At 36.8% G+C, this 57671-nt stretch carries 60 protein-coding genes (2 of these 60 cut by a window edge); 49 read left to right on the top strand and 11 right to left on the bottom strand.

Annotated features, from left to right (window positions below; translation table 11 throughout):
- From PT287_RS04325 to citX, 12 genes are all read left to right on the top strand, one after another.
- Positions 1 to 466 carry the 3' portion of a copper homeostasis protein CutC gene (locus tag PT287_RS04325; protein ID WP_277132905.1) on the top strand. Its footprint begins 179 nt before the window's first position, so only the last 466 of its 645 coding nucleotides appear in the window; the start codon falls outside the window, past its left edge; the stop codon is at positions 464 to 466.
- Positions 467 to 629: 163 nt separating this feature from the next.
- Positions 630 to 2033, top strand: coding sequence for a class II fumarate hydratase (locus PT287_RS04320; RefSeq protein ID WP_277132903.1), 1404 nt, complete (start codon positions 630 to 632; stop codon positions 2031 to 2033).
- Positions 2034 to 2049: 16 nt separating this feature from the next.
- Positions 2050 to 3447: a flavocytochrome c gene (locus tag PT287_RS04315; RefSeq protein ID WP_277132902.1), complete on the top strand. Its 1398-nt coding sequence runs from the start codon at positions 2050 to 2052 to the stop codon at positions 3445 to 3447.
- Between the two features lie 220 nt (positions 3448 to 3667).
- Positions 3668 to 4597, top strand: coding sequence for an L-lactate dehydrogenase (locus PT287_RS04310; RefSeq protein WP_277132900.1), 930 nt, complete (start codon positions 3668 to 3670; stop codon positions 4595 to 4597).
- Between the two features lie 16 nt (positions 4598 to 4613).
- On the top strand, positions 4614 to 5312 hold the full coding sequence (locus PT287_RS04305) for an RraA family protein (protein WP_277132899.1): 699 nt from the start codon (positions 4614 to 4616) through the stop codon (positions 5310 to 5312).
- 19 nt (positions 5313 to 5331) lie between these two features.
- Complete coding sequence (locus PT287_RS04300; protein WP_277132897.1) at positions 5332 to 6798, top strand: DASS family sodium-coupled anion symporter; 1467 nt, start codon at positions 5332 to 5334, stop codon at positions 6796 to 6798.
- A 12-nt stretch (positions 6799 to 6810) separates the two neighbouring features.
- A complete protein-coding gene (locus PT287_RS04295; protein ID WP_277132896.1) occupies positions 6811 to 7611 on the top strand; it encodes an alpha/beta hydrolase in 801 nt (266 codons plus the stop codon).
- Positions 7596 to 8651, top strand: a complete 1056-nt coding sequence (gene citC, locus PT287_RS04290; protein ID WP_277132894.1) for a [citrate (pro-3S)-lyase] ligase — start codon at positions 7596 to 7598, stop codon at positions 8649 to 8651. Before PT287_RS04295 ends, citC begins: the two co-directional genes overlap by 16 nt.
- Positions 8641 to 8937 carry a citrate lyase acyl carrier protein gene (citD, locus tag PT287_RS04285; RefSeq protein WP_277132893.1) on the top strand — a complete coding sequence of 99 codons (297 nt, stop codon included), beginning with the start codon at positions 8641 to 8643 and terminating at the stop codon, positions 8935 to 8937. The genes citC and citD overlap by 11 nt, the downstream gene beginning before the upstream one ends.
- A complete protein-coding gene (locus PT287_RS04280; protein WP_277132891.1) occupies positions 8938 to 9852 on the top strand; it encodes an aldolase/citrate lyase family protein in 915 nt (304 codons plus the stop codon).
- Positions 9842 to 11380, top strand: a complete 1539-nt coding sequence (gene citF / locus PT287_RS04275) for a citrate lyase subunit alpha (protein ID WP_280927669.1) — start codon at positions 9842 to 9844, stop codon at positions 11378 to 11380. The genes PT287_RS04280 and citF overlap by 11 nt, the downstream gene beginning before the upstream one ends.
- Before the next feature lie 87 nt (positions 11381 to 11467).
- Positions 11468 to 12010 carry a citrate lyase holo-[acyl-carrier protein] synthase gene (gene citX / locus PT287_RS04270; protein WP_277132890.1) on the top strand — a complete coding sequence of 181 codons (543 nt, stop codon included), beginning with the start codon at positions 11468 to 11470 and terminating at the stop codon, positions 12008 to 12010.
- Here citX and PT287_RS04265 read toward each other — a convergent pair.
- Positions 12003 to 12950: a sugar-binding domain-containing protein gene (locus PT287_RS04265; protein WP_277132888.1), complete on the bottom strand. Its 948-nt coding sequence runs from the start codon at positions 12948 to 12950 to the stop codon at positions 12003 to 12005. The two genes, citX and PT287_RS04265, sit on opposite strands and share 8 nt — an antisense overlap.
- 115 nt (positions 12951 to 13065) lie before the next feature.
- On the bottom strand, positions 13066 to 13566 hold the full coding sequence (ybaK, locus tag PT287_RS04260; protein ID WP_277132887.1) for a Cys-tRNA(Pro) deacylase: 501 nt from the start codon (positions 13564 to 13566) through the stop codon (positions 13066 to 13068).
- Between the two features lie 63 nt (positions 13567 to 13629).
- On the opposite strand from ybaK, the gene prmA reads away from it, so the two are divergent.
- From prmA to PT287_RS04225, 7 genes are all read left to right on the top strand, one after another.
- Positions 13630 to 14568, top strand: coding sequence for a 50S ribosomal protein L11 methyltransferase (prmA, locus tag PT287_RS04255; protein ID WP_277132886.1), 939 nt, complete (start codon positions 13630 to 13632; stop codon positions 14566 to 14568).
- Positions 14569 to 14612: 44 nt separating this feature from the next.
- Positions 14613 to 14987, top strand: coding sequence for a hypothetical protein (locus PT287_RS04250; protein WP_348635273.1), 375 nt, complete (start codon positions 14613 to 14615; stop codon positions 14985 to 14987).
- A gap of 14 nt (positions 14988 to 15001) precedes the next feature.
- The gene (locus PT287_RS04245; protein ID WP_277132884.1) at positions 15002 to 17242 is read left to right on the top strand and encodes a bifunctional (p)ppGpp synthetase/guanosine-3',5'-bis(diphosphate) 3'-pyrophosphohydrolase; all 2241 of its coding nucleotides are present in this window, start codon (positions 15002 to 15004) and stop codon (positions 17240 to 17242) included.
- The gene (dtd, locus tag PT287_RS04240; protein ID WP_277132883.1) at positions 17243 to 17680 is read left to right on the top strand and encodes a D-aminoacyl-tRNA deacylase; all 438 of its coding nucleotides are present in this window, start codon (positions 17243 to 17245) and stop codon (positions 17678 to 17680) included.
- Between the two features lie 274 nt (positions 17681 to 17954).
- Positions 17955 to 19241 carry a histidine--tRNA ligase gene (gene hisS / locus PT287_RS04235; protein WP_277132882.1) on the top strand — a complete coding sequence of 429 codons (1287 nt, stop codon included), beginning with the start codon at positions 17955 to 17957 and terminating at the stop codon, positions 19239 to 19241.
- A gap of 2 nt (positions 19242 to 19243) precedes the next feature.
- Positions 19244 to 21100 (top strand): aspartate--tRNA ligase, encoded by a 1857-nt coding sequence (aspS, locus tag PT287_RS04230; protein ID WP_277132880.1) that lies wholly within the window; start codon positions 19244 to 19246, stop codon positions 21098 to 21100.
- 69 nt (positions 21101 to 21169) lie between these two features.
- The gene (locus PT287_RS04225) at positions 21170 to 21670 is read left to right on the top strand and encodes an NUDIX hydrolase (RefSeq protein WP_277132878.1); all 501 of its coding nucleotides are present in this window, start codon (positions 21170 to 21172) and stop codon (positions 21668 to 21670) included.
- Between the two features lie 46 nt (positions 21671 to 21716).
- On the opposite strand, the gene tpx is transcribed toward PT287_RS04225, so the two are convergent.
- Together tpx and PT287_RS04215 are read right to left on the bottom strand one after the other, a co-directional pair.
- Positions 21717 to 22208, bottom strand: coding sequence for a thiol peroxidase (tpx, locus tag PT287_RS04220; protein ID WP_277132875.1), 492 nt, complete (start codon positions 22206 to 22208; stop codon positions 21717 to 21719).
- 100 nt (positions 22209 to 22308) lie between these two features.
- Entirely contained in the window at positions 22309 to 23496 is a 1188-nt protein-coding gene (locus PT287_RS04215) for an aminotransferase class I/II-fold pyridoxal phosphate-dependent enzyme (RefSeq protein WP_277132873.1), read from the bottom strand.
- Positions 23497 to 23651: 155 nt separating this feature from the next.
- Here PT287_RS04215 and msrB point away from each other — a divergent pair, with 155 nt between their 5' ends.
- A complete protein-coding gene (gene msrB / locus PT287_RS04210) occupies positions 23652 to 24083 on the top strand; it encodes a peptide-methionine (R)-S-oxide reductase MsrB (protein WP_277132871.1) in 432 nt (143 codons plus the stop codon).
- A gap of 49 nt (positions 24084 to 24132) precedes the next feature.
- Here msrB and PT287_RS04205 read toward each other — a convergent pair whose 3' ends face one another.
- From PT287_RS04205 to PT287_RS04195, 3 genes are all read right to left on the bottom strand, one after another.
- Entirely contained in the window at positions 24133 to 25011 is an 879-nt protein-coding gene (locus tag PT287_RS04205; protein ID WP_277132869.1) for a YitT family protein, read from the bottom strand.
- 330 nt (positions 25012 to 25341) lie between these two features.
- A complete protein-coding gene (gene msrA / locus PT287_RS04200; RefSeq protein WP_277132867.1) occupies positions 25342 to 25884 on the bottom strand; it encodes a peptide-methionine (S)-S-oxide reductase MsrA in 543 nt (180 codons plus the stop codon).
- A gap of 71 nt (positions 25885 to 25955) precedes the next feature.
- Positions 25956 to 26783, bottom strand: a complete 828-nt coding sequence (locus tag PT287_RS04195; RefSeq protein ID WP_277132865.1) for a pyruvate, water dikinase regulatory protein — start codon at positions 26781 to 26783, stop codon at positions 25956 to 25958.
- A gap of 182 nt (positions 26784 to 26965) precedes the next feature.
- On the opposite strand from PT287_RS04195, the gene rpsU reads away from it, so the two are divergent.
- The 10 genes from rpsU (at position 26966) to rpoD (ending at position 37074) form a co-directional block, all read left to right on the top strand.
- On the top strand, positions 26966 to 27142 hold the full coding sequence (rpsU, locus tag PT287_RS04190; RefSeq protein WP_009560161.1) for a 30S ribosomal protein S21: 177 nt from the start codon (positions 26966 to 26968) through the stop codon (positions 27140 to 27142).
- A 132-nt stretch (positions 27143 to 27274) separates the two neighbouring features.
- Complete coding sequence (locus tag PT287_RS04185) at positions 27275 to 27718, top strand: GatB/YqeY domain-containing protein (protein WP_277132863.1); 444 nt, start codon at positions 27275 to 27277, stop codon at positions 27716 to 27718.
- A gap of 21 nt (positions 27719 to 27739) precedes the next feature.
- Positions 27740 to 28696, top strand: a complete 957-nt coding sequence (locus PT287_RS04180) for a PhoH family protein (RefSeq protein ID WP_277132861.1) — start codon at positions 27740 to 27742, stop codon at positions 28694 to 28696.
- Positions 28696 to 29220, top strand: coding sequence for an rRNA maturation RNase YbeY (gene ybeY, locus PT287_RS04175; protein ID WP_277132860.1), 525 nt, complete (start codon positions 28696 to 28698; stop codon positions 29218 to 29220). The genes PT287_RS04180 and ybeY overlap by 1 nt, the downstream gene beginning before the upstream one ends.
- On the top strand, positions 29220 to 30128 hold the full coding sequence (era, locus tag PT287_RS04170; RefSeq protein WP_277132858.1) for a GTPase Era: 909 nt from the start codon (positions 29220 to 29222) through the stop codon (positions 30126 to 30128). Before ybeY ends, era begins: the two co-directional genes overlap by 1 nt.
- Complete coding sequence (gene recO, locus PT287_RS04165) at positions 30129 to 30881, top strand: DNA repair protein RecO (RefSeq protein WP_277132856.1); 753 nt, start codon at positions 30129 to 30131, stop codon at positions 30879 to 30881.
- A gap of 253 nt (positions 30882 to 31134) precedes the next feature.
- On the top strand, positions 31135 to 32052 hold the full coding sequence (glyQ, locus tag PT287_RS04160; RefSeq protein ID WP_277132854.1) for a glycine--tRNA ligase subunit alpha: 918 nt from the start codon (positions 31135 to 31137) through the stop codon (positions 32050 to 32052).
- Entirely contained in the window at positions 32045 to 34111 is a 2067-nt protein-coding gene (gene glyS / locus PT287_RS04155) for a glycine--tRNA ligase subunit beta (protein ID WP_277132852.1), read from the top strand. The genes glyQ and glyS overlap by 8 nt, the downstream gene beginning before the upstream one ends.
- A 24-nt stretch (positions 34112 to 34135) precedes the next feature.
- Complete coding sequence (gene dnaG, locus PT287_RS04150) at positions 34136 to 35953, top strand: DNA primase (RefSeq protein WP_277132850.1); 1818 nt, start codon at positions 34136 to 34138, stop codon at positions 35951 to 35953.
- Positions 35953 to 37074: an RNA polymerase sigma factor RpoD gene (gene rpoD, locus PT287_RS04145; protein ID WP_277132847.1), complete on the top strand. Its 1122-nt coding sequence runs from the start codon at positions 35953 to 35955 to the stop codon at positions 37072 to 37074. The genes dnaG and rpoD overlap by 1 nt, the downstream gene beginning before the upstream one ends.
- A 49-nt stretch (positions 37075 to 37123) precedes the next feature.
- Here the strand turns inward: rpoD and PT287_RS04140 are convergent, their stop codons facing one another.
- Positions 37124 to 37564 (bottom strand): 8-oxo-dGTP diphosphatase, encoded by a 441-nt coding sequence (locus PT287_RS04140; RefSeq protein WP_277132845.1) that lies wholly within the window; start codon positions 37562 to 37564, stop codon positions 37124 to 37126.
- A gap of 184 nt (positions 37565 to 37748) precedes the next feature.
- Between PT287_RS04140 and PT287_RS04135 the strand changes: the two genes are divergently transcribed.
- The 9 genes from PT287_RS04135 (at position 37749) to PT287_RS04095 (ending at position 45239) form a co-directional block, all read left to right on the top strand.
- Positions 37749 to 38438, top strand: a complete 690-nt coding sequence (locus PT287_RS04135; protein ID WP_277132844.1) for a class I SAM-dependent methyltransferase — start codon at positions 37749 to 37751, stop codon at positions 38436 to 38438.
- Positions 38425 to 39222 (top strand): Nif3-like dinuclear metal center hexameric protein, encoded by a 798-nt coding sequence (locus PT287_RS04130; RefSeq protein WP_277132842.1) that lies wholly within the window; start codon positions 38425 to 38427, stop codon positions 39220 to 39222. The genes PT287_RS04135 and PT287_RS04130 overlap by 14 nt, the downstream gene beginning before the upstream one ends.
- Before the next feature lie 14 nt (positions 39223 to 39236).
- Positions 39237 to 40478 carry a peptidase T gene (gene pepT / locus PT287_RS04125; protein WP_277132841.1) on the top strand — a complete coding sequence of 414 codons (1242 nt, stop codon included), beginning with the start codon at positions 39237 to 39239 and terminating at the stop codon, positions 40476 to 40478.
- A 305-nt stretch (positions 40479 to 40783) separates the two neighbouring features.
- Entirely contained in the window at positions 40784 to 41137 is a 354-nt protein-coding gene (locus PT287_RS04120; RefSeq protein ID WP_277132973.1) for a GntR family transcriptional regulator, read from the top strand.
- Between the two features lie 11 nt (positions 41138 to 41148).
- Entirely contained in the window at positions 41149 to 41856 is a 708-nt protein-coding gene (locus PT287_RS04115) for an ABC transporter ATP-binding protein (RefSeq protein WP_277132840.1), read from the top strand.
- Complete coding sequence (locus tag PT287_RS04110) at positions 41856 to 42686, top strand: hypothetical protein (RefSeq protein ID WP_277132838.1); 831 nt, start codon at positions 41856 to 41858, stop codon at positions 42684 to 42686. The genes PT287_RS04115 and PT287_RS04110 overlap by 1 nt, the downstream gene beginning before the upstream one ends.
- Before the next feature lie 13 nt (positions 42687 to 42699).
- A complete protein-coding gene (locus PT287_RS04105; RefSeq protein ID WP_277132836.1) occupies positions 42700 to 43536 on the top strand; it encodes a hypothetical protein in 837 nt (278 codons plus the stop codon).
- A 21-nt stretch (positions 43537 to 43557) separates the two neighbouring features.
- Positions 43558 to 44376 carry a hypothetical protein gene (locus tag PT287_RS04100; RefSeq protein WP_277132835.1) on the top strand — a complete coding sequence of 273 codons (819 nt, stop codon included), beginning with the start codon at positions 43558 to 43560 and terminating at the stop codon, positions 44374 to 44376.
- Positions 44377 to 44402: 26 nt separating this feature from the next.
- Entirely contained in the window at positions 44403 to 45239 is an 837-nt protein-coding gene (locus PT287_RS04095) for a hypothetical protein (RefSeq protein WP_277132834.1), read from the top strand.
- A gap of 315 nt (positions 45240 to 45554) precedes the next feature.
- On the opposite strand, the gene PT287_RS04090 is transcribed toward PT287_RS04095, so the two are convergent.
- Positions 45555 to 46727, bottom strand: a complete 1173-nt coding sequence (locus tag PT287_RS04090; protein ID WP_277132832.1) for an iron-containing alcohol dehydrogenase — start codon at positions 46725 to 46727, stop codon at positions 45555 to 45557.
- 207 nt (positions 46728 to 46934) lie between these two features.
- On the opposite strand from PT287_RS04090, the gene PT287_RS04085 reads away from it, so the two are divergent.
- The 10 genes from PT287_RS04085 (at position 46935) to PT287_RS04040 (ending at position 56970) form a co-directional block, all read left to right on the top strand.
- The gene (locus PT287_RS04085) at positions 46935 to 48320 is read left to right on the top strand and encodes a Na+/H+ antiporter NhaC family protein (protein ID WP_277132830.1); all 1386 of its coding nucleotides are present in this window, start codon (positions 46935 to 46937) and stop codon (positions 48318 to 48320) included.
- 17 nt (positions 48321 to 48337) lie between these two features.
- Positions 48338 to 49552: an S-methyl-5-thioribose kinase gene (gene mtnK, locus PT287_RS04080; RefSeq protein WP_277132828.1), complete on the top strand. Its 1215-nt coding sequence runs from the start codon at positions 48338 to 48340 to the stop codon at positions 49550 to 49552.
- A gap of 11 nt (positions 49553 to 49563) precedes the next feature.
- Entirely contained in the window at positions 49564 to 50619 is a 1056-nt protein-coding gene (locus tag PT287_RS04075) for an S-methyl-5-thioribose-1-phosphate isomerase (RefSeq protein WP_277132826.1), read from the top strand.
- Between the two features lie 3 nt (positions 50620 to 50622).
- The gene (locus PT287_RS04070) at positions 50623 to 51618 is read left to right on the top strand and encodes a 2-hydroxyacid dehydrogenase (protein ID WP_277132824.1); all 996 of its coding nucleotides are present in this window, start codon (positions 50623 to 50625) and stop codon (positions 51616 to 51618) included.
- 1 nt (position 51619) lies between these two features.
- On the top strand, positions 51620 to 53074 hold the full coding sequence (locus tag PT287_RS04065; RefSeq protein WP_277132822.1) for an FGGY family carbohydrate kinase: 1455 nt from the start codon (positions 51620 to 51622) through the stop codon (positions 53072 to 53074).
- Between the two features lie 15 nt (positions 53075 to 53089).
- A complete protein-coding gene (locus PT287_RS04060) occupies positions 53090 to 53737 on the top strand; it encodes an L-fuculose-phosphate aldolase (protein WP_277132820.1) in 648 nt (215 codons plus the stop codon).
- Positions 53738 to 53793: 56 nt separating this feature from the next.
- Positions 53794 to 54240: a PTS sugar transporter subunit IIA gene (locus PT287_RS04055; RefSeq protein WP_277132818.1), complete on the top strand. Its 447-nt coding sequence runs from the start codon at positions 53794 to 53796 to the stop codon at positions 54238 to 54240.
- 2 nt (positions 54241 to 54242) lie between these two features.
- On the top strand, positions 54243 to 54536 hold the full coding sequence (locus tag PT287_RS04050) for a PTS sugar transporter subunit IIB (protein ID WP_277132816.1): 294 nt from the start codon (positions 54243 to 54245) through the stop codon (positions 54534 to 54536).
- A 45-nt stretch (positions 54537 to 54581) separates the two neighbouring features.
- Complete coding sequence (locus PT287_RS04045) at positions 54582 to 55976, top strand: PTS transporter subunit IIC (RefSeq protein ID WP_277132814.1); 1395 nt, start codon at positions 54582 to 54584, stop codon at positions 55974 to 55976.
- Between the two features lie 205 nt (positions 55977 to 56181).
- Positions 56182 to 56970, top strand: a complete 789-nt coding sequence (locus PT287_RS04040) for a DeoR/GlpR family DNA-binding transcription regulator (RefSeq protein ID WP_277132812.1) — start codon at positions 56182 to 56184, stop codon at positions 56968 to 56970.
- A gap of 53 nt (positions 56971 to 57023) precedes the next feature.
- On the opposite strand, the gene PT287_RS04035 is transcribed toward PT287_RS04040, so the two are convergent.
- Both PT287_RS04035 and lepB read right to left on the bottom strand, forming a co-directional pair.
- Positions 57024 to 57215, bottom strand: a complete 192-nt coding sequence (locus PT287_RS04035) for an LBP_cg2779 family protein (protein ID WP_277132811.1) — start codon at positions 57213 to 57215, stop codon at positions 57024 to 57026.
- A gap of 62 nt (positions 57216 to 57277) precedes the next feature.
- Positions 57278 to 57671 carry the 3' portion of a signal peptidase I gene (lepB, locus tag PT287_RS04030; RefSeq protein WP_277132809.1) on the bottom strand. It continues 179 nt past the right edge of the window, so 394 of the gene's 573 nt are visible here — the last part of the coding sequence; its start codon lies beyond the right edge, outside the window; the stop codon is at positions 57278 to 57280.

The following is a 57671-nucleotide window of genomic DNA, read 5'->3' as shown; positions in this document are numbered from 1 at the left end:
TAGACCGCGTGGCGGTAATTTTATCTATAATAATGAAGAATTTGCGATTATGCTGGAAGATTTAAAAATTTGTGCTTCATTGAATGTTGATGCAGTTACTTTTGGCTGTTTGACTGCTGCACATAATTTAGATAAAGCACAAATGAAAAAATTAATTGCTGCTGCTCAAGCTGCTAACATGACTGTTGTAATGCACATGGCATTTGATGAAATTCCGCAAGAATGCCAACAGGAAAGCTTGAATTGGCTAGCTATACATGGCGTTAAAAGAATCCTAACTCACGGCGGTGATTTAACACAGCCAATTATGGAAGCTGTACCACACTTACAAGAAATTGTGTCATGGGCAAAAGACAAAATTGAGATTTTAGCTGGTGGTGGAATTACTGCGGCCAATTGTGAAGTCGTTGCGGGTAAACTAGGAGTAACTCAGCTTCATGGCAGTAAAATCGTATTAATGAATTAAAAAAGTTGCTTCTAAACGGCTTTGTTTAAATAATTAAAAAATCACCTTTTATTTTTAAATTATTGAAAATTTTAGTTAAAAAATGTATTATTAGTGTGGAATTTAAAAAACTAAAGTATAATTTTAAGAATATTAGGGATTCAGTCCCAAAAGGAGACTTATTATGAGCAAAGAAGAATACCGTGTAGAAAGCGATACGATTGGTCCAGTAAAAATTCCTAAGGATGCATTGTGGGGCCCACAAACAGAACGTAGCCGCAATAATTTCCCAAGTGGTGAATTAATGCCATTGGCAATTGTTCGTGCATTTTTACATTTGAAGAAGGCAGCTGCTCAATCAAATGTTGAAGTTGGTGATGAGCCTGAAGAAAAGGGTGCAGCAATCGAAGATGCAATCAACGAGCTTTTAAAGCTTGATGATGTTGATTTACAAAAAGATTTTCCGCTTCATGTTTTGCAAACCGGTTCAGGTACGCAAAGTAATATGAACGTTAATGAAGTTGTTGCTAACTTAGCTAACAAACTGCATCCTGGGTTGGATATTTTGCCAAATGATGATGTCAATCGCGGACAATCATCTAACGATACTTACCCAACTGCAATGAATATTGTAGCTGTTGAAGCTTTGGATAAATTAGAGCCAGCAATCCAACACTTAATTGATGAATTGAAGATTAAGCAAGACAAATATTGGAAGACAGTTAAGGTTGGTCGCACTCACTTGCAAGACGCAACTCCTGTTACCTTTGGTCAAGAATTGTCCGGTTATATTTCAGCATTGAAGCATGATTTAGCTTACATTAAAGAATTGAAGCCAACTTTGTACGAATTAGCAATTGGTGGTACTGCAGTTGGTACAGGCTTGAATGCTGCACCAGGAATGACTGAAAAGATTGCTGGTAAACTATCAGAAGATTATGGTCATACTTTTGAAGTTAAAACTAACAAATTCTGGGGATTAGCCCATCACTCCGGTCTTGATGTGGTTCATGGTGCTTTAAAGACCTTAGCTGCTGATATGTTCAAGATTGCTCAAGATATCCGTTTCTTAGCTTCAGGTCCTCGTGCTGGCTATCATGAATTAAACATTCCTGCCAATGAACCAGGCTCATCAATTATGCCGGGTAAAGTTAACCCAACACAAGCTGAAGCTGTCACAATGGCTGCCGCTAAAGTTTTCGGTAACGACACAACCATTACTTTTGCAGCTTCACAAGGTAACTTTGAAATGAACGTCTTTAAGACGGTGATGATTGCTGCATTTTTAGATTCTTGTGATATTTTAACTGGTACAATTACTGGCTTTGCTGATAAAATGGTTGCTGGTCTGACCGTCAATTCTGTAAGAATGGACGAATTATTGGAAAATTCATTAATGACTGTAACTGCACTGTCGCCTCACATTGGCTATCATGCTGCTGCTAAGATTGCACAAGCTGCTGATAAAGAAGGTACTACTTTGAAGGAGGCAGCTTTAAAGAGCGGCGAAGTAACTGAAGCTCAATATGATGAGTGGATGGATTACATGGAAATGACCAATATTGACCGGACAAAACCCGAAGAATAAATAATAGAGGAGAAATATGGCAAAATTTATTTTTACCCCAAGTCAAAGTTCTGAAATTAAAAGTGACTATGATGCAATAATCGTTGGTGCTGGTGGTACTGGCTTAACTGCTGCAATTCAGGCACATGAATTAGGATTAAATGTTGCAATTTTTGAAAAAAATAATGATTTAGGTGGCAATACTAACAGGGCATCATCAGGGATGAATGCTTCTGAAAGTTTGGTGCAATTAAATGACGGCATTATTGACGATAAGGAAGACTTTTACAAGGAAACCTTAAAGGGTGGCGGTTTAATGAACGATCGCGACTTATTGCGTTACTTTGTTGACCATTCGGCAATTGCAATTAGCTGGTTAATGGAGCATGGTATTGAATTGACTAATTTAACAATTACTGGCGGAATGAGCAAAAAACGTGCTCACCGTCCAGCATCAATGGCTCCAGTTGGTGGTTACCTTGTTACTGGTTCTTTAAAGAAAATTCAGGAAGACAATATTCCGATTTTTAATAATTCTAAAGTAATCAAGTTAATTGAAAATGGCGCAAAGCAAGTTACTGGAATTGAAGTTGAAACTGATACAGGTGTTAAAACAGTTAATGCTAAGGCAGTGATGCTTGCTTCAGGTGGATTTGGTGCTTCTAAAGAAATGATTAAGAAGTATCGTCCAGATCTTGCTGAATATAAGACAACTAATCAACCAGGTGCTACTGGTGATGGTCTGAAATTAGCTAGTGCAGTTGATGCTCAATTAGAGCAAATGGACTTTATTCAAGTTCACCCAACTGCTCAAACTGATACCGATCATGTTTATTTGATTGGTGAAGGGCTTCGTGGTGAAGGTGCGATTTTAGTTAATAATGCTGGAAAACGGTTTGTTAATGAACTAAATACAAGAAAAATTGTTTCCGATGCAATTACTAATTTGCATGAAGATGGCGCTTATCTGGTATTCGACCAAGGAATTCGTGACAACTTTACTGCAGTTGAATTTTATGATCATGTTGGTTTAGTTAAGCATGGTGCAACACTTGCTGATTTAGCTCAAGAAATTGGTGTTGATGCCGATAATTTGGCAGCAACTGTTGCAAATTGGAATGATGCTGTTGCTGCTAAAAATGATTCTGATTTTGATCGTAAGACCGGAATGGATCGCTCAATTGATCACGGTCCTTATTATGCAATTCACATTCATCCTGCAATTCATTACACGATGGGTGGAATTCATATTACACCAAAAACTGAAGTTTTAGATACAAACGGTAACATTATTAAAGGCTTGTACGCTGCTGGTGAAGTATCAGGCGGACTGCACGGAAATAACCGTATTGGTGGTAATTCAATTGCCGAAACTGTTATTTTTGGTCGTCAAGCTGCCATTCAGATGACGGAATTCATTCAAGCGAATAACTAGTAATTCTAAAGAAAATAATCACAAAGAAACTATCTCAAACGGGATAGTTTCTTTTTTGATTGAAATCAATTGAAGTAAGCGGATTAAATCAATGGTTTCTTGTTTAAAAATTTAAAAATAAAATTATTTATTTTAAATATTGAAAAACAAACTAATCAGTTTTATAATAATTTGTGTAATAAAGTACAATATTTTTAAATATTTGAAAGGAAATTCGACTATGAATAGAAAAGTACTGCTTGTTGGTGATGGCGCTGTTGGTTCAACCTTTGCTAATGATTTACTGCAACATACAAAAGTTAATGAATTAATTATTGCTGATGTTGTGAAAAAACGCCCAATCGGTGACTCAATGGATCTTGAAGACATTACTCCTTTTGCTGGTGAATGCGACATTCACCCTGGCGAATATGCTGATGCAAAAGACGCTGATGTTGTTGTGATTACAGCCGGTGTTCCTCGTAAGCCTGGTGAAACTAGATTAGATTTGGTTAACAAAAACGTCAATATTTTAAAGAGTATTGTTCAACCAGTTGTTGATTCCGGCTTTAATGGAGTTTTTGTTGTTTCCGCAAATCCAGTCGATATTTTGACTACATTAACCCAAAAATTGTCTGGTTTTCCTAAGAATAAAGTTATTGGAACAGGAACTTCACTTGATTCAGCTCGTTTACAAGTTGAATTGGCTAAAAAGCTAAATGTACCAGTTGCAAGTGTTAACTCAATGGTTTTAGGTGAACATGGTGATACCTCATTTGAAAACTTTGATGAGTCTTTAGTTGCTGGAAAATCATTGCGTGACTTTGATGAAATCAATGATGAAACCTTAGCAACTGTTGAAAGTGATATTCGCCAAAAAGGTGGCAAGATCATTGAAAACAAGGGTGCAACTTTCTATGGTATCGCAGTAATGTTATCTCAAATTGTAGGGGCAATTTTAGATAATCATGCCATTGTTTTACCACTATCTGCACCAATCAATGGTGAATATGGCATCAAGCATGACTTGTATTTAGGAACTCCAACGGTTGTTGACGGTACTGGAATCAGCCAAGTCATCGAAACAAAATTATCAGAAGAAGAACAAGCTAAGATGATTAATTCAGCTGATAAGATGCAAGAAGTCCTTGCAGGTGTCAATTTAGATTAAAAAAGAGGCGTTTTTAATGGAAGATGGCAAACGAATTTTTTTAAAAAGAGAATTGCCAGATGCTGCAGTAATTAAGGCTTATACCGAATTACCTTCATCCAATGTGGCAGACTGCATGAACAGAACGGGTGCAATGTCACCTCGGATTAGGTTAATGTCTAAACCTAAAAAGGAAATGTGTGGCCCAGCTTTTACTGTTCATAATCGGCCGGGAGACAATTTAACAATCTTTGCCGCATTAAAATATTGTAACGCAGGTGATGTTGTTGTTATTGACAACGAGGGTGACAACACACGAGCTGTCATTGGTGAAGTGATGATGACATGGCTGCGAGACCAAAGACATGTTGCCGGCGTTGTTGTTGATGGCCCGATGCGGGACATTGACACACTGAGGGATTGGGATTTACCAATTTATGCGGTTAGTACAACGCCTAACGGTCCTTATAAAGAAGGACCTGGTGAAATTAACGTTCCAATTTCATGTGGTAATACCAGCGTTTATCCTGGTGACATCATTTTAGGTGATGCCGATGGAGTTGTTAGAGTAGGTCGCGAAGACGCTGCAGAATTATTGCCAAAGGTTCAGGCTTTTCATAAAGAAGACGATGCTAAAGCTGCAAGTTATCATGATGGTACTGGCAATTTAGACTGGGTTGATGTAGAGCTTGCTAACAAAGGTTACAAGATTATTGACGATACATATCGCCTTTAAATGATAAAGAAGGATAATCATGAAAACTTTAGAGAAAGTGAATTATAAAGGGTTTATTTGGCCTTTGGTAATCGGAATCGTCCTGTGGTGTGCAACACCTTGGCGACCAGCTGGCTTGACACCGCAAGCTTGGGAAATGTTTGCTGTCTTTGTTGCTACAATTGTTGGTTGTATCACAAAACCATTGCCAATTGGTGGGACAACATTAATTGGTTTAATTACAACTGTTTTGGTTGGACTTGCACCGATTAAAGATATTCCAGATCCCAAAACTGGCGTTGTTAATAAGGGTATCTTAAGTGCTTTTAGTAATTCAGCTGCGTGGCTAATTGCGATGGCTTTTATTATGGCTTATGGAATCAGTAAAACCGGTTTAGGTAATCGAATTGCCTACTGGATGATCCGACGCTTCGGTAAAAAATCAATCGGTATTGGTTATGCGATTACTGGTCTGGAACTAATCTTAGGAGCTTTAATTCCATCTAACAGTGCCCGGACTGGTGGGGTTGTATGGCCTGTTACTAAGTCAATTTCAGAAAGTTATGGTTCAAAGCCAAATGACCCATCACGAAAGAAAATTGGTGCTTATTTAGACTTTATGGCCTTTCATGCTAACACTATCTCAACGGCATTGTTTATTACTGGTGCTGCGCCAAACTTAGTTGCCTCCCAAATGGCTGCTGAAAAAGGCTATAACATGAGCTGGATTAGCTGGTTTATTGCCGCATTAGTACCTGTAATTGTTGCAACAATTATCATCCCAATTGTTATTTACAAAATTTTCCCACCAGAAATCAAGGAAACACCTAATGCTAAGAAATGGGCTGACGACCGTTTAACTGAAATGGGCCCTGTAACAACACCTGAAAAGATTATGGCTGGTGTCTTCCTAATTGCAATTATTCTTTGGGTTTTATCAGGAATTATTAAGATTCCGCAATTAGATTCTACTTTTGTTGCTTTCTTAGCAGTTGGACTTCTTCTGTTAACTGGCGTTTTAACAATGAATGATGCTTTAAAGCAAACTGGTGCTTGGAATATTCTGATTTGGTTATCAATCTTAGTCTTTATGGCTGGTAAATTAATTTCCTTTGGCTTTATTGATTGGTTCTCAAAGACAATTCAATTAAGTCTGCACGGTGTTAGTTGGCAAGTAGTTTTAATCGTTTTAGTCATTTTAATGTTCTATACCCACTACTTCTTTGCCAGCGGTACTGCTCATATGACAGCACTGTACTTACCATTCTTATCCGTTGCAGTTGCTACTGGTGCGCCACTTAAATTAGCTGCAATGCTGCTTGCATTTACTGGTGCAATTAATGCCTCAACAACTCACTATGCTAACGGGCCTGCTTCAATTTTAGCTACGACAGGTTATGTTAAACAAGGTGAATGGTGGAAGATGAACTTCCTATTAGGAATCATTTATTTATTGATTTTTGGTATTATCGGTACGTTGTGGATGAAAGTCATTGGTATGTGGTAAGGAGTAATAACAGTGGATTTTACCACTAATGATGGTATCCGTTTACATTATTACGATACAAATGAAGCTAAGCCGGTAATTGTCGCGATTCCAGGTATTGGTGGGTCAAGTCAGATGTGGCTGGAGGTCATAAAATTATTTAAAAATGATTTTCGCTTCATTATTTTTGATCCACGTAACCAAGGCCGTTCACAAAGAACGTATAAGGGGCAAAGAATTAGTCGCCATGCTGAAGATTTGGCAGAACTATTTCAAAAGCTTGATTTACATGATGTAGTTGCTATTGGTAATTCAATGGGAGCAGCTACTTTATGGTCTTATCTTTCTTTATATGGTGCTTCTCGGGTGCGGGCAATAGTTGATTTGGATCAACCACCAAAGATGGTTCAAGATCAAACTTGGCAATATGGCTTTAAGGACCTAAGTTGGGATAATTATCCTCAATATTTAAAGATCGATTTTGGCAATGCATTCTATGCTCATATTGATGATCAAATGTTTGCGAAAGCTAAGCTTGAGGCCAAAGAATATCCTTATCGTGCCGAAAATAATTATCTCTGCTTAATTGATCATGCTGAACAGGATTGGCGCGATGTATTAATGGATATGACAATTCCGATGCTTGTTTTAGCAGGAGAAAATTCACCATTTTTTGATTATCATTTTGCATTTGAAATGCAAAAACTTAATTCCAAGATTCAGGTTCAGATTATCAAGAATTGTGGACATCTAGTTCAGGCAGAACAGCCACTTGCAATGTATCAAGCAATTATTAATTTCTTAAAGGATGTGACCCAATGGACCAAATCGTAGATCTTTATTTAAGTGATCAAACAGTTCGGACTAAATGGGAAAAATTCTTGATTAAATTGGGCTTACACGATTTTAGTTCTCGCGAAGTTGATGTCATTGACCATACTTTAGGTATTATTAATGATGAAGGTGAATTAGTAGGAACGGGAAGTGTAGCCGGCAATGTTTTAAAATATATTGCTGTTTGTAATCGGGGGGCAACTCCTGGCAGCCGTTTTAATCAAATGGTAACAGCTTTACAACAATATCAATTTAACCGAAAGATTTTTCATAATTTTGTATTTACTAAAACGCAATACTCAACTAGTTTCCAACATCTTGGCTTTACAGAATTGGCTCATACTGATGTAGCTGCTTTTTTAGAAAGTGGTACGCCAGATGTAAATGACTACTTGGCTACAATTCCACAGGTCGAAGGCAAAAAAGACAAGAAGGTAGCAGCAATTGTAATGAATGCTAACCCTTTTACTTTGGGTCATCAAAGGCTTGCTCAGCTAGCTAGTCAAGAAAATGATTTAGTTTATATTTTTGTTGTGGCAACAGATGCTTCCTTATTTAAAACTGAAGAGCGGATGCAGCTAGTAAAGAATGGAACTGCTGATTTAAAAAATGTTCATGTTGTTAGTGGTAGCGACTATTTAGTTTCGCAAGCTACTTTTCCGGCATATTTCTTAAAAAGTCCGGATGATTTAATTAAGACACAAACTACAATTGATGCACGTGTTTTTAAAAACATTATTGCACCTAAGTTGGCAATCAGTCGGCGATATTTGGGGACAGAACCTTTCTCACATACAACTAATTTCTACAATAAGAGTTTAATTAACGAACTCAGCCCCCAGATTGAAGTCAAGATTGTGCCAAGATTTAGCAATGATGATCAAGTAATCACTGCAACTAAAGTAAGGCAACTAATTAAAACAGGTGACCTAGCAGCAATTAAGTTGCTCGTTCCGAATATAACAATGGACTTCATTAAAAGTAATCAAAAAGTTTTACAAACTAGAATTCAGAAAGGAATGAATATTAATGGAAATTAAAACAATTGGTGTCGCAGGAACTTTAGAATCCTCAGATATTCAAATTATGATTTCTAAAGGTAATGATGGGATTCAAATTGATTTGGATTCAGAAGTAATCAAAGCATATGGCGATCAAATTAAAAAGGTGATTACTGATACTTTGGAAAAGTTTGGTATTAGTAATGCGAAGGTGAAAGCTACTGATAAAGGTGCACTTGATTGTGTCATTGCAGCTCGTACTTTAGCTGCAGCACAAAGAGCTACTGAAACTACTGATAAACCAGAATTGGAGGTATTGCAATAAATGACTTACGTAAAGAATCGTTTGCGCCGGACGATGATGTTTGTGCCCGGCAATAATCCAGCAATGGTTAAAGATGCTGGTATTTATGGTGCAGACTCAATTATGCTTGACTTGGAAGATGCTGTTTCCTTAACTGAAAAGGATGCTGCCAGAATGCTTGTCTATAACGCAATTAAGCACGTTGATTTTGGCGGTGCTGAAATTGTCGTTCGGATTAACGGTCAAGATACGCCATTTTATGACGAAGATGTTAAAGCAATGGTTAAAGCCGGTGTTGACGTTATTCGTTTACCAAAGACAGAATCTGCTGAAATGATCCAAAAATTAGTTAAGGACATGGAAAAAGCAGAAGAAGAATACGGTGTTGAAAAAGGTTCAATTGGTGTTATGGCAGCGATTGAAAGTGCTAAAGGTGTTTTGAACACACCAACTATTGCTACAGCAACACCTTTAATGATGGGACTTGCTGTTTCTGGTGAAGATTACACTGCTGATATGCATACTCACCGTTATCCAGACGGGCGTGAATTGGAATTTGCTCGAAATATGGTTCTTCAATCCGCTAGAGCAGCTGACGTTTATGCTTTTGATACTGTCTTTTCAAATATGAAAGATACTGAAGGATTTTATCGTGAAACCAGATACATTTATGAGCTTGGTTATGACGGTAAGTCATTAGTTAACCCACGTCAAATTCCAATGGTTAATGATGTCTTCAACCCAACTAAAGAAGAAATTGAAAACGCTAAAAACGTTCAAAATGCAATTCGAGAAGCTAAAGCCAAGGGCTCAGGTGTTATTTCAATGAACGGCAAAATGGTTGATAAGCCAGTTGTTGCTAAGGCAAACAGAGTCATTGAAACTGCAAAGGCTTCTAACTTAATTGATGAGGAGGGTAATTACATTGGAGAATAAAGTTAATCGCGAATTACCAGACAATTTAATGTCAGAAATGAATTTAAAGCCATTTACATCAGCAACTATTGGTAATCCAGAAGTTCAAAGAGTTGCACCTAAAGTGCGAGTTACTGCTGGTGAAGACAAGGTTGTTGATTCACTTGATGATGTAATTAAGAACAATCTTAAAGATGGGATGACGATTTCTTTTCACCACCACTTTAGAAATGGTGACTTTGCCTTCAATAAAGTGATGGATAAAATCATTAACATGGGTTATAAAGATTTGACTCTGGCTCCATCTTCACTTACCGGTGTAATGAACGATAAGGTGATTGAAGCCATTAAAAAGGGTGTTATCACTAACATTGTTTCTTCAGGAATGCGTGGTTCACTAGGCGACTTTATTTCTCACGGTGGTTTAAAGAATCCAGTTATTTTCCGTTCACATGGTAATCGTGCGCGAGCAATTGAAGAGGGCGATATTAAAATTGATATTGCCTTTCTCGGTGTTCCAGTTTCAGATCCAGCTGGTAATGCAAATGGTCAAGACGGTGATGCTGTCTTTGGTTCACTTGGTTATGCTTTAATTGATGCGCAATACGCTGATAAAGTGGTTTTATTAACTGATAATATTGTCGAATATCCAAATACTCCAGCTTCAATTAAACAAGATCAAGTTGATTATGTTGTCAAAGTGGACAAGATTGGTGATCCAGATAAAATTGGTTCAGGAGCAACTCGTTTTACTAAGGATCCAAAAGAATTAAAGATTGCGCAAATGGTTAATCAAGTAATTATTAATTCACCATATTACAAGCAAGGCTTTTCATTCCAAACCGGTTCTGGTGGTGCTGCTTTGGCTGTAACACGTTATTTACGTCAATCAATGCTTGATGATGGCATCACAGCTTCATTTGCATTAGGCGGTATTACTAAGCCAACAACTGATTTGCTTGCAGAAGGTCTAGTTAAGAAAATCATGGACGTACAGGACTTTGATAAGGGTGCCGCAGCTTCAATGGCACAAAACAAAGACCAACAAGAAATTGACGCTTCATGGTACGCTGATCCTCATAATAAGGGTGCAGTTGTTAATAATTTGGACGTTGCTATTTTGTCAGCATTGCAAATTGATACTGACTTCAACGTTAACGTAATGACTGGTTCAGATGGCGTCATCCGTGGTGCAATTGGTGGTCACCAAGATGCAGCTAATGCTAAAATGACGATTATTACTGCCCCACTTGTTCGTGGCCGTAATGCAACGGTGGTTCCTTCTGTTGAAACAGTAGTTACTCCAGGAGACTCCATTGATGTCTTAGTAACTGAACGCGGGATTGCCATTAATCCTAAACGGCAAGATTTGATTGCTGCATTTGGCAAGGTCCCAGGTTTGCAAATTCTTGACATTAAAGAGTTGCAAAAGATGGCTGAAGGACAAGTTGGTATTCCAAAGCCGCTTGAATACACTGATCGGACTGTTGCTTTAGTTGAATACCGTGATGGTTCAATTATTGATACTATCAAGCAAGTTAAAGACTAAAAAATTATAAATTAAAAGCGTGGAAATAAGTCAGAGCTCGTTTCCACGCTTTTTTAGTTATAATAATTAGTAAAAGGGAAGTTTATCATGAATCAATCAATTTTTTTAACGGGAACACCGCAAAGTATCCCAGATGTGTTAGCTGCTAAAGATCAACGCGTAGCACTACAAACACAGCTTTTTAATCAGAATCCCAGCAGTACATTACTAGATATAAAACTAAATATTCCGGGGCCAATCAAAAATAATCATTACTTAAAACAACTTTTTACAACTGGCTGTACAAATTTAGAGAAAGACTTGAAAGCTCAAGGTATTAAGTATAACTTGGTAACGAGCTGGGACAATCCTAGTGGCTGTGAAAATTTTTATTTATTAAATGCTAATGCCAAAGATGTAAAACAAGTCACAATTACTTTTGAGGACGAAAATAGATTAGGGCGTCTTTTTGACGCTGATGTCTTGATTAAAGAGCAAAATGCAGCTTTATCGCGGTCAAAGCTGGGCTTACCTGTCCGTCGTTGCTTTTTATGTAATCGGCCAGCTAAAGAATGTGCACGATCACGGCGTCATAGTGTGGCAGAATTACAAAATTATATTAGCAATATCTATAATGAAGAATTTAGCTAAATTCAATATTTTTGTGCAACACACGTTCAGCAATACCGCTGGTAGTAATTAAGTGGGTAACTATGCCGCTTCTTAATGCACCTAAGAGAGCATCTTCTTTGAAGCGATTTTTAACAATTACAAACCGTTTGGGAATCCGCATAATTTCGTCAAAACTAATTCCGCAAATATGAGTTTCAATTGGCTGGAAGAAGTTGCCGTTAATATCATACGGTCGACCAAAAATCATGCCAGCAATGCGACTACGATCGATATTTCTAAATAATTTATCTGCATAATAGTCCATGAAGAATTGTCCAGATTCTAAGGATTGAGCGGTCCCGATACTTGCAAAAACTAAATCGATTCTAGGATAAAAAGTTTTAATGTATTCAAAAAATGGCTCTTGTATGATGTCTTGAACAAAGCCTGGATTGATTGTATACAGTGGGGCTGGAAATGTTAAACAATTGGCACCAAATTTATCAGCTGCCTGTTGTACCAGTTGATTTTTCCTTTTACTTGCATTAACGGCTTGGCCGACAAGCTGAACAAAAGTCAGATTTTCACGTTCAGTTTCGGGAAAATTATTAATGATATCTCGAATTAATGTTCCCCAAGTTAAGCCGACTACGTGAGCTGACTTAGTATAATTTTGAATTTGCTTAGCAGCGTAATTAACGATCATTTCGTTATCTTGGTTTTTCGTTTCTAGATCTTCCAAAATGTATACTTCTTTTAAATGAAAAATTTGTTGGAACTTACGCTCTAATTTTTCGGCCCGTTTTGGACTTTGGTAGATGCTAATCTTTACAATTCCTTTTTCTTCGGCTTCCTCTAACGCCTTGGTAATCAAGTAACGCGAAAGGCCGTATTTTTTGGAAATGTCAGCGATATTTAATTTGCTTAAAAAATAATCATGTGCAATATTTGCAAGCTGTTCATCTGTTAATAATGTCATTTTCCTATTCCTTATATATTTGTATTAATCTATATTATATTACAAATGAAAAATTTTGCTTGATTGTTTTACCCTGTATATAGAAAATATTTTATTTATTTTTAATTAGATGAAACTACTCTAGCAAATCACAGAACTTTCCATCAGTAATTTTTTGAAGGTCATCAGGATTTAAGAACACGCTGCGGCCAACTTTACCACTGGAAACGCCAATTTTTACTTCATTTTTCATACTGCTATCTAGAAAAATTGGAAAATGATGCTTAAAATAAATACCAATCGGTGTATTTGCACCATGAACATAACCTGTGGTCTTTTCTAGGTCTTTGAGGGGTAACATTTCGCATTTTTTATTACCAGAATTTTTAGCCAGCTTTTTCATGCTTAAATGCTCGGTAACAGGGATAACACCAACAAGTGGTCCTGTTTTATTACCTGTGCAAACCAAGGTTTTGTAGACCAAATGTTCTTTCTCGTTTAAAATAGAAGTATCCATTTGGGCAACACCACCAGAATCCTCATGGGTTGTAAATTGTGTTTGTTCATACGGAATTTTATTCCGGTCTAAAATTTTTTCAACTAATGTTTTTTCAAGTTTATTTTTTTTCTTTGCCATATTTATCACCTTTTTTATGATAGCATTGCCTGGATAAAAATAAAAAGGGAGTTTTAAGTTAAAATGAAATTATTAATTATTAAAATTGAAACTAGTCATGAAGTAGAGGACGCACTTAGCGTATACAGCCAAGATGTATTGCATGCTTTAGGAACTGAAACTAGAAAGCGGTCGGATTTTGAGCATGCCGGTTGGGAACACGACTCAACGATTGTTAATTTAGATGAAATTAAAGACTTGCCTGAAGACATGCAATTTTTTGCATATTTTGATGAAGAAGCTGATGCTAATGAGCTGGTTCAAAAATATCATAATAAACTTGCTGAATTGAAGGGCTATGGCTTGGCAATCGGTTCAGACAAAATTACAACATCTTATATTCAGGATCAAGACTGGAACACTGCTTGGCAAAAGTTTTATCATGTGATTGATTTTTCCCGTTATTTAGCCATTGTACCTGAGTGGGAAGATTATCAACCTGCCTTTAAGGACCAACAATTGATTAAGCTGGACCCAGGTTTGGCCTTTGGTACGGGTAACCATAAAACGACGCAACTAGCAATGATGGGTCTAGAACGGGCAATGACAACGCCTAAAAGTGTAATCGACGTTGGGACTGGCTCCGGTATTTTAGCAATCGCTGCCGCACTTCTTGGTGCCAAAAGCGTTGAGGCTACTGATATTTCTGATGAAGCTGTCACGGCAGCTGGTGAAAATATTAGTCTAAATAATTTGACCAATATTAAGGTAGAAAAAGCCAGTTTATTGCAAGGTGTTTCTGGCAAGTTTGATATAATTGTAGCTAACATTTTAGCTGAAATCCTGCTAGATTTGATTCCGCAAATGGACGAACATTTAAATGAGGGCGGCCAGATTATTTTCTCAGGTATTGATTATTTGCAATTAGATAAAATCAAAGATGCCCTTGACCAATACGGTTTTAGGATTACCTTGACGATGTCCCAAGATCGTTGGGTCGGGCTAATAATTGAACGCAAATAAAAGTAAAAAAGACTATAATGTAAAGTTAGGTAAGGAAGAATAGATTGATTATTAAATTCAAACAATTTAAGCAAAAAGTCATGGCAATCCCGCTAATTCGTAAATTAAATCAGTTTCAGGCAATGCCAATCATTTGGTGGAGCCTATTAGTGGCGCTGTTACCATTTGTCTTTAGTTTGCTGCAGATACCAATTATTTTGCGCGTCGGCTTGTTGTTTATCATTGTTAACAATATTATCAGTTACCACGTTGGGCGCCTATTAATTAGCCTTAAGTTACCAGAATATTGGCTGCTTGTGTTACCAATTATCTTTTGTTTAGCGATGCTGATTAGATTTGCTAAATATAATTTATTATTCGGCCTTATTTACCTTATTTTTGAAATTTTTGGATTAATGGATAGACATATTTATAACTAGAAAGGGCGATTTAAATGTCGAAATACATTGAAATGACGCATGATCAGGTAATAGCTGCCTGTAAGAAGTATATGAATGACAAGCAAATTGCCTTTGTTGAAGAAGCTTATGAATTTGCTAATGAAGCTCACAAGGATCAAAAGCGGGCTTCAGGCCAGCCTTACATTGTGCATCCAACTCAAGTAGCTGGTACCTTGGCAAATTTGGGACTTGATCCCGATACGATTGCTGCCGGTTTTTTACATGATACAGTTGAGGATACGCCAGTTACTAACGATGATATTAAGAAAAAGTTTGGCAAAGACGTTGCCTTTATTGTTGACGGAGTAACCAAGCTTAATAAGTACGAATATAAATCGCACCAAGAATTTTTAGCTGAAAATCACCGGAAGATGCTAATTGCAATGGCGAAAGATATTCGCGTTATCATGGTTAAATTAGCTGATCGACTGCATAATATGCATACCTTGCAACATTTACGTCCTGATAAGCAGCGTCGGATTTCTTCGGAAACAATGGACATTTACGCTCCACTTGCTGATCGCTTGGGTATTGGAACGATTAAGTGGGAACTAGAGGACATGAGTTTCCATTATTTGAATCCTAAGGCTTATTATCAAATTGTAAATATGATGAGCCTAAAGCGCAGCCAACGTGAAAAATACATTCAGGATGCAATTAGCACGCTGGAGACTAGTCTTGATAGTTTAGGTATTAAATACGAAATTAATGGTCGCCCCAAGCATATTTATTCTATTTATAAAAAAATGGTTAATAAGCACAAGGACTTTGATGAAATTTATGATTTATCTGCTGTTCGGGTGATTGTTAACACTGTCAAAGATTGTTATGCGGTGTTAGGTGCGGTTCATACCAAGTGGAAACCAATGCCAGGCCGCTTTAAGGACTATATTGCGGTGCCTAAGGTTAATGGCTATCAATCACTTCATACAACTATTATTGGTCCTGGCGGCCGGCCACTGGAAATTCAGATTAGAACTAAACAAATGCACGAGGTCGCTGAATACGGGGTTGCTGCTCACTGGGCATACAAGCGTGGTAATTTTGCCGGCGTTGAACAAACCAGTTCGAACGAGAAACTGGACATGGTTCGGGAAATCTTGGAGTTAAAAGATGAAACTCAAGATGCTGGTGAATTTATGAAAAATGTTAAGAGTGAAATCTTTTCTGATCGTGTTTATGTTTTCACTCCCAAAGGCGAAGTTTATGAATTACCTAAAGGTGCAGTGACGCTTGATTTTGCTTATCAAATCCATACGCAAGTTGGCAGTCATGCTGTTGGCGCCAAGGTTAATGGTAAATTAGTGCCGCTTGATTATAAATTGAAAAATGGTGACGTAATTGACATTATGACCCAGTCAAATGCGACACCGTCGCGTGATTGGATGGATATTGTTAAGACCTCGCGAGCACGAAATAAAATTCGTCGCTATTTTCGCAATTTAGACCGTGAAAATAGCATAGAGCAGGGAGAGCAAATGGTTGCCGACAAATTGCGCGACCAAGATTTGTCTCCTAAAGAATTTATGGACAAGGACCATCTGGAGAAGGTTCTAGATCAGTTTAATTACCATACTGCTGATGAAATGTTCGCTTCAATTGGCTTTGGCGATCTGTCTGCAATTAGTGTTGTTAACCGGCTTACGTTGGACTTAAGACGTCAAGAAGAGCAGCGCCGCCAAAAAGAGCTTGAAGAAGAGATTTTAAACTCTGGTCAAAAAGCTGCTTCATCGACTCAAGCTAATAAATCTGCTAATTCGCCGATGACAATTAAACATAAGAATGGCGTAATGATCCAAGGCATTAGTGATTTAATGTTACATTTAGCCAAGTGTTGTAATCCTGTTCCTGGTGATAAAATAGTTGGTTATGTCACTAAAGGTCGCGGTGTAACAATTCACCGCGCAGATTGTCGGAATATTACTAACGATGCAGCTAGTCAAGGTCGTTTGATTGATGTTCAGTGGGAAAACGTTGGAGATAGTTCTAAGCAAGCCTTTAATGCCAATATTGAGGCCTTTGGTTACAACCGTGAACGCCTTCTAAGTGATGTGATTACAAAATTAAATACTGTTACGACTAATATTAGTAACTTATCGGGTAAGGTAAACGAGGATAATATTGCTCATATTTATGCTACTGTAGCAGTTAAAAACGCAACTCAACTTGATGAAATATTGAGTAGATTGCGTGATGTACCAGACATTTATGAAACACGAAGGGCGGATAATTAAGTGCGAGTAGTAATTCAACGGGTTAATCATGCCCAAGTGAATATTGATGGTAAAACTGTTGGTCAAATTAATCTTGGTTTACTGTTGTTAGTTGGTATTAAAGAGGGCGACGACTTAGCAAAAGTTCAAAAAGCAGCTGTTAAGATAGCTAAGATGCGAATCTTTGAAGATGAAAACGGCAAGACTAACTTAGCAATTAGGGATGTTGGTGGTGAAATTTTAAGTGTTAGTCAATTTACACTGCTAGCTGATACTAAGAAGGGAAATCGTCCAAGTTTTATCGAGGCAATGAGACCGCCGAAGTCAAAGCAATTATGGGAAGACTTCAATCAAGAATTGGTTAATGCAGGTTTGCATGTTGAGACTGGTGAATTTGGTGCAGATATGAAAGTTGCACTTGAAAACGATGGCCCGTTCACAATCGTGTTAGATTTATAAAAAACGGCAGAAATTTGCATTCTAGGTTGACTTTTTGCCCTTAAAACTATAAGCTAAAACAAGATTATCAATGACAAAGATTGAAGATAGCAATTTCTATTAAAGAGACCGCTCAACTGGTGCAAAAGGCGGATAGAAAGCTAACTGTGACCCCTTTAGCAGATAATGTGCGCGTCGCGAGCGTTATTCGTAGCAAACAAAAGGTGGTACCGTGCGAAATTTAGCGCCCTTGATTTTTTCAAGGACGCTTTTTTATATTTAAAAGGATGATTAAATGAGAGTTCAAAAACCAAAAGGAACAGTAGATATTTTACCTGAACAATCTGGTTCATGGGAAAAAGTCGAACAAACTGTCCGTGACTTCTTTAAGCAAGCCAATTACCGAGAAATCAGAACACCGAGTTTTGAAAACTATGAAGTCTTTTCACGTTCAAGTGGTGAGACTTCTGATGTTGTTGAAAAGGAAATGTACGACTTTAACGATAAGGGTGGCCGGCACATTGCTTTGCGTCCCGAAGGGACCGCTGGTGTTGTCCGTGCCTATGTTGAAGACAAAATGTATGCCCCAGAAGTAGTAAAGCCATTTAATGTTTATTACATTGAATCAACTTTCCGTTATGAACGTCCGCAAGCTGGCCGGCAGCGTGAATTCCACCAAATTGGAGTTGAGAGTTTCGGTTCTAGCAATCCACTAGCAGATGTTGAGACGATTGTCTTGGCTCACGATTTATTGGCTAAACTCGGTGTGCAAAATTATGAATTGCATATTAATACGTTAGGTAACGCCCAAGTACGTCAAGACTATCATGATGCTCTGGTAAACTATTTTACGCCACTAAAAGACCAGTTGTCTGATGATTCTAAGCGACGTTTAGAGAAGAATCCGTTGCGGATTTTGGATTCTAAAGATGAACAGGATAAGCAATTTTTACCAGATGCACCAAAGATTATTGACTATTTGGATGCAGATTCTAAAGCTAGCTTTGATGAAATTACCAGTATTCTTGATCAACTTAATATTAAATATGTGATTGACAACGATTTAGTTCGCGGGCTTGATTATTACACCGGAATTATTTTTGAATTTATGGTTGAAGATAAGAGCTTGTGGGAATCAGCTACTACTATCTTAGGTGGTGGTCGTTACGATCATTTGGTACAAGAGTTTGACGGCCCAGAAACACCAGCCGTCGGTTTTGGGATTGGTGAAGAACGGATGATGCTGGTCTTGCAAAAGCAAAATCCAGCCTTGTTTGCCGATCAAGGAATTGACTTTTTTATCACTAATATTGGTGAAGAAACTGGAATTAAAGCCGTTGAAATTGCCCGTTCATTACGTAAACAAGGCTTTAGAGCTCAATATGATGTTGACCAAAAGAAATTAAAAGCGCAATTTAAGAAAGCCGACCGCGTTCATGCTAAGTTCGTTATTACTCTTGGTGCAAAGGAATTGGCTAATGGTACACTAAATATCAAACGTCTATCTGATGGTAAGACAATCGATTTGCAGCTTGAAGATGTTGATGACATGAAGACAGTTATGGAACAATTAAAGGATTAATTATGGAACAAATGGAAAAAAGAACAGACTACTGCGGCAATATTACTACTGCATATCTTGACCAAGAAGTTAATTTATACGGTTGGGTGCAACGCGTCCGCAATTTAGGAAATTTATTATTTATTGATTTACGCGACCGCGAAGGCCTGGTGCAAGTTGTTGTTAACCATGATTCCGGTGAAGAATTAATGGCAACTGCTGAATCACTTGGTAGTGAATATGTTGTTCAAGTTAAGGGACAAGTAGTTAAGCGTTCAAGTGTTAATCCAGAAATGAAAACTGGGGAAGTTGAAATTGAAGCTTCTGAAATTAAAATTTTAAATAAGTCTCAAACGCCACCATTTGAAATTAAAAATGATATTGAAGTTGGCGAACAAACTCGATTAAAGTATCGTTACCTTGATTTACGCCGTCCAAGTTTACAGCAAGCAATTATTTTGCGGTCAAAGATTTTACGTGCGACCCATGAATACTTTGATGAGAACGGCTTTATTGATATCGAAACACCAATTTTAGGAAAGTCCTCACCAGAAGGTGCTCGTGATTACCTTGTGCCATCAAGAATTTATCCTGGAAGCTTTTATGCTTTACCACAATCACCGCAATTGTTTAAGCAATTATTAATGGGGGCAGGCTTTGACAAGTACTACCAACTGGCAAGATGTTTCCGTGATGAAGACTTGCGCGGCGACCGTCAACCTGAATTTACCCAGATTGATATGGAAACTTCTTTTACTGATGAGCAACAAGTCCAAGATTACACCGAGGGATTACTTAAGAAAATCATGAAAGACGTTATGGGTGTTGAATTAAAAACGCCAATTGCGCGGATTTCTTGGACTGACTCAATGAATAACTACGGTACGGATAAGCCTGATACTCGTTTTGGCATGTTGATTCATAATTTGAACGACATTTTTGCAGATAGTGACTTTAAGGTCTTTTCTGGTGCAATCCAAGATGGTGGCTTCGTTAAAGGAATTGCCGTTAAGAATGGTGCTAAAGCATATTCACGTAAGCAAATTGAGAAAAAGCAAGATTACATTAAACGTTATCACGCTAAAGGCTTGGCTTGGGTTAAATTCGAAAATGGCGAATTTTCAGGACCTGTTAGTCGCTTCCTAACGGATGACAACCAAGCAGCTTTAATCAAGGAATTCAACCTTGAAGGCGGCGAATTACTCGTCTTTATTGCTGATAAGTGGAAAGTTTGTTGTGACTCTTTGGATCATTTACGGCGTGAATTTGCCAAAGAAACGGGAATTATTCCTAAGCACATCTTTGACTTTATATGGGTTGTTGACTGGCCATTATTTGAATATGATGAAGGCTTTGGCCGTTGGATTGCTGCGCACCACCCATTCACAATGCCTGATGATGAGGGAATTAAGTTACTTGATACTGACCCACACAAAGCGCATGCTCGCAGTTACGACATTGTAATGAACGGAGATGAACTTGGTGGTGGTTCAATCAGAATTCACAAGCGCTCAATCCAAGAAAAAATGTTTAAAGCTCTTGGCTTTACTAAGAAGCGAGCATATAAACAATTTGGTTACTTGCTTGATGCACTTGACATGGGCTTCCCACCACATGCTGGTTTGGCCATTGGTCTTGATCGCTTTGCAATGATGCTGGCAGAGAAGGACAATATTCGTGATGTTTTAGCATTTCCAAAGAATGCCAGTGCATCAGAACCAATGATGCATGCTCCAGCACCAGTTGCTGAGCAGCAATTGACCGACTTGGGGATTGAAGTTGAATCACAATATCAAGAAAGTGTTGCGCAAACAGAAGCTCGATTAGAGGAAGAAGCTCAAAAAGATGCGGACCAAAACGCAACTTGGGATGCAAAATAAAAATAATAAAAAGCGGTGTGATGGGTTAAGTTCACATCGCTTTTTTTTCAAAATAAAGGAGGTTATCAAATGGCAGCTAAATATCATCGGGCATTTGGCGTGTATGGCATTATGTATCAGCAAGAAAAGTTAATTGTGATCAAAAAGCATGGCGGACCATATACCAATCGCTATGATTTGCCCGGAGGTAGTCTTGAAGATGGTGAAAAACTAGAAACTGCAATCGTGCGCGAAATCCAGGAAGAAACTGGTTTTACTGCTCTTGAAGCAGTCCAAGTAGGAATTACTTCTTTTCGCTATCCTTGGGACTATCAAGAATGGCATTTTAATCAACATCTTTGTGTGTTTTATCAAGTTAAGCAGTGGCAGGGTCAATTGCAAGAAACAGTTAAGCAATTTGCTGGTCAAGATTCTCTTGGAGCAGTTGCTGTTTCTTTAGAACAACTTAATTTGGAAAATTCATCACCACTGGTCTTAAAGGCCAAGGAGTTTTTGCAAAATGATCAGAAATTTAACTCAGCTGACCAAACATTCTCCTCATGGCCAGTATTAACTAAAGCAGTGTATTAAAAAAACGATAACCAGCAATGGTTATCGTTTTTAGATTGATGCCTAATTATTTTAAGTTGTTTAAAAATGTTAAAGCAGCATCGTAGTTTGGTTCATCAGTCATTTCGTAAACTAATTCTTGGTATAGAACTTCGCCATCAGCAGAAATAATCCAAACACTTCTTGAATCTACGCCACTTTCAAGGTAAAGACCCATTGCTTCACCGAAGTTGTGACTTTCATCAGATAAAATTTCCATGTTTTTAACGCCTTCAGCAGCACACCAATTCTTTTGGTCAGCAAGGGTATTAGTAGAAATCGTGTAAAAGTTGATGTCAGAATATTTATCAACTTCATTGTTGAAACGCTTGGTTGAAATACTGCAGACACTAGTGTTAAGGTCAGGAACAACGCTAATCAAAGTTGGCTTGGACAACAAGTCAGCTTTAGTGGCTTTGCTGCCATCGGCTCTAACTAAAGTAAAATCAGGTAACTTTTCACCAATCTTAGGTGGCTCACCGTTAGTATATAGAGGCTCGTTTAATCTTGTAATTTTCATAATAAAATCCCTTCGTTTAACTAATGTCTAATTTGATAAATTATTTATCTATTCAATTTTACTATAAAAAACTCCGAATTACGTCTACTTTGCTTACTGTTTATAAGTTACTGTCGACGTAATCAGTAATCCGCCGAATGGATTCTTGTAAATCCTCAGCAGAAGCAGCGTAAGATAAACGCACATAGCCTTGGCCACCTTTGCCAAAGTAGCTACCAGGCATTAGTGCGACTTTGGCTTTATTAGCTAAATCAATCGCAAATTTCACATCATCTTGCCCGAATTTGGCTGGAATTTTAGCAAAAATGTAAAATGCCCCTTCAGGGGTAGCCATGCTAAAGCCACATTTGCGTAAACCAGTTTCGATAATCTTTAATCGACTTCCGTAAGTAGCGCGAGCAACAGGGTAGTCGGCTGCACCATGAACTAAAGCTTCGGTTGCGGCAGCTTGGACGTTATCAGTTACCGAAGTAATTAGAAATGAGTTAACTTTAATTACTGACTTCATGAGTTCTTTAGGTCCAGCCATATAACCAATCCGCCAGCCGGTCATTGCAAAACTCTTGGATAAGCCTGATAAAAACAGTGTCCGTTCAGGAATGATTTGCGTTAGTGAGTAATGCTTTTTGTCACCATAAATTAATTCTGAGTAGATTTCATCAGTGACGGCAAAAAGATTATTATCGGTGATAACTTGAGCGAGTTCTAATAAGTTTTGCTTACTGTAAACGCGACCGGTAGGGTTAGATGGGTCCGTTAAAATGACGGCTTTTGCACCTTTTCCTTCATTTGCCAGTACCTTTTTTAAATGAGCTGCAGTCAGGAGAAAGTCGTCTTGTGAAGTATCGACTTCCACTGGAATTGCCCCAGCCATTTTAATAATGCCAAAATAAACGCCCCAAACTGGAGTAGGTACTAAAATTTTATCGCCAGGATTAAGCAATGTCATACAAGCAACATTCAATGCTTCAGTTGCACCAACAGTGACACAGATTTCGGCAGCAGGGTCGTAATCAACACCTAAACTATCATTTAAGTAATCACTAATTGCCGTTAATAATTGTGGTTGGCCAGCTTCTGGAGCATAGTGAGAATCGTCCTTTTCAATATCAGCAATCGCGGCTCGTTTAATATGTTCTGGGGTATTAGCATCAGGTTCACCAATGGTTAACTTGATAATCCCCGGAATTTTAGATGTTTCGTTATTAAACGTAGTTATCTGCGAATCAGCTAACTGCGCAATTTTATGATTGATTGTTCCAGACAAATTTTTTGCTAGATGTGGCATAATTAAAAAATCCTTTCTGTTAATTATTTACCTTTTAATTATATACCATACGACAATAGTGAAATTATAAAATAAAAAATTTAATTAGTCCTTAAAAATGACTGGGCATGCAAATCTTTGTTATAGTTAGGGCGAAAGAAAGATGGTGGTATTTTATGGACCAAGAAAAAAAGAAAGAACGCTTAAAGGAGTTAACGCAAGATCAGTATGCGTCAACGCAGAATGCAGCGACTGATTATCCGTTTAGCGGTAAGTATGATGATTTTTATCAAAAAGGAATTTATGTTGATATTGTCTCAGGTGAGCCATTATTTTGTAGTGAAGATAAGTACGATGCTGGTTGTGGTTGGCCGAGTTTTACCAAGCCAATTAAAAAGTTAACCTATCATCGCGACCAGTCGCATAATATGGAGCGAACAGAAGTCAAAAGTCCCGATGCAGATTCGCACTTGGGACACGTCTTTACAGATGGCCCAGCTGATGAAGGCGGGTTAAGATACTGCATTAATTCGTCGGCATTAAAATTTATTCCGTATGATCAACTTGAACAATCAGGCTACGGCAAATATCGTCAATTATTTGTTTAATTTTTGAACAGAAAAAGAGTGTTAGAAAAATTCTAACACTCTTTTTAGTTTAAACAATTTCTTGTTCCCTAAATCGTCCATAAACGCGTTCAACTTCACTAACACTCATGAAAGCATAGGGGTCGCATTTTTTAATAATTTGTAAAATATCATACATATCATAGCGGTCGATTACCGTAATTAAAACCGTTTTTTCATCATGGCTATATGCACCTTCGACGTCGTGAAAAATGGTAATTCCCCGGTGCATTTTTTCTTGAATGCCATCGATAATTGTTTGGGGATGTTCCGTTACAATTGTAACCTGCAACTTTTGGTGTTGCGTATAAACGGCGTCAATCACCCGACCATTAATAAAGATGGTTAGGGCAGAATAAAGGGCACGGCTCCAGCCGAACGCAAAGCCCGCAGCAGCGATAATCACTAGGTTAATCATAATATTAACTTTGCCGTAACTGGCCCCAGTTTTCTTTCGAATAACAATCCCGATAATATCAAGGCCACCAGTTGAAATGCCGTTTTTAAGCGCAAATCCTGTTCCTAAGCCGTTTACCATGCCACCAAAGATAGCACAAACTAACGGATCAACGTGCATGTTGATTGGATTAATTACGTGCATCATGATTGACCCAAGGACAACTGAAATTATGGTAAAAAAGGTAAATTTGTGACCAATTTTAAACCAGCCTACCAGAAACAGGGGAACATTAAGCGCAAAGTACATGACTGAAGTGGTCAATGTAAAAGGTAAAAAGCGTTCGCTCAGCGTATTTATCAGTTGGGCAAACCCGGTTACTCCGGAAGAGTACATATGACCTGGCGTCCAAAAGAAATTTAACGCGACCGCAACTGCCAACGAATAGAAGAATGCTGCTGAAATTTTGGAAAGTAAATTATATCTTCTATTAAACTTATCCAATTGATCCATATAGTTAGTAATAACTCCTTATAATTAAAGGTTTTAGGACTTGGTGCATGATATTTGTGTACCAACTATCCTAAAACATTACTCAATTCGTTTTCTATTTTATCATTAATTTAACTTTTTTCCTTCCTAATAATTTTAAAAAAGGTAATCTCTTAAAAATTAAAAAAGCCACCAGCTAACTAGCTGGTGGCTCATGTGGACGATTAAACTAAGTAAAAAACATATCTGTATTTATGATAGTATAATTATTGTTATTATAAGTATATACTAAAAGGAACGTCCACGTCTTTAGTATACCACTATTTTGTTATATTTTGTTTATTTGTAAAATTATTTTCCCCAGTGTTCCTTAATGAAGTTTTCACGGCCACCGGCTTCTTCAACAGAATATCTTAGTGGATCTTTTTTGTAAAAGTCTTGGTGGTAATATTCAGCTTCATAAAAATCGCTTGCTGGTTCAATTTCAGTAACAATTGGTTTGTCAAATTTACCACTATTTGCCAATTCATCTCTTGACTGTTCTGCAGCTCCCTTTTGTTCAGGCGAATTATAAAAAATCACAGGACGATAATTGTCGCCGCGATCTTGGAACTGCCCTGAAGCATCGGTTGGGTCAGTTACTTGCCAGTAGTATTCAAGCAACTTTTTATAAGGCATTATTTGTGGATCAAAAGTTATTCTTACAGCTTCCGTATGTCTAGTATCGCCAGCACACACCTGCTCGTATGTTGGGTTAGCAACATGGCCGCCAGTATAGCCCGAAATAACCGACTCAACACCTGGTAAACTGTCGAATGGCTTGACCATACACCAGAAGCAGCCGCCGGCAAAGATTGCAGTATCTTTTTGATTAGAATTTTGTTGTTCACTCATTATTAATTACCTCCGAAATATTCTTCTTATATTAAAGCATAAATTATTAAAAAACAGTTGATAATCGCCAATTATTGTTCTTCAATTCCTAAATGATTCATAATTAATGCCGCAGTTTCTTCAATTGAACGGTGAGCAACATTGATTACGAAGCAACCAAGCTTGTCGTAAAGTTTCTTTGCGGAATCGAGTTCGGCTTTAATTGAATCAGTATTAGAATATGTCGTATTGGGATTAAGGCCGTATGAAATCATTCTTTGCCGTCTAATTTCGTTTAATACCGACAGATCATTAGTTAGACCGATAATCTTTTTGGGATTAATTTTATAAATTTCTTTTGGAATATGGGTGTCGGGTACTAGCGGCAAGTTAGCAACTTTTAGATTCTTATTAGCTAAAAAAAGTGACAGTGGTGTTTTAGAAGTTCTTGAAACTCCTAATAAAACTACGTCTGCTTCCAAAAAGCCCTTAGGGTCTTTACCATCATCGTACATTACGGCAAATTCCATCGCTGAAATCCGGTCAAAGTAGTGCTGGTTCATCTTGTGTTGGGCACCAATTTTTTCTAGTGGCCGCATACCTGTTACCTTTTGCAATGCTTCAATAGCAGGGGATAAAATATCGACACTCTGAACCTTGTGTTCCCGGACAAATCTAATTACCGGAATTTGCATTTCATCTTTAACCAAACTATAAATAATGATTAAATTGGAATATTGCTCAATTTCTTCAAAAACATCATCAAGCTTGTTCTTATCGGTAATAAATGGGTAGCGGCGATAATTAACCTGGGCATCAGGGAATTGTGCAGCAGCCGCAATTGCATTGTTAAAGGCAGTATCACCAGCAGAATCAGAGATGATAATGATGTTGACTTCTTTTTTAGTTTCTTGGCTCATTGTTAACTCCTTTTTAATCAATTATACATTTTTCAAAAATGCATTAACAGATTTAGTTAAAATAATGCTGTAAAAAACTTTTTTAAAAATATTGCATGTATGTATTGACCCTTGCGTGAGGTTTGATATAATTTAAATAAATGTATGACGGTAACGTCAAGAAATGGAAGGAGGGATCACACATGGCCAAGACAGTCGTTCACGAAAACGAGTCTATTGATGATGCTCTTCGTCGTTTCAAACGTTCCGTTTCAAGAAGTGGTACCTTGCAAGAATACCGCAAACGCGAATTCTACGAAAAACCTAGTGTACGTAGAAAGCTTAAATCTGAAGCAGCACGGAAACGTAGACATTATTAATATATAAAGAAGCGACTTCTATCTGTTGATAGAGGTCGCTTTTTTACAGGTAAATTTCGTTAATTGTTTTCTACCACGGACTAGATTTGCTATAATTTAGTTAGATTCTATATTTAGGAAGAAGGAGAACTTTTGAGTTTATCAGAACAAATTATGGCTGACATGAAGGAAGCCATGAAAGCACGTGATAAAGTTAGATTGAATACGGTGCGAATGATTAAGTCAGCCTTGATGAATGAAAAGATCAAGGCAGGACACGAACTCAGTTCCGATGAAGAACTGACCGTTTTAAACCGTGAAAAGAAGCAGCGTGAAGAGTCAATTGAAGAATTTACTAAAGCTGCCAGAACCGATTTAGCTGATGAGACCAAAAAGGAATTGGCAATTGTGGAAGGTTACATGCCTAAGCAATTGTCCGAGGATGAACTTGAGCAAATTGTTGTTAAAACAATTGCCGAAGTTGATGCTAAGGGTAAGTCTGATTTTGGTAAGGTAATGAAGGCTCTGATGCCCAAGATTAAGGGCAAAGCTGATGGTACAGCAGCTTCTAGTACAGTGCGCAATCATCTAAATTAAGCAAGAAAAGGAGCGAAGTTTTTGGCTCAAACCAATTTTATTCCTAAAAATCCAGAAAACATCCAAAAACTAGTTGGAATTAATGATGGTAATCTTAACTTATTAGCTGAAGGTTACGATCTAAGTGTAACTGATACCGGAAACCAAATTGTTGTTGATGGCGATGTTGAAAATACGCGGAAAGTAATCGCAGTTTTAAAGGCGCTTGACAACGTTGTGAGCACCGGTGTTAACATTGGTGCTCCTGATGTTGTCAGTGCAATGAAAATGGCGGAAAAGGGCACAACAGAGTACTTTGCTGACTTATATAAAGAGATTCTAATTCGTGATGCTAAAGGCAAACCGATTAGGGTTAAAAATATGGGGCAAAAGCGCTATGTTGAAGCCATTAAAAAAAGTGATGTTGTATTTGGTATTGGACCTGCTGGTACCGGTAAAACATTCTTGGCCGTTGTTTGTGCCGTTGCAGCCTTTAAAAAGGGTGAGGTTTCACGGATTGTTCTAACTAGGCCTGCTGTTGAAGCTGGTGAATCTTTGGGATTTTTACCAGGAGATTTAAAGGAAAAAGTTGATCCGTATTTGCGGCCAATTTATGATTCGCTTTATGCAATTCTTGGAACTAACACAACTGACCGGTTGATGGAACGCGGAGTAATCGAAGTTGCTCCTTTGGCATATATGCGGGGGAGAACGCTTGATGATGCCTTTGTTATTTTGGATGAAGCGCAAAATACAACTGACGCGCAGATGAAGATGTTTTTAACGCGGTTAGGCTTTAATTCAAAGATGATTGTCAACGGGGATATGACGCAGGTCGACCTACCGGGTCGACAACGTAGTGGCTTGATTGATGCGCAGCGAATTTTAAAGGGTATTGACCAAATTAAATTTATTCGCTTCACTGCTAATGATGTTGTCCGTCATCCAGTGGTTGCCAAGATTATTAATGCTTATGAGAAAGAGGACGAAAGACATTAATGACGCCTATTGAAATTACTTATAACGACGAGGTTGGTTTTTTAGAAAATGCCGATCGTGACTGGCAAGATTGGATTGCTAAGTTATTATTACTGGCTAAAAAGGAAATTGCTAAAGACAGTAATTTAGCAATGAGTATCAATTTTGTTAATGAAGAACGCAGTCACGCTATTAACAAAAAGTATCGTGAAAAAGATCGACCAACAGATGTCATTTCATTTGCAATTGAAGATGGCGATGAATGTCTTGACCTTGCAGCATTTACTGCAGATCCTGATTTTCAAGAGGATATCGGTGATTTGTTCATGTGTCCAAGTGTGATTAAGCGTCACAGCAAGGAATACGGAACAGGCTGGGACCGTGAATTTGGTTATACCCTAGTTCACGGCTTTTTGCATCTTAACGGTTATGACCATATTGAACCTGATGAGGCAAAAGAAATGTTTGGCATTCAGGGCAAAGTACTTGAAGAATATGGCTTGCCGCTGTATCCTGACCAATTAGATGAAGGCAGAGGTAAATAATGACTGAAGAGAAGAAAAATAAATCCGGTTTCGTTGCGTTAGTTGGTCGACCAAATGTTGGTAAATCAACGTTAATGAATAATCTAGTTGGACAAAAGGTGGCAATCACTTCTAGTAAGCCGCAGACCACCCGTGATAAAATTTCCGGTATTTATACAACAGATAATATGCAAGTTGTCTTTGTTGATACGCCGGGGATTTTTAAGCCACACTTAAAACTTGATGATTACATGGATAAGGCTAGTGTTTCTAGTTTAAACGATGTTGACATGGTTTTATTTATGGTTGAACCTGAGAAAATGGGTAAGGGCGACGAATACATTGTTAATTTGCTAAAGCAGGTTAAAGTACCCGTCTTTTTGGTAATCAACAAGGTAGATCAAGTTAATCCTAATAACTTGCTGCCAATTATTGATTCTTACCGTAAGCTTGATTTGTTTAAGGAATTTTTACCAATTTCTGCAACTCAGGGAGTGGGCATCACAGATTTAGTCGCCACATTGCACCAATATTTGCCTGAAGGTCCAGATTATTATGATCCCGAGCAGATTACTGATCGACCTGAATACTTCATGGTTGCTGAATTAGTGCGTGAACAAATTCTGAAGTTAACAGCTGAAGAAGTACCACACGCTGCAGCTGTTTGGGTTGAACGCATGAACCAACATGAGAAGGGGAAATTGCAAATCGAAGCAACGATTTATGTTGAAAAAGATGGTCAAAAAGGGATTATTATCGGCAAGGGCGGCAAAATGCTCAAGCAGATCGGTATTAATTCCCGTCGTCAAATCGAAAACTTGCTTGGTGAAAAGGTTAACCTTCATTTGTGGGTTAAAGTGCAGCGTAACTGGCGGTCTGACCCAAGCTTTTTGAAGCAAATTGGTTATGACAAGAAGGCACTTTCATAAATGACACGTGAACTTAAGGAAGTTCAAGGCATTATTTTTAAACGCCAAAAATTTAAAGAAGCGGATTTATTAGCTAAAATCATTACCAAAGAAAATGGCATCATTACAATGATTGCCCGAGGAGCTTTGCGGCCTAAGTCAAAATTAGGAGCAGCGCTGCTTAATTTTTCTTACGGAACGTATATTATCTATACAAGTGGTCAGGGGCTTAGTAATCTGCGTACTTATAAAGAAGTAAAGCAATTTGATGGTTTATTCAATGATTTAACTAAGAATGCTTATGCTTCTTTTATTTTGGACTTGGTTGACCATGCCTTTGTGGAATATCAGCCCTTAGGCAAGTATTATGCACTAGCTGAGTTTGCTTTACAAAAAATCAATGCTGGCGTCGATTCCGAAATGATTACACAAATTTGTCAAATGCAGCTGTTAGCTGCTTATGGGGTTGCTCCGGAATTGCGCGGCTGCACGATTTGTGGTAAAAGGCAGGGTGTTTTTGATTATTCGATTAAACGTGGCGGGATTATCTGCAGCGATCATTTTTATCAGGAAACAAGCCGAATGCATTTAGAGCCCAAGGAAACAGCTGTTTTAAGAACAATTGGCTTATTGCCAATTGAGCGGCTAGGTTCAATTGCTGTTAGTGATGCAACTAAAAAAGCAACTCGTAAGGCGATTGACCGAATCTATCAAGAGACAGTTGACCTTAATTTAAAAACCAAAAAATTCTTAGATGAATTAAAATTATTTTAACCAAATCCTTTGGTTACATCCGTGATTATGGTAAAATACCAGTGTGCTTTGGTAATGATGAGGATTTTAGAAAAAAGTACCAGTTAAGCGAGTGTCGTTGGTGTAAGGACATCTGGGAAACAGGCACCTCTAGCCAATTCAATTAAGAGCAGAGAAGATATTCTCTGAATTAGGGTGGAACCGCGATCAAATCTCGTCCCTATGCAAGTTTTGCATAGGCTTTTTTTATGGCCTAATGCAGGGAGGAATTAATATGGCAAAGAAAAAATTAACAATTCAAGAAATGATTTTTAAATTGGAAGAATTTTGGTCTTCCAAAGGTTGTATGATTATGCCATCATACGACGTTGAAAAAGGGGCAGGGACAATGAGTCCGTATACTTTTTTACGGGCAGTTGGTCCTGAACCTTGGGCAGCTTGTTACGTTGAGCCGTCAAGAAGACCAGCAGATGGCCGTTATGGTGACAATCCTAATCGTTTGTTCCAGCACCATCAGTTCCAAGCAGTAATTAAGCCAGCACCAGAGAATATCCAACAATATTACTTGGACAGTTTACAAGTATTAGGTATTAATCCACTAGAACATGATATTCGGTTTGTTGAAGACAACTGGGAAAACCCATCGATGGGTTGTGCCGGTGTTGGTTGGGAAGTTTGGCTTGATGGAATGGAAGTTAGTCAATTTACTTACTTCCAAACTGTCGGTGAACTTGATGTTAAACCAACGATGAGCGAAATCACTTATGGTGTTGAGCGACTTGCTTCTTATATTCAAGATGTCAATTCTGTTTTTGACTTAGAGTGGGGCAACGGTGTACTTTACCGTGACATCTTTAAAGAAGCAGAATACGAGAATTCTAAGTATGCCTTTGAAGAATCTAATCAAGAGAATTTATTGAAATTCTTTGATGTTTACGAAAAGACAGCTAAACACTTGCTAAGTCAAAACTTGGTTCAACCTGCTTACGACTATATTTTGAAGTGCTCACATACCTTTAACTTGCTTGATGCACGCGGAGCTGTTTCAGTTACTGAGCGTGCAGGTTATTTGGCACGAATTCGTAACTTGGCTCATGAAGTAGCTGTGTGTTTTGTTCAAGAACGTGAAAAGCGCGGCTTTCCATTATTAAAGAATGCAGAAGACAAGAAGGCGGGGCGTGAAAATGACTAAAAATTATTTATTTGAAATTGGAATTGAAGAAATGCCGGCGCACGTGGTTTCACGGAGTGTGAAGCAACTGGCTGACAGAACCAGCAAGTTTTTAAAAGAAAACGGCTTAAAATTTAAGGATATCAAGACTTATTCAACACCGCGAAGACTAACAATTGTTGTTGAAGAATTAGCCGAAAAGCAAGCTGATATTGATGAAGTTAAAAAAGGCCCAGCTAAGAAGATTGCCCAGGATGCTGATGGTAATTGGACCAAAGCAGCACAAGGATTTGCTCGCGGTCAAGGCATGACAACTGACGATATTTACTTTGAAGAACTTAAGGGTACAGAATATGCTTATGTTCATGTTAAGCAAGAAGGCAAAAAAGCCAGTGATATTTTGCTTGGGATGAGCGAAATTATTAAAGCGATGACTTTCCCAACTAAAATGCGTTGGGACTCGCATGATTTTGAATTTGTGCGGCCAATTCACTGGTTAGTTTCCTTATTTGGCAGTGATGTTATTCCAGTTAAAATTTTGGATATTACTGCTGGTCGTAAAACTGAAGGGCATCGCTTTTTAGGTGATTCTGTTGTTCTTGCTAATGCGGATGATTATGAAGATGCATTGAAAGATCAATTTGTAATTGTTGATGCTGGCGAACGTAAAGAAATGATTGTTCAGCAAATGAATGCTTTGGTTGAAAAGAACAACTGGAAGATTAAGCTGGACAAGAACTTGCTTGAAGAAGTTACCAATTTGGTTGAATATCCAACTGTCTTTGCCGGCACTTTTGATGAAAAATACTTACAAATGCCACAAGAAGTTCTGATTACTTCAATGAAAGATAACCAACGTTACTTCGAAGTTTATGACCAACAAGATAATTTGATTAATCACTTTATCGCTGTTCGTAATGGTAACAAAGACTATCTTGACAATGTTATTTCTGGTAACGAAAAGGTATTAGTGGCGCGGCTTGACGATGCTCAATTCTTCTATGATGAAGACCGCAAGTATCCACTGAGTCACTTTGTTCAAAGATTGAAGAATGTTTCCTTCCACGATAAAATCGGTTCAATGGCAGAAAAGACTGAACGTGTTCAGATTATCGGTAACTTTTTAGCAGAAAAATGGGGCTTAGATAAGCAAACTGTAACCGATTTTGACCGGGCTAGCGAATTATACAAATTTGACCTAGTTACACAAATGGTTGGTGAGTTTGCGGAATTACAAGGTGTGATGGGGATGCACTATGCTCGCCTTGCTGGCGAAAACGAAGATGTTGCTGTTGCCATTAAGGAACACTACATGCCATTATCTGCAGAAGGTACACTGCCGCAAACAACCGTTGGTGCACTATTATCAGTAGCTGATAAGCTTGATACAATCATTACTTTCTTTGCTGCTGGCATGATCCCAACATCATCTAATGATCCGTATGCTTTGCGTCGTTATGCTTATGGAATTGTCCGCATTTTGCTTAATCAAAAGTGGACATTACCGTTTAACCAAGTTTTGCCACAAATCGTGAGCTTACTCGATGGTAAAACTGCCGCAAAAATGCCAAAATCAGAGAGTCAAGATGAGGAAATTGCTTCCTTTATTCGTGATCGAATTAATCAATACTTGCAAAAGAATAAGTTCAAGTATGACATTATCGATGCTGTTCTTGCTTCTAGTCAACAAGACCCAATTCAAATTTTAACTGCCGCAACTGTTTTGCAATCACACCATGATGATGAACAGTTTAAACCTGTTGTTGAAAGTTTGACACGAATTAATAACATTCTGAAAAAGGCTAAATTTAAGGGTCAGGTTCAGATTAATCCAGAGCTATTTAGCGATGTAACTGAAAACGAGCTTTATGCTGGTGTTCAAAACTTGCAGTCGTTAACTGATTTAACTGAAATTTATGATGGGTTTGTTAAATTACAACCAGTTATTGACCGCTACTTTGACACTAATATGGTTATGGCTAAGGATGAAGCTGTTAAAAATAACCGCTTGGCACAATTAAATGCGATTGGTGACTTGGCTGAACGCCTAGGCAATTTGAGTAAATTAGTTATTAAATAAGTTAATCAAGAATGGGTGATATGAATGGCTGGTTTAATTCCAGAAGAAACGATTGCTAAAGTTCGCAATAATGTTAACATTGTCAATGTAATCAGCCAGTATGTCTCACTTGAAAAGAAGGGCAAAGACTATATTGGTCTTTGCCCTTTTCATGAAGAAAAAACGCCCTCATTTACCGTTAATGAGGAAAAGCAGTTTTTTAAATGCTTTGGCTGCGGCAAAGGTGGCAATGTTTTTAAATTCTTGATGGAGAAGGATAATTTAACTTTTCCAGAAAGTGTTCGTAAAGTTGCCGATTTTGCTCATATTGATATTGGTGAAACAGGGCAATCGCAAGGTCATGCTACTAATCCACTGCTTAAAATGCACCAGGATGCCTGTGACTTTTATCAGCGAGTGTTAACCTCAACCAAAGCTGGTAAACGCGGATTAGAATATGCTCAATCACGCGAACTGGATGATGAAATTATTGCCCACTTCAATATCGGCTATGCGCCCAAACAGAACAATCTTTTGTTGACATATTTACGCGGACATGGTTATTCAGATGATGAATTAGCTGCTAGTGGGTTATTTGTTCAAACACAAGATGGTGAACTTTTTGATCGTTTTCGCGATCGGCTGATGTTTCCGCTTAGTAATGAGAGCAACTACGTAATTGGTTTTTCTGGCAGACGCTTGTCAACTGACAAGACAGAAGCTAAATATATCAATAGTCCCGAGACAAAAATTTTTACTAAATCTAAGTTGCTGTTTCATTTTGCGGAAGCTAAAAAGGCAGCTCGCGAAGAAGGTCATTTGGTCTTGTATGAAGGGTACATGGATGTTATTGCGGCATATAAGGCTGGAATTAAGTCCGGAATTGCCTCGATGGGAACAAGCTTGACCGATCAGCAAGTGTACATGTTGCGTCGCATCACCAAAAATATTGTTATCAATTATGATGGTGATGATCCCGGCGTTCACGCAGAAGAACGAGCAGCTAAGATGTTCGATAAGGCTGGCGGCTTTAATGTGGGGATTGTTGTTTTACCGGAAAAATTGGACCCCGACGAATATGTTAAAAAATACGGCGTGGAAAAATATCGTGATGAAATTAAGGGTGCACTAACGCCAACCGATTTTTTCTTAAAACGATTAGCTCAAAAGTACAATCTGGCTAATGATCGTGAAAAAATCGCTTATCTTAGCGATGCCGTCAAAGAAATCGCGGAGCTGTCCAATCCCGTTGAGCAGGACCTTTATTTAGAACGAATTGCGCAGGCGCAAAATGTGTCTAAGGATTCACTCAAGGTCAATTTGCTTCGACAACGGCGGATTAACAACGCAGCGCAAAGACATAAAAATAATGCTGGTCCAGTTGATCCTATTTTAGAAGACGATTCAACACCAATCATTGAGGGTAATCAAACAGCCAAAATCGATCCGGTTCAAACACGATTGTTATACCTATTTATGCATTCGGAACACGCGCGTGATTTTTTACTTGAAAATAATTTTTTATTTCCTGATGAGAAATATGCCGATTTAGCTGAATTATGGTTAAAATTTAGTGAAGAACACGAAAATCCTGAAATAAATAGTTTTTTAGATTTTATTCCTGACGAACTTCAAGGTATAATAGTAAGTACTGAAATGACAGATATGCCCCAGGATTTTTCTGACCGCGAACTTGAAGAGCAGATGGCCGCAATCGAGATGCGTAAAATCAATGCACAGCTGAAAGATTTAGAAAATCAGTTGCAGGATGCAAAACGCAAAACAGATACAACTGAAATTATTGCCATCACTCAGAAAATTTTGCAGTTAAAAAGAATTCAGGGTCAAAGGGGGGCTTTTTAGTGGTAGAAAAGAAAAATACTAGCAAAACAGAAGAACTATCTTTAGATAAGGTAGTTAAGAAAATTGTCAAGGAAGTTAAAAAAGACAAGGCAATAACAGAAGACGAGTTTACTAAGCAGTTAATTAAGCCATATAAGCTGCAGGGTAAGGCTGTCGACCAACTGGTGCAGGAATTTGAAGACAACGGTATTAGTATCGTTGACGAAAAGGGCGAACCATCAAAATTAGCCTTAAAGAAGCAAAAAGACGTCGAAAAAGCTGAATTAAAAGATATGTCAGCTCCTTCAAGTGTCCGCATGAACGATCCAGTTCGGATGTATTTGAAGGAAATTGGTCGGGTGCCGCTATTGAACGCTGACCAAGAAATTTCTTTGGCTAAGAGAATTGAAAAGGGCGACGAAGAAGCTAAACAAGAATTAGCAGAAGCTAACTTGCGGTTGGTTGTTTCTATTGCAAAACGCTACGTTGGCCGCGGGATGTCCTTCCTTGACCTCATTCAAGAAGGAAACATGGGCTTAATGAAGGCTGTAGATAAATTTGACTATAGTCTTGGCTTTAAGTTCTCAACTTATGCCACTTGGTGGATTCGGCAAGCAATTACGCGTGCTATTGCCGATCAAGCGCGGACAATTAGAATCCCAGTTCATATGGTTGAAACCATCAATAAGCTGATTCGGATTCAACGGCAATTGTTGCAAGACTTAGGTCGTGAGCCAGTACCTGAAGAAATTGGTGCCGAAATGGATATGCCAACAAGCAAGGTCCGCGATATTTTAAAGATTGCTCAAGAACCAGTGTCGCTTGAAACACCAATTGGTGAAGAAGACGACTCACATTTAGGTGATTTCATCAAGGATAAGGACGCTACTAGTCCTGAACAACATGCTTCTTACGAAATGCTCAAGGAGCAATTAGAAGAAGTACTTGATACTTTAACTGATCGTGAAGAAAACGTCTTACGTTTGCGGTTTGGTCTTGATGACGGCCGGACACGGACACTTGAAGAAGTAGGAAAAGTCTTCGGTGTAACGCGTGAACGGATTCGGCAGATTGAGGCGAAGGCTTTACGCAAGCTGCGTCATCCTAGCCGCTCTAATCAATTACGTGATTTCTTAGATTAATAACCAAAAAAGATGATTATATCCATTGCGGTAAAATCATCTTTTTTAATTAAAATAATTCGTCATGATTGCCGTCAAGCAAGTGCTCATAAATTTGTTCATTAAAGTAAACGAGCAAATCACGGTCAAAATTATAGGCAAGCTTGTGGCTCATTAATTCATCCTTACTCATCCAAGTTAAAGAACCTTCATTTGAGGCCTTCACTGTACCCGTAAATTCATTGGCAATATAGAAAAATACAATGTAGCGGTGATCGTTATCATCGTAGAATTGCTTAATCCCAGCTAAACGAGGCTGATTAATTGTTAAGTTTGTTTCCTCTTTAACCTCGCGAACAACAGAATCGTGGAATGACTCATGCGCTTCAACGTGGCCACCGGGGAAAGTTAATCCGGGCCAAGTGGGATCATTGCGATTTAAGACCAAAATTTGATCACCGTTAGTTATCATACACATGTTGGTTAATGTAACTCGTTCAGTTCTATCCATAAATCCTCCTAATTTTTCGTTTCTTTATCATCTTACCACTAACCATTTTCTTGAAAAAGGCGTGAATTTTCACTTGTCAAAAAGGAAAAATAATAAACAGCTAGTAATTTTTGTTTTACTGACTGCAACTACTAATTTTATTATGTTAAAATTTGAGTGATACCTAGAGAGCAGAGGAACAAAAATGAATTTACGGTTAAATACTTTAGCACAAATGGTGGATCAAGATGCGCGGGTGGCTGACATTGGCACCGACCACGCGTACTTACCAATCGCACTCGTGCAATCTGGCAAAATCGACTACGCAATTGCCAGCGATATTGCTCAAGGTCCACTGGCCAATGCCCAAGAGGATATTACTCAGGCTGGGCTTGAGCAACAAATTGAAGTGCGGCTAGGTGCCGGTCTTGAAACAATCACTCATGAAGATCGGATTGATACGGTTGTGATTGCTGGAATGGGCGGTAAATTAATGACGGAGATTCTCAATTCCGCTTGGCAAAATGGCTTTCAGTTTCCAACTTTGGTACTTGAACCCAATGTGGGTGAACCCGGCGTACGCAAGTGGCTGGTAGACCATAGTTATCAGATTGAAGCCGAGGACTTAATTGCAGAAGCTGGTCATACCTATGAGCTAATTAAAGCCGTTCGTGTGCCAGCCCCAGTAAAGTTAAATGACGCGGAGATTTTCTTTGGCCCATTAATTTTAAAGGCTAAAAATCCGGTCTTCTACCAAAAGTGGCGTGGTCAACTAGCATACCACCAGAAATTACTGGTCAATCTAAACAAGGCTAAAAATAAAGATACAGAGCATATTGAGCAAATTGAACATGAAATTACAATGATTAAGGAGGAATTAGATGACCAAGGTTAAAGAGATAGTCAAGCGTTTGCGGCAAGATTTTCCCGAAGAAATTGCTAGTCAGGGTGATCCTGTCGGACTCCAAATCGGCTCGCTGGAGCAGCCAGTTACCAAAGTGCTAACAACACTTGATGTGCGGCCACAAGTTGTTGAAGAAGCAATCAGTCAAGATGCTAATTTGATCATTAGTCACCACCCATTAATGTTTCATCCAGCGCGTAATTTAGATTTTGCTGATCCGCAAAATGCAATGTACGGTCAGATTATTGCACATGGCATTACTGTCTATTCAATCCACACTAATTCTGATAAGGCGCAAAATGGTTCAAGTGATTGGCAGGCAGAAGAACTAGGACTGACTGACATTGAGCCATTTTGCTTGGATGATGACGGCATTGCAATTGGACGCAAGGGTAAACTGCCACAAGTGATGACTGCCTATGATTTTGCTTACTATGTTAAGCAAAAGATGGGTATTAAAATGGCGCGGCTAATCACTTCCAATAACCAAAAATTGATTTCTAGTGTTGGCTTTATTTGTGGTGATGGTGGTAAGTATTGGCACCGTGCAGTTAATGAAGGATTAGATGCCTTTATTACGGGGGATGTTTATTATCATACCGGTCATGATATGATTTCTGCAGGATTGACGGTAGTTGACCCAGGGCATTATGCCGAGAAGCTATTTAAGTATCGGGTCTTTGACTTACTGCAAAAGTGGAATACTGAGCAAGACTGGCAGGTAGAAGTTGCTGTTTCTCAGGTTTCAACCAATCCGTTTCAAGATTTAGTTTAATTTAAGGAGAAAAAATGGAATATCCAAATTTGTTACCAAGATTTTTAAAATATGTCCAGGTTAATTCACGCTCTGATGAGCATTCTGACCGTTTTCCGTCGACAGAGCGAGAGGAAAACTTTCAAAAACAGGTTATCATGAGTGACCTGAAGGGATTAGGTTTAAGTGACGTTCATTATAACCAAAAGTCTGGTTGTGTGATTGCCGAAATTCCGGCCAATATTTCTGAAAACGTGCCGGTAATGGGCTTTTTGGCTCACAGTGATACAGCTGACTTTAACTCTGAAAATGTTAAGCCGCAAATCCACGAAAACTATGATGGCAAGTCCAAAATTCAATTGGGTGATTCTGAATTTTATTTAGATCCTGAAGTTTTTCCGCATTTAAAAAATTATCAGGGACAAACGATTATTACGGCATCTGGTGATACCTTACTTGGCGGCGATGATAAGTGTGGTGTGTCCGAGTTAGTAACATTTGCTGAATACTTACTCACTCATCCAGAAGTTAAGCATGGTAAAATTCGCCTTGCCTTTACCCCAGATGAAGAAATTGGTACAGGCGCAGAACACTTTGATGTAGCTGAATTTGGCGCAGACTTTGCCTTTACTGTTGATGGTGAAGCTCCAGGTAAACTTGATTGGGGCACTTTCTCGGCAGCGCAATTCAGTCTTGATATTCAGGGTGTTAACGTGCATCCAGCAGTTGCCAAGGGCCAAATGATTAATGCTGTCCAAGTTGGAATCAATTTCCAAAATCAATTACCGCAAATGGAAGTACCAGAAGAAACAGACGGCAAGCAAGGGTTTTATCATTTAATGAACTTTACTGGTACCGTTGATAATGCACATTTGGACTACATTATTCGTGACTTTGAGCGCGATGGTCTTGAACAACGTAAGAACTTGGTTAAGTCGATTGTTGACAAGATGAATGCCGAGTTTGGTACTGAGCGGATTAAGCTCAAGATGTGGGATCAATATTACAACATGGCCGATGAGTTAGCTAAACACATGGATATTGTTAATTTGGCTCGTGATGCATATAAGGCAGAGGGGTTGACGATTAACGAAGATCCAGTTCGTGGGGGCACAGATGGTTCGCAATTAACTTACATGGGTCTGCCATGTCCTAATCTGTTTGCTGGTGAGGAAAACATGCACGGCCGTTATGAATATACCGTTTTGGAGTCAATGTACAAAGCCGTTGACGTAATGGTTAAGATGGCAGAATTGAACGTTACTAATAATAAGTAGTGGAACAAAATCATCAATAATCCAGTGTTTTATTAAAAATATTTGAGGGCAACAAACGCTTATTTCTCTAAGTAAAATTAACTTTTGCTTGTTTTTAAAAAGTTATGCACAAATAACTTAATTTTCAAAAAAGCTCATTTTAAAGCTGATATATCAACTAAAATGAGCTTTTTATTTTGCACAATGACAAAAAATGTATTTGTGGAACATTGGAACTAACTTAAAAAGGATTGCTTTAAAACACTAAATAGGTTACTATATAAGTGTGTTAGGAAAATAGTACAGTGAGAACGGAAGGTGAACTTTTGGAATTTAAGGATAATATTCCTATTTATCTGCAGATCAAGCAATATCTCTACCGTGAGATTGTTGTCGGCAAATTACAGCCTGGAGAAAAGATCCCGTCGGTACGTAAATTGGCAGTGCAGTTAACGGTTAATGTAAACACGGTACAGCGGGCGTTGCAACAGATGAATGATGAAGGAATTTTATACACTAAGCGTGGCGAAGGAAATTTTGTCACAGAAGATACGGATTTACTAGCGCAGACTAAGCAAAATTTGATTAATGGTGAGTTAGACAAGTTTGTGCAGAGCATGAATGCTTTGGGGGTCACAAACGATCAGCTTAGTTCGATTTTAACGAATTATTTGAAGTAAGGAGTTTTGTAATGGAAAATGTACTTGAAATTAAAGATGTAACTTACAAGAAAAACCAAAAATTGATTTTAAAAGATGTCAATTTAACTTTGCAACCGGGTAAAATCGTTGCACTTCTTGGAGAAAATGGGGCAGGTAAGACCACATTAATGCGGATTATTAGTGGAATGGCTAAAAATTACCGCGGTAGCGTAAAAATTGATGGTTTTGACAAGGACGCTGAGAAAAAAGCACATTTGTCATTTACTGATGGCTTAACTGGCTTTAATGATTCTACTAAAATCAAGGCTGTTGTTGACTTTTACGAAGTTGTCTACCAAGATTTCGATAAGTCGGAATTTGAGCAATTGCGCAGATTTATGAAACTAGATCTTGAAATGCGCCTTAGTCAATTATCACGGGGAATGCGTGAAAAGCTGATTATTGCCCTGACTTTTGCTCGCAAGGCTGATCTGTACCTACTTGATGAACCATTTGGTGGTATCGACGCAATGGCACGCAAAAAGATTATCAATTCGATTATTCTTTGGAAGAATGATAACGCAACGATTCTTATTTCAGACCATTTTGTTAACGAAATTGCATCACTACTTGATGAAGTCGTAATTATTAAAGACCAAACTATTTATGCTCATAAGTCAGCCGACGAAATTCGCAGCAATCATGAAACCATTGAGCAATATTACGAAGGACTTTATGATGGGGATGAGGAAGACTAATGGCTGCTTTTGAACGTTTATTTACCGAATTATTTAAGCAAAAATGCAAAAAGGCCCATGTAATAATTTTGCTGCAATTTTTAAGTGCTTTCGTTACTACGGTATTTGCCTATTTTGAAGGAAATATGATAGTTAGTGGTAGTGAACGCAAAATAGATTTATTTTTACCGTTTTTATTTATTTTCTTTTTCGCATTTAGTTTTTTGTTTTTGCTAATTTACCTAATTATCACTAGCTTTCAAACTGAACAGATTAACCACAGTCAAACATGGCGGTTAGCGCCACTGAGTGATGCCAACATTTACTTAGACAACACACTTAGCTCGTTTGTTAACTTTATCTACTTAGCCTTATTGCAGGTAATTAGTTCGATAATTTTGTTTGGCATTAGCTACTTAGCTAATAAACGAATTAAAAACGGCTGGGATAATATGATGGCAATAATCAGAAAAGGCAACCAAAGTAATGCCACGATTGCTGACTTACTTGGTATAGCATTAATCACCATTCTGCTTGGGTTATTAGTTTACCTAGTTATCAGCTTTTTAAACTTTAGCAGTCAGGCAATCGTTGACTTCTTGCCGGCAGTTTCAAGCAAGCTAGTTGTGACAATCATTCGCTTAATTTTAATTATTGCTATTATGTGGCTTTTAACCGAGATTTACCAGTTTATTAAACCAGTTATTACCTCGCCATTAAGCTACATGTTGGGCGTAGAACATTTAACTATCTGGCCAGCAGTAGGCTTGTTTACGGTACTTGATGTAGTCTTGGCAGCCATTAACATGTTCCTTGTTAGCAGATTCTTTGAAGCAAAGCAAAATAAGTAATTTGAGGTAAAAAATGACAGTTTTTAAGCATTTATTTAAAGAACTTTTTAAGCAAAAGAGACGGAATGCTAATGCGGTAATTATCATTCAATTTGTCGCTGCTATGGCAATTTTGTTAATTACAGTGTGCAACTTAATTATTAATAAAGACTTTTCAAGTGAAGATTGGCGCGATATCGAGCCATTAAGCTACATACTTTTCGGTCTCTTTAGTTTTGTTGCCTTACCAATTTATCTAATTGTTACTTGTGTTAAAAATGAGCGCTTCAATCGCAGTCAAACTTGGCGCCTAGCACCGGTTAATGATGAAATGTTTTATTTGGATAATATTTTGAGTTCGTTTGCATCAGTCATTTATCTAATGGTAGCGCAATTTGTAATTACTGCTGTACTAGTTGGGCTTAGTTCATTACTATTTAAAGATGTTTTCAACGATACAATTAAGTCTTTTGTCAATGGATTTAAAGCTGGAAGTGGATTGCACTTTAATATTGTTGTTGGCAATGTCTTACAAATAATCTGCTTTATCATTTTATTTAGTCTATTTACCTACCTAATTATTAGTTTTTTAAATTTTGCCACGCGGTCAATTATGGATTATTTGCCGGGGATGTCTAGTAAGACTGGGGTATTCATAGTCCAGGTTGTATTGATCATTTTAATTATGAGATTGCTAACGACACTGTTTAAAATATTTGGCAGACTTATAACGTCGCCAATGGGTTTGTTAGGTAGTGCAAGTACCGGCTTGGGTAAAGCAATTCTGATTTATTTGGTACTAGATATTGCTCTTCTTCTAATCAACATGTTTTTAATTAATAAATTTTTTGAAGCGGCACCAAATAAGTAACTGAAGTAGGGAGGCACTGCTATGACAAGTTTTGGACAGTTATTTAAAGAATTATTTAGAAGTAAAAGTAAAAAGTCGTTGCAAATTTTTGTTATCCAACTAATTGCTGCCGCTATTTTAGCAGGCGTGATGACCTTTAAGGCAATTGCAATTCAGGGTGATCCGTTTTTCACCACGTTTCATAGCTTTTTATTCAATTTAACAAGAGTCGTTATGTGGACTGGATTCATCATTGTCTTGGGCAGCTTAATTGGTACCGTGTCTGATACGGAAAAGATCAACCGTAGTCAAACTTGGCGGCTAGTTCCAGCAACTGAAAATACTATTTATTTAAGTAATATTGCTAGCTCACTGGCTTCATTTGCTATCCTGGTCTTACTAGAATTTATTTGTGGAATCGGACCGATGCTGCTGCAATACTTATTGAGCGGTCAACAATCAATGCTTGTAAGCTTCTTTAGTGACATGGCTAAACTTGGTTGGTTAAAGTGGTGCCAAATTTTGGCTGTACTAGCTCTTATCGTTTTAGCTATCTATTTTACAGTGAGCTTTTTAAATTTCAGCAGTCAGACAATTGTTGACTTTTTACCACATTTTTCAGGAAAGCTGACATTAACGATTGTTAGAGTAATTATTATTTTACTGATTTGCTGGCTTGGGGTTAGTGTCACTAACACTCTCTTACCGATCTTTAATTTACCATTTGAATTAATGTATCAAGGAGCAGCGAAGCTGCAATTGTTGAGCAGTATTAGCATTTTAGTGATCTTTAACTTATTCGTGGGTGCAATCGATCTGTTATTTATTAATAAATCGTTTGAAGCAAAGCAAAATAAATAATTGTTTAACAGCAAGAAGGCATAAAAATGACTAATTTTACTAAGTTATTTGGCGTAATGTTTAAGCAAAAAAGAGGGACCGCACACTTATTAATCGGCATTCAATTATTGGCTGCATTTGTTATTGCAGCTTTAAATTGGCTTAATCATAATGCAATGAACGTTTATTTTAACCGTTTGGAAATGAATGACTTTTTCCCGCAGTGGGGGATTTTCATAATTTCTCTGAGCTTTTTATGTCAATTAATTTTCTTTCTAGTTGCTGTGTCCAAGACGCAGCAAAATTGTACTAGTCAAACTTGGCGACTAATTCCCGTAAGTGATACCAATTTTTTCTTAATTGATTTTGCAAGCACGATTATTAGTGCAGTTTATCTGGCATTCTTGCAATTACTTGCGTTAGGCTTTGTTTTTGGCATTTCTTTTATCACGAGTAAAAACTTTCACGTTGACTTTCTACAAGAACTGCATAAAGACAGCCAAATCATCACTTACAATGGCATGGCTGCCGGCAGACTTGTAGAATTAGTCAGCTTAGTTTTATTGCTAGTTATTGTAGTCATTTTAGCAATTAACTTAGTTTGCTTTTGCTGGCAACTAATTGGCAATATTTTTAATAGTAGGTCAAATAGCGTGATATTAATGCTGTGTTGGTTTTTCTTCCTGTATGGCATTTGCCGACCAATTTTATCAGTATTTAATTTCTTACCACAGGCATTAAACTATCCACTTAATTTTATTGCTGGACAATATACAGCGGGCGTTAGCAGCTCAGTTGGCATTTTACTTTTGATTGCTGTGGTACTGTTTGCAATCAACCTTTACTTAGTTAATAAATTTGTCGAAGCAAAAGCTAACAATTGATTTTTAACATTTAAACAACAAAAGACCTTCAATAAACTTGAAGGTCTTTTTTGTGTGCAATAAATAATTTGTAATAGCCTAGTAGATTGAATTATTAAATGAAGGAGATACTTTAACTTATTAATCTAAAGATACTATTTATTATAATTTTTAACTTTAGCAATGATTAACGGTAGTAGTACTACTAATGCAAGCATTATTGCCAATACATTGGGAATAAACTTAATAACCATATTAAATACTAAAACCAAATAAATGATCAGCAAGATAATATTATACGTTTTTTTCATTATAATTTGTAAATTATTAACACGATTATAATGCAATGTTCAAAATTTTAACAATGTCATCAGAATATAACTTCTTGTAGTGACCTACAGGAACCTTATCATCATGGGTGGCATGTAGTCCCATTTCTTTAAATTTAGAATCGTCTTTTATACCAATTTCTTTTAGGCTCTTATGCATACCAACCATAGTGAAGAAGTCAGTAAATCGTTTAATCAAAAGGTCGATTACTTCTTCTTGTGAAAATGCATAAGTGTCAATATTAAACATCCGACTGGCAAGCTGAACAAATTTATCTGGCAATTCCTTGCTGACATACTTCATCCAAGCTGGAAAGACAATAGCCATTCCTTCGCCATGAGTAATACCATATTCAGCACTTAGCTCATGTTCAATTCGATGAGAACCCCAATCAGGTTCACGCCCTGATTCAAGGGAGTTATTGTGGGCAGTTACAGCAGTCCACATAATTTCAGCACGTAATTCATAGTTAGTTGGATCTTTAGTCAATTTGTATGCCGTAGCCATTAGAGCAGTCATAGCTCCTTCAAGCATACGATCAGTTAAATTAACATCTTTAACTATCGTAAAATATCTTTCGAGCATATGAGACATCATATCAGAAATACCAGCTCCTGTTTGGAATGCAGGAACTTTTAATGTGTATTCAGGATTCAAAATCGAAAATTTAGGAATAATTAAATTGGTTTCTACACCGAGCTTAAATTCACCATTGTCGATGATGGTAGCATTAGACATTTCCGAGCCAGATGATGCAGCAGTTGAAATTACACCAATTGGTAGGGACTTTTCAACTGTTACTTTACCTTGGAAAAAGTCCCATGCATCACTATCATAAAGTGCTGAAAATGAAACAGCCTTTGCTGTATCAATAACGGAGCCACCGCCAACAGCTAAAATAAAGTCGATTTTATTCTCACGCACGATATTAGCTAGCTTATTTACTAAAGAAACTTCTGGATTAGGAACAATATCGCCATTTTCAATATAGTTGATTTTAAATTTATTAAATTGCTCCTTAATTACAGCCGAAATACCAAGGAAATTATAGTAATCACCACTAAATAGAACTAAAACATTTTTGGTTTTAGTTAATTCACTAGTTAATTGACCAACCTTTTTTTCTTCACCCTTACCAAAATACATATTAGCTGGGTTGTAATAATTAAAATTCTGCAAAATAAACCTCCTTAAAAATTTTTATAACTTACAGCGCTTACAGTATTGCACAAAAATCAATTAAAAACAATAAAAACCAAAATAAAAGTATAAAAAATTATCTTTTTTTGGTTTTATGTTGAATTTATTTTGTTTATGATTATAATCTATAACTGTGAGCGCTTACTAGAAAACTTATCAAAAGATCTTAACTAAAGGAGGTCTGTAATGAACGAAAAAAAAGAACTATCTCAATCGAAAAGCGGTAGTTTCATGGGGCTAATGCCCTTAATTATATTTTTGATTTTATATGCACTAACAGGTTTTATAACCGGAAAATTTGACAGTATGCCGTTACTAGTCGGAATGATTATTGCTTCAATGGTTTCTTTTGCATTAACACCACCAAAAGGAACAGAAAAACAAAGTTTTGACCAAAAAGTAATGACATTCTGTAAGGGTGGTGGTGAACCAACCTTAATCATGATGGTAGTGATTTTTATTTTAGCTGGGGCCTTTCAAGGCGTTGCCACTAAAATGCATGCTGTTTCTTCAATTACTAATTTAGGACTAAGTTTATTGCCATCACAAATGATATTGCCAGGGATATTCGTTATTGGCTGTATTTTGAGTTTTGCTATGGGTACCTCAATGGGTACCGTTGCTGCATTAATGCCTGTAGCTGTTGATGTAGCTGTTAAGACTGGTGTTAATCCAGCGTTAATGGCTGGTATCGTTGTTGGTGGGGCAATGTTTGGTGATAATAACTCGTTTATTTCTGCAACTGCTATTGCTTCTGCACAAACTCAAGGTGTAATGCAACGTGAAAAGTTCAAATTAAATATCATAACTTATCTTCCAGCCCTTGTAATTAATATTATTTTGTTAGCTATTTATCCTATTAAAACTGTCTCTATGAGTGGTTCGTATTCATATAACTTAGTTGATATTATTCCTTACTTATTGGTCATTATCCTATCACTTGTTGGAATGAATGTTATGCCAGTAATGATTATTGGAGTTTTATCAGGTATTGTCATTGGAATTATTCATGGTGACTTTAGCTTAATTGGTTCGATGACTTATGTTCAAAGTGGAATGGCTGGAATGGAAGATATGTCCATTATTGCAATTTTTGTTGGTGGACTAGTTGAAGTCATGAAGTATCTTGGCGGAATCCAGTGGTTAATGGATAAGCTGGGTAAAGAAACTAAGACCAAGCGTGGAGCTGAATTTTCAATCGGTATGCTCGTAACTTTACTTTGTGTAGCAACTACTAATAATACGATTGCAATTATCACTGTAGCACCATTAGCAGAAGAAATTGGACATAAATTCCATTTAGCAAGGTCAAGAGTTGCTACTTTGCTTTCAATGTATGCAACCCACGTTCAAGGTTTAATTCCATATGCTGGTCAATTGTTAGTTGCGGGAGCAATGGCAAAGGTATCCCCAGTATCAATTATGCCTTGGGTTTGGTATTGCTACCTAACTCTGATATGTAGTATTTTGTTTGTCATTCTTGATTTTCCTAGAGTTAAAGTTACTCCAGAATCCGGTTACGATAATTTCGAGACTAAAACAACAGACAAAGTAAGTGAAGCAATAAATTAAAAATCAAAGGAAATAAAATGGATTATTCAAAACATTTTTTATTAAATACTGAAACAGTCAAACAATATGTTAAAGATAAGACAAATATTTTTGATGGAACTGATGTATCAGATTTAAAGAGTAAAGAGATTAGTGACGGTAATATTAATTACGTTTACTCAGTTGCCAATTCTCAAAAATCAGTTGTAGTTAAGCAGGCTGATAATAAAATCAGAACTTCTGGAAGAGAACTAGATCGACATAGAAATGTACTTGAATATAAGACTTTAAGCATTGAAGGGAAACTAACCAATGGTATGGTTCCTAAAATGTATAACTATGATGAAACGATGTCAGCAATCATTATGGAAGACGTTTCTGCCTATAAAAACTTACGTAAAGAATTGCATGCTGAAAAAATTTTTCCAAAATTAGCAGAACAAATTTCGTCATTTATGGTAGATGCTCTTTTACCTACAACTGACTTAATATTCGATCGGCATCAAAAGAAGAATGTAGTTAAAGAATTTATTAATGTCGATTTATGTGATATTACTGAAGATTTGGTTTTAACAGAACCATACTACAACTATAAGAATCGTAATACATTTGATGATGCTCTAGATAATTTTGTTAAACAAAATTTGTATGAAAACGATGAATTAAAGGCTAATGTAGCAGAGCTTAGAAATAATTTTATGAATAATGCCCAGGCATTATTACATGGTGATTTACACAGTGGCTCTATTTTTATTAATCAAAATGGAATTAAAATTATTGATCCAGAATTCGCCTTCTATGGTCCAATTGGTTATGACATTGGGAATGTACTTGGTAATTTGGTTTTCCCATTAGTTGTTGAATACAGCAAAAAAGAAAATAAAAATTCTGAATTCATGACTTGGCTTGAGAATACTATTGAAGATATTTTTGACTTAACAATTAAAAAGCTTTATCTGAAATATGATGAATTAGTTGAATTTCCTTTGTATAAAGAAAGAAAATTTGAAAACTCTTATATTTCTTCAATCATTGCTGATTCTCTTGGTTATGCAGGTACAGAAATTATTAGAAGAACAGTTGGCGATTCAAAAGTTTTAGAAATAACTTCTATTACGAACGTTGAACAAAGAAATATTGTTTCAAAGGCTCTAATTAAAATTGGTACGGACTTAATTTTAAATAGAAAACTTTATAGTGCTGGTAATCAACTGATTTCAGATATTGCAGAAATTTCTGATTCAATCATATAAGGAGACATAATTTGAAAAGAGAAGACAAAGGAATGCCATTCCTTTTAAAATATGAAAATGTTGCTTGGTATGAGAATGGCATCGTAAAAATTCTTGATCGAAGAGTTTATCCAACTAAAAAGCATTTTGTGATTTGTAAAAATTATCATGAAGTCATTAAAGCTATTCAAGATATGGTAACTCAAAGTGCTGGACCGTATACAGCGGTTGGCATGGGCATGGCATTAGCAGCTTATCAATGTAAAGATATGGCCGAAGACAAGCAACTTGAGTTTTTGCTTCAGGCAAGCCAAGAACTTGGAAATGCTAGACCAACAACAGCTAATCGCTACAAAAAAATAACTGATAGAGCTTATGAGGTTGCAAAGAAAGCAATTCAAGATGGTAGCAGTCCCATTGATGCAATTGTTGAGGATACCGTAGATTCATTAAATCGTCGCTACTCAACAATGCAAAAGGTTGGCGATTATCTAGTTGATTTATTCCCCGATCATTCAGGTATTTTAACTCAGTGCTATGGAGAAACAATTATTGGTGCAATTATTCGTGCTGCAAGAAGAACTAATAAAGTTTTTAAGATTTATGATGCAGAAACTCGGCCATTTATGCAAGGTGCAAGATTAACTGCTAGTTGTTTTGCTGAATCAGGTTTTGATACAACTGTGCTAACAGATAACATGATCAATTTTGGGCTAGAACATGAACGAATTGACTTTTATACTTCTGCCGCAGATACCATTGCAATGGATGGGCATATTGCTAATAAAATTGGAACTAAACAAATTGCTATTTTAGCAAATCGTGTTGGTGTGCCATATTTTGTAACAGGTATACCTGATACAGATAAAAAAGATACTAATTCAATTAAAATTGAATTTCGTGATCCTAATCAAGTTCTTGAATTTCAGGGAACTCGGGTTTGTGCTCCTGATGTCCATGCAATTTATCCCGCATTTGATATAACACCACCGGAATTAATTGGAGGAATTGTAACAGATAAAGGTGTTTATTCACCATATAACTTAAATAAATATTTGACTGATGGAAAAGTAGAGGAGTTTTATTAAAAAATGAAAATTTATATTCGTGCAGAAATTGTTGATGATTTACGTGCTAAATTAGCTGATAAATTTGATGAAGTTGTTTACGATCCATGGACAAAAGATGGTAAGCGATTCTATCCAGATGAAATGGCTGAAAAAATGGCTGAAGTTAATCCGGACGTTTTAATTACAGAACTGGACCAAATTAACGACAAAGTTTTAAATGCAGCAACAAATTTAAAATTAATTGTTGATTGTCGATCAACTCCAGAGAATATTGATGTTCCAGCAGTAACAGCACATAATGTACCGTTAATCCACACTCCAGCAAGAAATGCTGAAGCCGTTGCTGAAATGTTAGTTGGTACTTTAGTCATGCAGCAAAGACAAATTATTCCAGCAAGACAATGGATCCTTGACGGTAAGTGGGTACCTGGTACAACTCCTTACTATATTTGGAAAGGGCATGAGTTATATTCACAAACTATTGGCTTTGTCGGTTTTGGAGCAGTTGCACGTAAAGCAGCTCACTTGCTTGAAGCATTTGGTTGTAAAATGTATTTCTACGATCCATATGTTGAACATGCAGACGGTCCAGTAGAAAAGACTGATCTTGCCACTATTTTTAAGAAATCTAATATCGTATCTGTTCACTTACCAGTAACTAAAGAAACTGAAAGAATGATTGATGCTAAATACTTTGATTTAATGAATAAGAATGGACTATTTGTTAATACTTCAAGGTCAGCAGTAGTTAATAACGATGACTTGTATGATGCATTGGTCAATAAGCAAATTAGTGGCGCAATACTTGACGTTTTAGATGTTGAACCACCAAAAACAAAAGATGATATGAAATTAGCTCTACTTGATAACGTCATCTGTACACCACATATCTGTGGCTCTACTTATGAAGTTGTACTTCATCAATCAGAAATTGCTGTTCAATCTATTCTGAACTTCTTAAATAAAGATTATAAGCATGCAAATTTGATGAATCCGACTGTAATAGGAAGCAATTAATATGGCTGACAAGAAGTTTTACTTGCTCATAGATATTGGAACAGGTAGCAGTCGAGTTTGTTTAATGGACAATCTAGGTAAGGTTTATGACCTGCAGCATATTTCTAATGAATATCAGTCTGATAAAAATGGAGGAATGTTAATTGATATTCCAACTTTTATGAGGAATCTTCAAACTGCTTCTAAAAAAGTTTTAAGTTCATTTGATAACCATATCTCAGCAATTACTGTTTCAGGAGCTAGACAGACATTCTTTTTAACTGATGAAAATCAAAAATTACTTTTTGGTATTCCTAATATTGATAGTAGAGGGGAACGTTTTATTAACGATTACGTTGATAATTTTATCCAAATTCAAAATATTACCACACGAAGCTTATCTGCAGATTTTTTGGCAATGAAATTAGTAGGATTAAAGCATGATCGACCAGAATTATTTGCTAAAGTTTGTTCATTTACAAGTTTAAGCGAAGCTTTTGCATTACTGTTTTGCAATAAGTTAGTAATTGAATATTCACAAGCTGTTGAAACACAATTATTCGATTTACATACTAAAAATTGGGATAAAAACCTATTAGATATATTCGGATTAACTAACATTAGATTACCTACTATTGTTAAAACAGGTACTAAATTTAAAGTAACCAATATAGATATGCTAGAGAGTTTTGGAATTAATCGTCAAAGTAGCTGTGATTTCGTAATTGGGGGAGCTGATACTCAACTAGCAATGAGAGCCATCACAGATGCACAAGATACTAGTACCTTGTGCCTGGTTTCCGGAACAACTAGTCCAGTTTGTATTCGTTCAAAAGAAGCTTCAAGTGATACTAATTGCTGGCTTGATTTGGATCTTGGCGGTGACGATTATGTCTTAGAATATAATCCAGGTGTCACAGGTCTTAATTATGAATACGCTAGACAGGTATTATTGCCTGAAACCAGTTATAAAGAAATAGAAGAAGATATTTCTTTGTCTAGTGAACAAAAAATACTTGCAAATTTAACTACACAAAGTTTTCGTAAATCTACAGGAATTAATGGTTATGGAGGTTGGTATATGTTACCACCACTTTCTAAGAAAATAACCAAAAAGGAAATTGTTGGCAGTGTACCATTAGACATTGGTTTTGCAATTTCTCAAAAAATTAAACAATTAAGTAAAACAGTATCCAATACAAAGGATACAATCGTTGCCTGTGGTGGAGGGATGAATTCTCAAATAATTCCCCAAGTTGTCGCTGATATAACTGGTAGAGCAGTAGCGATATATTCAGATTTTCAGGAGCCATCAATTATTGGCTGCTTTAATGTTGCTAATGAAGCAATGGGAGAAAATAATCAGAATATCTCAAGGCCATTAAGATTCAAATATCAACCGCATAAAAACGAAAAATTATTACGTTGTTATTATCAATGGCAAGAAATTGGTAATAACACAGTTGTCAAAAAATAGGAGAATAAAATTATTATGGATTATATTGAAGAAAGAAATAAAATTGTTGAATTTGGTAAAAAATTGGTTGATGAGCATTTAACAACAGGTACTGGTGGTAACTTGAGTATCTTTGTTCCTGAATCAAAGGTAATGCTAATTAGTCCATCAGGCATCGACTATTATGAAACTAAACCAGAAGATGTTGTTGTGATGGATCTCGATGGCAACATTCTTGAAGGTGATCGTAAACCATCAAGTGAATTTGAAATGCACTCAATCTTTTATAAAAATAATCCTGAAATTAAGTCTGTAATTCACTCGCATGCTGATTTTGCTACAGCAATGGCTTGCTTAAACAAAGATGTGCCACCAATTCATTATGTAGTAGCTGATTTATGCAAAACATTGAAGTGTACTAATTATAAGATCTATGGTTCTCATGATATTGCAGTAGAAGCTTACAAGACTATGGGAGAAGATCATGGCATTTTGCTTGCAAATCACGGTCTTTTAGCTATTGGTAATTCGATTGAATCAGCAATGGGTAATGCTAGAAATATTGAATTTTTGTGTAAATTGTATATTTATGCCAGTGCAGTAGGTACCCCTGTACCATTGAATGAGAAACAAATGAATGAAGTAGCTAAAAAATTTACGACATACGGACAACCTAAAAAATAAAAAGAGGGGGGTCAAATACCCCTCTTTTTATTTCAAATATTTTAGATGGTGAAAATATGATTTTTAGTGAAAAATTAATTATAGATAACGCGTCTGTCCAAACTAAAGATGAACTTTTTAATTTAGCAGCAAAAAAATTATCTGAATTAAAAATGATAAATAACTCGTATCTGCCTGCTTTACAAAGGCGAGAAAAAAGTTTTCCTACAGGCCTGCAAACAAAAACTATTGGTGTTGCTATTCCACATTGTGACCCAATAAATATCAAAAAGGATGGTATTCTTGTAGTTCGCTTGAATAAGCCTATCCCTTTTCAACAAATGGGATCTTCTGATACTGAAGTTGAAGTGAAAATAGTGTTCTTTATTTGTTCTACGGGAGCTCAACAACAATTACAGAATTTACGAGAATTAATCGCAATGTTCCAAGATGATAGCTTTTTAAAAGAAGTATATCAATCAAAAGATTTGTTTGATGCACTATCTTTATGGAAAGGAAAATAAAAATGAAAAAAACAATTAATTTATTAGCCGTTTGTGGCTCAGGAACTGTCAGTTCAACAATGGTAGCTGAAAAAGCTCAAGAATATATTGAATCTTTGGGCTTTAATGTTCAAGCTGAAGAGCTAAATCCGCAGCAGGCTTCTGAAAGAATCCCATCCGGTGATTATGACCTTGTTGTCTTCACATCACCAATACCTGGTACATATGACATTCCAATTATCAATGCAACTGGATTGTTAACAGGTATCGGTGAAGAAGATGTGTTTGAAAAAATCAAAGAAGCTATTACTGAATAGTAATGTATATTTAATACTTATCTTAAAAAGATAGGAGGCAAATAAATGCAAACATTAAAAACAATTATGGATACCTTTGGAGCAAATATCTTTGTACCAATCGTAATTTTCCTAATTTGTATCTTCATGAAGATAAATGTTAAAAAAGCTATTAACTCAGCTATTCTTGCAGCTGTTGGTTTAATTGGTTTTGATATGATTACTAATTATTTCACACCTGTTATTTCTCCAGTTGTTGACAAAATGGTAAAGTTGGCACACCTAAACTTACCAGTATTAGATATTGGTTGGCAAGCTACAGCTGTAATTGCTTATTCTACTCAAATTGGAATGGTCTTTATTGCCGTATTACTAATTTTTCAAGTATTTTTATTTGCAATTAAGTGGACTAACGTTTTTATGCCAAGTGATTTATGGAATAATTACTCATTAATTTTATGGGGCTCAGAACTTTACTTTGTTACAAAAAACATGTGGCTAGCTAGCTTTTTAATGCTATTTGGTAACATGGTATGTTTACTGTATTCTGAAGTTATAGCTAATCGCTGGTCAACATATTATGGATATCCTCAATGTACTTTATCTGCACCTCACCAAGTTGGTAACGTACCCTTTGCCTTAATTTTAAATGTAGTTTTATCAAAATTAGGTGCTGATAAGATTCAATTAAATCCTGAAAATATTCGTAAAAAGCTTGGATTTTTGGGTGATCCAATGATTATTGGTTTTATCGTTGGCTTTTTACTTGGTTTTATTGGTAACTTTACAACACTAACTGCAATTGCATCATGGGGACAAATTTTAACTACTGCAGTTACTACTTCAGCAGTTATGGCAATCTTCCCAAAGATAGGTAGTATTTTTGCAGCTTCATTTTCAAGTATTACATCTGCTTCCCAAAAATCAATGAAAAAGGGTGGTCGAGAATGGTATGTTGCTGTTAATGATGCATTAGGCTATGGTGAAAGTGCAACGTTAACTACTGGAATTTTAATGATTCCGTTTGCTTTGATTATGGCATTTATTTTACCAGGTAACATTATCGTGCCAGTAATGTGCTTAACAGGATTTGCATATGATTCAGAAATCAATATTGCTTTAGCAGATGGTAATATTTTTAAAGCATTAATTATGGATATCTGTATTTTTGCAGGTCAGCTGTATATCGGTTCTTATTTTGCACCTATGTTTACTAAAATAGCTAAACAAGTCGGGGTTAAAATTCCTGGTAATAGTTTGATGGTTATTGGTTTTGTAGCTGCAAATATTCTATTGGGATTAATTACAATCGCTTTTATGACTAAAAACCCATTAATTATTGGAATTGTAGTTATTTTATATATTGTTCAGTTTATTTACTTCAAAAAAAACAAGAAGAAGGTTATCGACACAATTGAAAAGCATTCAGATTATTCAAATGTTCATGTAGCGAAATCATGACAAATTAGACGCTTTTAAGTTAGTAAAGTGAATTATCCAGCATTATAATAATAGCTATTAAGGTATTAAGTTGAATTACTTAATACCTTTTTTAGTGTATTACATTATTTGTTGCTAAGTAATTTGTTGGTTAATATAATTTTGTTATATGCTTATTTAGAATTGATAAACAGAATTTAGAAATTAATTTGGAGGATGTAGAGAATTGAAATTTGAAAGACTAGAAAAAATTGAAGAGCTTTTAAATTTATCTGGTAGTGTTACAGTTAAGCAATTATCCGATGAACTTGGAGTTTCAAAAGAAACAATTCGAAAAGATTTAGATTACTTAGCTTCTAAACGTAAAATTGGAAGAGTACATGGTGGCGCGTATTCTTTTTTAGCTAATAAATCTGTGCCTTTTAAAGCTAGAAATTCAATGTTAGCAAACATTAAAAATGACATTGCAACAAGTACAGCAAAGTTAATTACTAGCCAAGGAAATATCAGTTTTTTCTTTGATTCAGCGAGTACTTCTTTGCGAGTTTTAAAAGTTTTAAGTGCAACTGGAAGAAAATTTACAGGTATTACTAATTCTGTTGAATGTTTAAACTTTGCTTTGACAAAACCGACATTAGACTTTTATACAGAAGGGGGAAAGCTAAATAAGGATAATTTAAGTTTTGAAGCTGAGAATGTAAATGATTATGCAAAATACAGTGCTGATTACGCAATTCTTAGCCCAACTGGAATCGATATTAAATGTGGTATCACAGATAAAGATCCAATTGTAGCAAAAACAATGCAAGTATTTATTCAAAGAGCCAAAAAAGTATATTTGGTTGCAGATCATACTAAAATCGATTCAGTTAATACTTTTACAGTAGGTAATTTAGATCAGATCGATGGTATAATTACTGACAAAGTTAGTGATCCCAAAAATTGGAGTATAACTGCTAAAAAGAATGATTTTCTATTCAAAGAAACTAATAGTGATAAGCAAAAAAATAACTAAACAACAAAAGACCTTCAATAATTTGAAGGTCTTTTTAAGTAAGTTAATTAGTTTTAATGGCTTGCTGCCATGTAATCATAAAGCTGATTAATTTCTTCAGGAGTGAATTTACCCTCGCCAGTTTTCATTGCATGAATTTTTTCAACTGATAGGTGGCTGGCAAAGGCTAAATCAGTATCTGTGACGTGATGTCTTACTTGATAATCAATAATTGCATCGGATAACTCTTCTATTTGATGATTCATAATTATTCTCCTTTACAATTTTATTTTAACGAAAAATTGCTTAAATTCAAAGAGAAAGAATATTAAAATCCCTGAATTTTGTTGAAGGGCCAGTAACGTAAGACAACTTTGCCGACTAAGGCACTACGTTTAACAGGACCAAAGATGTGTGAGTCTTTAGAAATGTCACGGTGATCACCCATTACCCAATAGTAGCCCTTTGGCACCTTGTAGGTAAAATTGGTTGTGTATGTTTGTCCAGCCGCATTATCAGCTTGCTTTAAGCTGTTATCCAAGTATGGCTCCTTAAATAACTTGCCGTTAATGTACATTTTGTCATTTTTAGAGACCAACTTATCACCAGGTAAGCCGATAATCCGCTTGATGTAAAGTGCACCGGGAACATCATTAGCTGCCTTAGGTGCTAGTAAAACAACAACATCATTACGTTTAGGTTCAAAGTGCCGGACAGAAATT

Origin of the sequence: Lactobacillus sp. ESL0679, assembly GCF_029433515.1 — a bacterium.
Lineage (GTDB): Bacteria > Bacillota > Bacilli > Lactobacillales > Lactobacillaceae > Lactobacillus.
This window is presented reverse-complemented; position numbering and strand designations above follow the sequence as displayed.

Excerpts from the sequence above, each read along its gene's own strand:
- PT287_RS04300 (WP_277132897.1), top strand. The coding sequence starts at position 5,332 with ATGAAAACTTTAGAGAAAGTGAATTATAAAGGGTTTATTTGGCCTTTG.
- PT287_RS04085 (WP_277132830.1), top strand. The coding sequence starts at position 46,935 with ATGAACGAAAAAAAAGAACTATCTCAATCGAAAAGCGGTAGTTTCATG.
- PT287_RS04310 (WP_277132900.1), top strand. The coding sequence starts at position 3,668 with ATGAATAGAAAAGTACTGCTTGTTGGTGATGGCGCTGTTGGTTCAACC.
- citC (WP_277132894.1), top strand. The coding sequence starts at position 7,596 with ATGGACCAAATCGTAGATCTTTATTTAAGTGATCAAACAGTTCGGACT.
- PT287_RS04205 (WP_277132869.1), bottom strand. The coding sequence starts at position 25,011 with ATGGATCAATTGGATAAGTTTAATAGAAGATATAATTTACTTTCCAAA.
- PT287_RS04245 (WP_277132884.1), top strand. The coding sequence starts at position 15,002 with ATGTCGAAATACATTGAAATGACGCATGATCAGGTAATAGCTGCCTGT.
- pepT (WP_277132841.1), top strand. The coding sequence starts at position 39,237 with ATGGAATATCCAAATTTGTTACCAAGATTTTTAAAATATGTCCAGGTT.
- recO (WP_277132856.1), top strand. The coding sequence starts at position 30,129 with ATGACACGTGAACTTAAGGAAGTTCAAGGCATTATTTTTAAACGCCAA.
- citX (WP_277132890.1), top strand. The coding sequence starts at position 11,468 with ATGAATCAATCAATTTTTTTAACGGGAACACCGCAAAGTATCCCAGAT.
- PT287_RS04110 (WP_277132838.1), top strand. The coding sequence starts at position 41,856 with ATGGCTGCTTTTGAACGTTTATTTACCGAATTATTTAAGCAAAAATGC.
- PT287_RS04215 (WP_277132873.1), bottom strand. The coding sequence starts at position 23,496 with ATGCCACATCTAGCAAAAAATTTGTCTGGAACAATCAATCATAAAATT.
- PT287_RS04055 (WP_277132818.1), top strand. The coding sequence starts at position 53,794 with ATGATTTTTAGTGAAAAATTAATTATAGATAACGCGTCTGTCCAAACT.
- PT287_RS04305 (WP_277132899.1), top strand. The coding sequence starts at position 4,614 with ATGGAAGATGGCAAACGAATTTTTTTAAAAAGAGAATTGCCAGATGCT.
- prmA (WP_277132886.1), top strand. The coding sequence starts at position 13,630 with ATGAAATTATTAATTATTAAAATTGAAACTAGTCATGAAGTAGAGGAC.
- tpx (WP_277132875.1), bottom strand. The coding sequence starts at position 22,208 with ATGAAAATTACAAGATTAAACGAGCCTCTATATACTAACGGTGAGCCA.
- PT287_RS04195 (WP_277132865.1), bottom strand. The coding sequence starts at position 26,783 with ATGAGCCAAGAAACTAAAAAAGAAGTCAACATCATTATCATCTCTGAT.
- dnaG (WP_277132850.1), top strand. The coding sequence starts at position 34,136 with ATGGCTGGTTTAATTCCAGAAGAAACGATTGCTAAAGTTCGCAATAAT.
- PT287_RS04265 (WP_277132888.1), bottom strand. The coding sequence starts at position 12,950 with ATGACATTATTAACAGATGAACAGCTTGCAAATATTGCACATGATTAT.
- ybeY (WP_277132860.1), top strand. The coding sequence starts at position 28,696 with ATGACGCCTATTGAAATTACTTATAACGACGAGGTTGGTTTTTTAGAA.
- PT287_RS04225 (WP_277132878.1), top strand. The coding sequence starts at position 21,170 with ATGGCAGCTAAATATCATCGGGCATTTGGCGTGTATGGCATTATGTAT.
- PT287_RS04060 (WP_277132820.1), top strand. The coding sequence starts at position 53,090 with ATGGATTATATTGAAGAAAGAAATAAAATTGTTGAATTTGGTAAAAAA.
- PT287_RS04140 (WP_277132845.1), bottom strand. The coding sequence starts at position 37,564 with ATGGATAGAACTGAACGAGTTACATTAACCAACATGTGTATGATAACT.
- hisS (WP_277132882.1), top strand. The coding sequence starts at position 17,955 with ATGAGAGTTCAAAAACCAAAAGGAACAGTAGATATTTTACCTGAACAA.
- glyS (WP_277132852.1), top strand. The coding sequence starts at position 32,045 with ATGACTAAAAATTATTTATTTGAAATTGGAATTGAAGAAATGCCGGCG.
- PT287_RS04070 (WP_277132824.1), top strand. The coding sequence starts at position 50,623 with ATGAAAATTTATATTCGTGCAGAAATTGTTGATGATTTACGTGCTAAA.
- PT287_RS04105 (WP_277132836.1), top strand. The coding sequence starts at position 42,700 with ATGACAGTTTTTAAGCATTTATTTAAAGAACTTTTTAAGCAAAAGAGA.
- PT287_RS04135 (WP_277132844.1), top strand. The coding sequence starts at position 37,749 with ATGAATTTACGGTTAAATACTTTAGCACAAATGGTGGATCAAGATGCG.
- PT287_RS04100 (WP_277132835.1), top strand. The coding sequence starts at position 43,558 with ATGACAAGTTTTGGACAGTTATTTAAAGAATTATTTAGAAGTAAAAGT.
- msrA (WP_277132867.1), bottom strand. The coding sequence starts at position 25,884 with ATGAGTGAACAACAAAATTCTAATCAAAAAGATACTGCAATCTTTGCC.
- aspS (WP_277132880.1), top strand. The coding sequence starts at position 19,244 with ATGGAACAAATGGAAAAAAGAACAGACTACTGCGGCAATATTACTACT.
- era (WP_277132858.1), top strand. The coding sequence starts at position 29,220 with ATGACTGAAGAGAAGAAAAATAAATCCGGTTTCGTTGCGTTAGTTGGT.
- PT287_RS04320 (WP_277132903.1), top strand. The coding sequence starts at position 630 with ATGAGCAAAGAAGAATACCGTGTAGAAAGCGATACGATTGGTCCAGTA.
- ybaK (WP_277132887.1), bottom strand. The coding sequence starts at position 13,566 with ATGGCAAAGAAAAAAAATAAACTTGAAAAAACATTAGTTGAAAAAATT.
- msrB (WP_277132871.1), top strand. The coding sequence starts at position 23,652 with ATGGACCAAGAAAAAAAGAAAGAACGCTTAAAGGAGTTAACGCAAGAT.
- PT287_RS04095 (WP_277132834.1), top strand. The coding sequence starts at position 44,403 with ATGACTAATTTTACTAAGTTATTTGGCGTAATGTTTAAGCAAAAAAGA.
- glyQ (WP_277132854.1), top strand. The coding sequence starts at position 31,135 with ATGGCAAAGAAAAAATTAACAATTCAAGAAATGATTTTTAAATTGGAA.
- PT287_RS04045 (WP_277132814.1), top strand. The coding sequence starts at position 54,582 with ATGCAAACATTAAAAACAATTATGGATACCTTTGGAGCAAATATCTTT.
- mtnK (WP_277132828.1), top strand. The coding sequence starts at position 48,338 with ATGGATTATTCAAAACATTTTTTATTAAATACTGAAACAGTCAAACAA.
- PT287_RS04130 (WP_277132842.1), top strand. The coding sequence starts at position 38,425 with ATGACCAAGGTTAAAGAGATAGTCAAGCGTTTGCGGCAAGATTTTCCC.
- PT287_RS04115 (WP_277132840.1), top strand. The coding sequence starts at position 41,149 with ATGGAAAATGTACTTGAAATTAAAGATGTAACTTACAAGAAAAACCAA.
- PT287_RS04035 (WP_277132811.1), bottom strand. The coding sequence starts at position 57,215 with ATGAATCATCAAATAGAAGAGTTATCCGATGCAATTATTGATTATCAA.
- citD (WP_277132893.1), top strand. The coding sequence starts at position 8,641 with ATGGAAATTAAAACAATTGGTGTCGCAGGAACTTTAGAATCCTCAGAT.
- rpsU (WP_009560161.1), top strand. The coding sequence starts at position 26,966 with ATGGCCAAGACAGTCGTTCACGAAAACGAGTCTATTGATGATGCTCTT.
- PT287_RS04065 (WP_277132822.1), top strand. The coding sequence starts at position 51,620 with ATGGCTGACAAGAAGTTTTACTTGCTCATAGATATTGGAACAGGTAGC.
- PT287_RS04280 (WP_277132891.1), top strand. The coding sequence starts at position 8,938 with ATGACTTACGTAAAGAATCGTTTGCGCCGGACGATGATGTTTGTGCCC.
- PT287_RS04050 (WP_277132816.1), top strand. The coding sequence starts at position 54,243 with ATGAAAAAAACAATTAATTTATTAGCCGTTTGTGGCTCAGGAACTGTC.
- PT287_RS04315 (WP_277132902.1), top strand. The coding sequence starts at position 2,050 with ATGGCAAAATTTATTTTTACCCCAAGTCAAAGTTCTGAAATTAAAAGT.